The organism is Flavobacterium aquariorum (assembly GCF_003254745.1).
Lineage (GTDB): Bacteria > Bacteroidota > Bacteroidia > Flavobacteriales > Flavobacteriaceae > Flavobacterium > Flavobacterium aquariorum.
Genome location: NZ_QKXH01000015.1, coordinates 1 through 57,671 on the forward strand (window position 1 = coordinate 1; position 57,671 = coordinate 57,671).

Consider the following 57,671-nt stretch of genomic DNA (forward strand, 5'->3'; position numbering starts at 1 on the left):
AACAGCCACTACAACGGATTTGGGCATTGGGTTTAATGGAAAGATGGTTTTGTATTTGTGATGATTTGGCAAATCCGAAAATAGGGCTTAATTTAACCCCAAACCCGCTGTAGTGCCAGAACGTTAGTGGTTATGCTAGAAAATGAAGGGAACTTTATGAAAATACCGAATAAAACAAAACTTATCTTCTTTTTAGTTTTTTGTTCTTTAAAAATTATTGGACAGAATAAAATTGCGGTAACTAAAATCGATATAAACAAAATTCCAAAAGAAATTAAATATAACGGTAAAGTTAAAAGCGCAATAACTTGGAATGACAAATTAGGCGAAAACTTTGTATTGACTTGTGAAACAGGAGAATTTAAAACTAAAAACTCTGAAAATGATGGTCGTGATTCTGAAATTTACGCATATCATTACATTCGTTCTAAAAGCGTTATTAAACAGAATTGGAAAATATACGATTTCGTAAAAGATTGTCCCGTCGATATTGAAGCTAGTTTCTTAAAAAACACATTGAATATTACAGACTTAAACAATGACGGAATTGGAGAAATTTGGATAATGTACAAAACCGCTTGCCACGGCGATGTAAGTCCTTGCGAAATGAAAATCATAATGTACCAACAAAACCTAAAATTAGCAATGCGAGGTCAAAATCGTGTAAAAGTTTCAGATAAAGAATATTATGGTGGAAATTACACTTTTGACAAAGCTTTTAATGAAGCACCAAATTATTACAAAGACTACGCAAAAAAATTGTGGAATAAAAATATAAATCAGAAATGGCAATAAGCACAACCACTAACAGCCACTACAACGGATTTGGGCAATAGGCTTAATGGAAAAATGGTTTTGTATTTGGGATGATTTGGCAAATCCGAAGAATGGGCTTAATTTAGTCCCAAACCCGCTGTAGTGCCAGAACGTTAGCGGTCAGCATACAAAACTACAGATACATTAAGAAAAATATAATAAAAATGAACAAAGTTGAAATCCAATTGAGCAAGACAAAACTATTACTCGGAATCGGTGGTTCAATTTTATTTGTAGTTTTAGGAATATGGTTATTCACTCACTCATATGATTTTCAGAATACAACATCTCGACTACCACAAAACCCAACATTTATCAAGACAATTGGAATTTTGGGTGTTTTGTTTTTTGGTGGCACTGGCACTTTTGGAATTAGAAAAATGTTTGACGATAAAGCTGGACTGATAATTGACGACACTGGAATTACTAACAATACAAATGCATCAAGTATTGGACTCATCAAGTGGTCTGACATTACCAAAATTAGAACGGGACAAGTTGGTTCGACAAAATTTTTATTGATTTATACAAAAAAGCCAAACTACTACCTTAATAAAGTTAAAGGCTTTAGAAGAAAGCTAATGGAAGGGAATAATAGAATGTATGGAACACCATTATCAATAACTTCAAATACTCTAAAATGTAAATTTAGTGACTTGGAAAAGCTTTTAAATGAAAAACTAATTGAACAACGTGAAAAAATGCCGAACCGCTAACAGCTACTACAACGGATTTGGGCAATAGGCTTAATGGAAAGATGGTTTTGTATTTGGGGTGATTTGGCAAATCCGAAGAATGGGCTTAATTTAGTCCCAAACCCGCTGTAGTACCAGAACGTTAGCGGATATTCTAAAAAAAAAACGCAATGAACTAACATTGCGTTTGATGAAGTTCCTAGCTCTACCGATGAGACTTATTTCCCCAATAAATTATTTTTTTGTGGAGAAAGATGGATTCGAACCATCTACCAGGATTTAATTATAAAAAAAAATGTAATTTGCTCTTCCAAAAGTAAGTATTTATGAATAAATTTCAAAGTGAAGCTTATCAAAATTTCATTCACTCTCATGTTAGGTTAAATAATTATGTTAAAATTTCTACTGGTGCTGTACTCAATTTACACAATGAATACAAAGACCCAATTGAACTTTCTGAAAAATTAAACTCAATAATTTTTAATGCAGGTGAGAGATGGACACCTACAATCCTAAAAGATGCTCATAACGAATTACTGTCAGTAACAAACGATTTAGCAAAAACTGGTATCATTTGGGCTTATTCTGCTTTTGACGTATACTTTAAGAAAGTTGAAGGCTATTTGTCGGGTCATTTTGTGAATGAAAAGTTGAGTACGGAAGAAGATGAGGATGATAAATCCCACAAAATTTTAGAATTGTATGAAAAACTTAATTGGGATCAAACTAAAATTATTGATCTACTACCTATTTTAAAATTTTATGAAGCTTTAAGACATTCTGTTGCTCATAATATGGGTCACCCAAGTGGAAAACTGTTGAGAATTTATGAAAGTGAAGAATTTATAAAGGCAAATGGTCAATGGCAAACTAAATTTCCTAATAGACAAATCTCACCACCTCCGGTTGTAACCGACAACATTATAGATTTGAAGCCACACCATGCAATAATGTATTCAGAAACCTGTCTTCGAATTGCATCAGACATAAACCTCCAATTAATAGTTTTGCTTGGTCGTAAACATTTTATACAGCGCACAATAAAAAAACATCTTTTAGATGCTCCAATTCTAAGTATTCCGCCTTGTCAAAATTTGTCAAGATACATAGCTTTTCATTTAAATAGTGACTATAAAATTAAATTGGAAAAATATGATGATTTTTATGAAGTATTAGATGGCATTGAAAAAGATATAAAAGATCAAACTATAAAAGAATACAAAAGACGATATAATCACCTAAAGAACATCCGCTAACAGCCACTACAACGGATTTGGGCAATAGGCTTAATGGAATGATGGTTTTGTATTTGAATGATTTGGCAAATCCGAGAATAAGGCTTAATTTAACCCCAAACCCGCTGTAGTACCAGAACGTTAGCGGTGATTTTAAAAGAACTAAACTAAATGACAAGAGCAGTAAAACTTACTTGGCTGATTATTACATTAAATATTTTAATCGCAACCATCATGATATTAGTAATGTTTGGCGTAAGTGGTTTTATGGAGACAATAATTCTTTGGCCAACAATATTATTACTCGGTATTCTTGGCCTATATATTTCTGGCTTTTATGTAGCACAAAAAATGGACAAAGAGATAAATATAAAGCATCAAAAAACTTATTTAATTGGAATTCCTGGTTTATTAACTATTTTAATTATCGGAACCTTCATTGGATCAACAATGGGTTTTATACAATTTGGAATTTCAGAAATTGGAAAAAATCATTTAAGTGAAGTAATCTTTGACTATTATATTAAACTATATTTTTGGGTGTTTTTCTTTGGAATAATTCCAACTCTTATAACAGGCTTTATTCTAGGAAAACTAATAAAAAACCACATTTAGGAATCATCAGAAATGAAAAAGACAATTAAAATATTAGCTTCACTTCTATTTGTTCTTATGGTTTTCACCTATTTGAACTTTTTCTCAAACATCATTTTTCCGTGGCAAAAAACAGAAGCGATTAAAACGACATTAAATTGGGGCGGATTAGCAAAACTGCCAAAAGAAGCAGAAAATCTAAGCGTTGAAAAATCAGGAAGTATGTTTACCCGAACTTTTACTATTGAATTTAACGCTGACCAAAAGGAAATTGAAAATTGGATTCTGAATAGTAAAAGACTTAAAGACAATAAGCCAAAAGTAAAAGGAGTAAACGAAACATACGAAATTTACCCAGGTGAAAATGAATCACTTGGCGGAAAAGTAAGCATCGAAAAAGGTAAGGTTACAATCCATATGAGTTGGAGTTAAAAAAACCACCGCTAACAGGTACTACAACGGATTTGGGCAATAGGCTTAATGGAAGTTGGTTTTGTATTTGGGAGATTTGGCAAATCCGAAGAATGGGCTTAATTTAGTCCCAAACCCGCTGTAGTACCAGAACGTTGTGTGAAATTTAAAAAAATAGAGGATGATAGATAAAGAGTTCATAGAAGAATATTCATTATTCAGAAAATACAAATCAGAAGGTATTTCTAAAAATTTACAAGATTGGAAAAAAACTCCAATAAACATGACTTGTAATGTTTGTAAATCTTTGCAAACGTTCAATTTATCTAATGATTTTTATTACGAAGGTTCATCGCAAAAAATTTTTGCGAATAATCGAGTTTTAAATTTGAAATACATTTGCCAATCTTGTAAAAATTTCAATAGACATTTCTATGTATATGTTAATGAAAATGTCAATGAATTCTATAAAGTTGGACAATTTCCAGAATGGGAAATTAAAATGGATAAAAATTTAGAAAAAACTCTTAACAAACATTCTCCCACTTTCAGAAAAGGTCTAGTTTGTGAATCACAAGGCTATGGAATTGGTGCGTTCGCATATTATAGAAGAATTACAGAAGAAATAATTGACGAACTTCTTGACTCAATTTCAGAATTAATTGAAGAAGAGCATAAATCGGAATATTTAATAGCATTAGAAAAAGCAAAAAAGACTAGAGTTACGCAAGAAAAAATTGACATTGTTAAAGATTTACTACCGACAATTTTAAAACCAAATGGTATGAATCCATTAGGTGTTTTACATAGTGAATTAAGCGAAGGTCTCCATGCATCAACAGATGAAGCTTGTTTAGAAAATGCAAATCATATAAAAAGTATATTAACATTCTTGATAAATCAAATTATACAAAGCAAAGAATCAGCAAAAAGTTTTACTTCTAGCATGAAATCTTTATTAGAAAAGAAATCTGCAAAATAAACTTCACACAACAGCCACTACAACGGATTTGGGCATTTAGCTTAATGGAAAGTTGGTTTTGTATTTGGATGATTTGGCAAATCCGAAAATAGGGCTTAATTTAGTCCCAAAACCCGATAGCGCGGATTTGCAATCCGTGCACACAAAGTACATCGACAAAGTGAGAGCAGCGACAAAAAAGAATTGCAAAACAAGTTAAACTTAATAATTGGGTGGTGCACGGATTGCAAATCCGCCATCGAATTCTCCTTATGCGTTACGCAAAATGTCTCTGCCTTTTGCGTTTTTTAAGATAGTACCTCTTTCCGTGAATGTCTTTAGAATTGTATGCGTTTTAATAGTTATAAAAAAACAGCTTTGGCAAATCGGCACTATCGGAAATGGATAAAAATTTCAATACAGTACTGATTATTCATTTTTTTTAAATAACTTAACTCCCTAATCCTTAATTAAATAATTTCATTATGAACATTTCAAAAGTATTATTCGCTATTTGTTTGTCTTTTATGTTTTTTGGGTATGGTCAAAATAAACTAACCGGGAAGGTTGTCGATTTTAACAATAAACCTGTAGCAAAAGCTAAAATATACTTTGATTCCATCTACTCCAAAGTTCAAACAAATAAGAATGGAGAATTTGAAGTTTTAGTTCCTGCAAAGGCGAGTACAATAAATGTTTACTCTCATGATTACGGATTATTATCCTCTAAATACAATAATGAAACCAAGATGAGTTTTGTGTTTTTAGAAGCTGATCAATCAAAAAAAATAAAACAAGGGACTGATGTTTCAATTGCATATTCAAAATCAGAGGACAAATATGTTGCCAAATCTCAAAGTAAAAGCACCCAAAGTGACAAGAGTAATTACAACACCATCTATGACATGATAAGAGGCAGAGTAGCGGGAGTGACCGTCTCAAGAGATCACAAAATAACCATTCAAGGAGTTAGCTCAATAAACTATGCTTCAGAGCCATTATTTGTTGTTGACGGGATGATAGTATCAAATATTGATTATCTTATTCCTAATAATGTAAAATCAATAAGGGTTTTGAAAGGTGCTGAAGCTTCTTATTACGGATCTCAAGGGTCTAGCGGCGTTATAGTAATAACAACTATAAAATAATTTTTCATTAAATTTAAATTAAAAAGAATAAGCTACCTCTTTCGGCAAAAAACTGAAAGGGGTTTTTCATTTATTAGAATTCTGAAGAAAAATTAGGAGCAGAAGTTTACCATTATTCATCAGCATAACTCCTGCTGTCCGCTATATCCATCTCGTTGAAAAAACAAGATGGGATGCCGCTCCCATCAGGGCTACATCACCTATTTTATTTTCATAAAATATTCTCCAAAAAATTCCTCGCTACTTTAAACAAAATCAGCATTTAATAGCTAAACTTTTTTATTTAAAATAAAATGATATTTATCCTTGCAAAAGAGAGAATTAACTTTTTAACAAAAAAAACCCACTTTGTTATTTATAACAATTCCAAGAATAAAATGCATCGTTTAATAATTTTCAATAAAATATATTCAATAATTTTGCTATATATTTAATATTCTGTAATTATATGCATGCATAGTAAATAATTTGCCCTTTATACATTTATTATAATTAATTTAGCCAAAATTATTCTGGAAACTATCACAATGAAAATAAAAATAACTGGTATAGGAAGCTATATTCCTGAGAAAAAGATTAGCAACACTGACTTTAGCGAACATGTTTTTTTAAATGAAGATGGCTCCCCTTTTGCTTATGCAAACGAAGTCGTAATCAACAAATTCAAAGGCATTACTGGTATTGAAAAAAGAAGATATGCCGAGGATCACTACACCGCCTCAGACCTTGCGTTTTTTGCATCCCAAAAAGCGATAGAAAATGCAGGAATAGATCCGGAAACTTTAGACTACATCATTTTTGCCCACAATTTTGGTGATGTGAAATTTGGAACCTCCCAATCGGATATCATTCCAAGTTTGGCCACTAGAGTAAAACACCAATTACAGATAAAAAACCCAAAATGTGTCGCTTATGACATTCTTTTTGGTTGTCCAGGCTGGATTGAAGGTGTATTGCAAGCCAATGCATTCATAAAATCCGGAATGGCCAAGAAATGTCTTGTCATAGGTGCAGAAACATTGTCCCGTGTGGTAGATGCCCACGATAGGGATTCCATGATTTACTCTGATGGCGCAGGAGCATCAGTTATTGAAGCCTCAGATGATGAAACTGGAATGTTATCTTATGAAAGCGCAACTTATGCCGCCGAAGAAGCTAATTTTCTTTACTTCGGAAAATCATACAACCCCGATTTGGATCCCGATACGAAATACATCAAAATGTATGGTCGCAAAATTTATGAATTTGCTTTAAGCCAAGTTCCTGCAGCTATGAAAAGCTGTTTGGATCAAAGTGGTCTGGGGATTAATGATGTTAAAAAAATCCTTATTCACCAAGCCAACGAAAAAATGGACGAAGCTATCATTCACCGTTTTTACAAATTATACGGGCAAACTCCTCCAAAAGACATTATGCCCATGAGCATACATGAATTGGGAAACAGCAGTGTTGCAACAGTTCCCACATTATTTGACCTATTAATTCAAGGAAAAATAGAAAATCAAGAAATTAAAAAAGGAGATGTATTGCTTTTTGCTTCTGTAGGGGCCGGAATGAATATCAACGCCTTTGTCTATAGATATTAAACTAGCTGTACGCTTATTTACTCGAAGCCCACTTCACTCTTCTGTGCAGTGGGCTTTTTTTTGGAAACAAAACCAAATTTAAAGCTCAATACCACTAGATATTATTGGACAAATTTGAAATTACAAACCGTATAAGAAACAGAATCTTTATATTTGCAAACTCTAAAGCAAAAGCGGTAGTTAAAAATTAAAAAAATGTACGAAAAAACGTTTCCCAATAAAAGATTCAAACATACTTTAGAATTTTTAAAAAAACACATCAACACCTCACAAACCATACTAGATTTGGGTGTTGACAATCCTTTTTCTAAAATAATGAAAGAAGAAGGCTTCACCGTAAAAAACACTACTGGCGAAGATTTGGACGTGAATCAAAGTGTTTTTTCAGAAGGAAAGCAAGATGTGGTAACTGCTTTTGAAATTTTCGAACATTTATTGAATCCGTACACCATTTTAAGTGAAATAAAATCGGATAAATTGTTGATATCAATTCCTTTGCGTTTATGGTTTTCATCGGCTTATCGCAGTAAAACAGATATGTGGGACAGACATTACCACGAATTTGAAGACTGGCAATTGGACTGGTTACTGGAAAAAACAGGCTGGAAAATCATAGACAGAGAAAAATTCACTCATCCTGTTAAGAAAATTGGATTTCGCCCATTATTGCGATTTTTTACTCCGAGATATTATATCGTTTACGCGGAAAAAGCAAAATAAACAACTTTGTCAAAGTTTAAAACTTTGACAAAGCTTTGAACAAAACAAATGAAATATTACATCGTAATTCCGACCTACAACGAAGAAGCCCTTATTGCTTTGACTTTGCAATCCTTAGTATCGCAAACGGTTTTGCCAAAAAAAATAGTGGTTGTCAATGATAATTCTACCGATAAAACGGCCGAAATTGTTTTGGCTTTCGCCAAAGACAATCCGTTTATAACTTTGGTAAATAAAACTTCCAGTGCGGTTCATTTACCGGGAAGCAAGGTGATACAAGCTTTTCAGAAAGGACTGGAAACTTTGGACGAAGATTACGACTTGATGGTGAAAATTGATGCTGATTTAATTTTTCCTTCCAATTATTTTGAAACCATAATAAAGCATTTTCAATCCGATTCAGCAATTGGAATGGCAGGCGGATTTTGTTACATCGAAAAAAATGGAAATTGGGTATTAGAAAACCTAACTGACAAAGACCATATAAGAGGCGCATTAAAAGCGTATCGAAAAGAAACTTTCCAACAAATTGGAGGCTTAAAACCGGCTATGGGTTGGGATACAGTTGACGAATTACTTTGTAAATTCTACAATTGGAAAGTAGTCACCGATTCCAGTTTACACGTAAAACACCTCAAACCAACTGGAGCTAATTACAGTAAAACGGCACGCTACAAACAAGGAGAAGCTTTTTACACACTTGGATATGGTTTCTGGATTACAGCAATTGCATCAGTGAAATTAGCAATGATGAAGAAAAAACCATTGCTATTTCTCGATTATATCAAAGGTTTTTGGAAAGCAAAAAATGCAAAAACACCTTTATTGGTAACCCAAGAACAAGCCCGTTTCATAAGAAACTATCGTTTACAAAAAATGAAGCAAAAGCTTTTCTAATGAAAAACTCATAACCCATAACTTATAACTCATAACAAGTTTGTAATTTAGCCCATATTCTATACCATTATGATGCTCATTCGCTATACCTCCCAAATCGGGAAATATTTTTTAATGCTGAAGGAAATCTTTAACAAACCAACGAAATGGTCGGTTATGAAAGGTTTAATTTATAAGGAAGTTGATGATTTAATCATTGATTCATTAGGAATTGTTGCCTTCATTTCTTTCTTCGTTGGAGGAGTTGTTTCAATGCAAACAGCCTTGAACTTAACGAATTCTTTTATTCCAAAGTACCTTATCGGGTATGCTACACGTCAATCAGTAATTTTAGAATTTGCCCCAACCTTTATGTCTATCATTATGGCTGGAAAAATGGGGTCATTTATAACATCCAGTATTGGTTCTATGCGTGTTACGGAACAAATCGATGCTCTTGAAGTTATGGGGGTCAACTCCCTTAATTATTTGGTTTTTCCTAAAATAATAGCCTTGCTTTTATATCCTTTCCTCGTAGGTATAGGAATGTTTCTTGGTATTACAGGTGGTTATATAGCAACCGTTTATGGTGGATTTGGAAACAGTATTGATTTTATTGATGGGCTCCAACGCGATTTCATTCCTTTCCATGTTGTATATGCCTTCACCAAAACTTTTATTTTCGGTATGTTATTGGCCACTATTCCGTCTTTTCATGGTTTTTACATGAAAGGTGGCGCACTGGAAGTTGGTAAAGCCAGTACCGTTTCTTTCGTATGGACTTCGGTTACCATCATCTTGCTCAATTATATTATCACCCAATTACTCTTAACAAAATGATAGAAATAAAAAACATAGAAAAATCATTTGGCGGTGTCAAAATTCTTAAAGGAGTTTCTTGTGTTTTTGAGGCAGGAAAAACCAATTTGATTATTGGTCAAAGTGGATCCGGAAAAACCGTTTTATTAAAATCATTATTGGGAATTCATACTCCAGAAATGGGAACCATTTCTTTTGATGGACGTATTTATTCTGATTTGAGTGCAGATGAAAAAAGAGAAATACGTACCGAAATTGGCATGCTTTTTCAAGGAAGTGCCCTTTTTGATAGTATGACAGTTTCTGAAAACGTGGGTTTTCCTCTAAGAATGTTTACCAACGATAGTAGTGCCAAAATTCAAAAAAGAGTTGATTTTGTTTTAGAGAGAGTAAACCTAGTAGGCGCTCACAAGAAACTACCTTCTGAAATTTCAGGAGGAATGCAAAAAAGGGTTGCCATTGCCCGTGCCATTGTAAACAATCCTAAGTACTTATTTTGCGATGAGCCGAATTCTGGATTAGATCCTAATACTGCTATATTAATTGACAATCTTATCCGGGAGATCACCGAAGAGTACAACATTACGACCGTTGTAAACACTCATGACATGAATTCTGTTATGGAAATTGGAGATCATATTTTGTTTCTAAAAAATGGTCTAAAAGCTTGGGAAGGAACCAAAGAAGAAATTTTTCTTACCGAAAATGAAGCTATCGTCGAATTTGTTTATTCATCAGAATTATTCAAAAAAGTAAGAGAAGCCTATTTAAAAGGGTAAATTAGGTTTTATTTCTTTTAAATAAAGTCTTTCGATATCCAGCCCAGTTGATTAAAACCACACCAATTAGAATCACAATTAAGGCAAGTATTTGTTTTGCACTTATGGTTTCTTTGGCAAACAACCAACCTAAAAAAACAGCTATAACTGGGTTTACATATACATAGGTTCCAACTTGTATCAATGAACGCTTCGTTATTAGCCATAAATAAGCAACAAAAGCGAGTATCCCAAAAACAATAAGATATCCCAAACTCAACCAAGAGGTTAACGATACATTACTAAAAACAAATCCTTGGGTCTCTCTCGTAAAATAGGACAACATCAAACAAAACAATCCTGCGCTTATCATTTGCAAAGCCACATTCATCAATGTGGGCAAATCAGTTGGATAATATCTAGAGAACAAAGAACCTAGTGCCCAAGAAATTCCTCCGGCAATAATTACTATTACACCTAAAACAAAATGATCTGAAAAAACAGATTCATTGACATCAAAAAGAATTATAACCCCAGCAAAACCAATAATCAATCCTAAAAGTGAACTAATGTTTGAAAAATTTTCTTTCCACTTTGGGTAATCTAAAATCAAGAACCAAAAAGGCAAACTACATACTACTATTGAAGCAATCCCTGAAGGAACAAACTGTTCGGCCCACATCACAGATCCTGTTCCGCCAACAAGCAAAAGAGTTCCGTAAATTGAATTTTTGAGCATGGCTTCCTTACTTGGTTTCTTTAAATTTCCTTGTGCTTTTATCAAAATCAATAAAAGGAAACCCGCAATTACAAATCGCATTCCCATCAACATAAATGGCGGAATCGTTTCAAGACCCAAAAAGATAAAGAAATAGGTGCTTCCCCAAATGATAAAGATAGCCGCAAAAGCGAGATAGATAAGAAATTGGTTTTCGTTTTTAGACATATGATTTGGTGGATTTTATAAAATAAAAAAAATGATTCCTTTCTGAAAATTGAGTTGCCTCAAAATTCTCAAGAATTCACTTTTTTATTTAATGGAATAAAAAAACTATTTATTAGGATTTCAATTGAGATACAATTGCTTTTATTTCTTGTTCCTTACTTTTAGGATAAATCAACAAGACAGAATCTTTGTCTACAATAATATAATCATCCAAACCATCTACAATTACTTGTTTCCCTATAGCGGTTCTAATAATATTATTCGATGCGTTTTGCAATAAAACGATTGCATTTACCACCGCATTATTATTATCGTCTTTTGGCAGTTTTTCATGCAATGAGCCCCAAGTTCCGAGATCATTCCAATCAAAAGTAGCTGGAAGAACGTAAACATTTTTGGCGTTTTCCATGATGGCATAATCAATGGAAATATTCTCAGCGTTCGGATAATGGGACTGAATAAAAGCATTTTCACTCTCAGTGTTGTATACATCATAACCCTCCATAAAAAGAGCAAACATCTCAGGCTGAAATTCTTCAAAAGCTTTTAAAATAGATCGTACGCTCCAGATAAAAATACCAGCATTCCACAAATAATTCCTGCTTTGGATAAATCGTCTAGCTGTTTTGGAATCTGGTTTTTCTCTAAACTGAACTACTTTTTTTATGGAACGGCTATCCAGTTTATCAAATTCAATATAACCATAACCAGTATTGGGAGCTGTTGGTAAAATCCCAAGCGTCATCAACGATTCTTCTCTTTCACATAAATCAAAAGAACGTTGCAAATTGGCCACAAACTGCATTTCATCTTCAATCCAGTGATCGCTTGGTGCGACAACCATTACTGCATTTGGATTTATTTTTTTTATTTTCAAAGAAGCATACAAAATACAAGGAGCCGTATTTCTCATAGCTGGTTCCAAAACAATTTGCTCTTGTGTTACCATTGGCAATTGTTCCAAAATCAAGTCATTGTAACTTTCGTGTGTTAGGATCAAAATATTCTCTTTCGGAATGATTTGTGATAATCGACTGAATGTTTTCTGAATTAAAGTCTCTCCGGAACCCAACATATCATGAAATTGCTTCGGGAATTCTCTCGTACTTACTGGCCAAAATCGAGAACCGATTCCACCTGCCATCAATATTGCGTAATAATTTTTGTTCATTTTATTTTTTTGTCTTCGCTACTTTATAGCTAATCATTTTTTAACCTGGCAACAACTCTACCTCGGCATTTGGATTAAATAAATACAATCGTCCGGAACTTATTTCCAAACATTCGTATCGTTTGGTTCGTATTGCTATTTTCTTGAAGATCTTTCCATTTGAAATTCTAAAAACGCTACCGTAAGGAATATCAAAGATATAATTTTTATCATTTGGTTTATCATACTGCTTTAGAGCCAATGCCAATGTAGTATCGGTATCACTACTTGCGGTCGGATTTCTAAAATGCCTTGCTAACAAGGGCAGCAAATGATTCGGAAAAATCTCTGGTCGAATAAAGGGCACCATAATCCTTTGAAAAGAATATTTCCATTCATTTCCGTGGGGCTTAATATGCCTTCCAAATTTTTCAAAGGCCACCAGATGCGAAATTTCATGAATCAAGGTAATTAAAAACCTGTATTTATTAAGACTGGAATTAACAGTGATTTCATGTTTCCCATTCATCCCTTTTCGGTAATCTCCATGACGCGTTTGCCTCTCATTGACAATTTTAAGATGCACCTGATGCGTAACAATCAGCTCAAAAACTGGTTTTACGGCATGTTCCGGCAAATATTTTAAAAGTGTTTCGGACAAAATTAGTTATGGGTTGGTGGAAGAAACAGGTAATACTTTACCGTTAAAATATTTATTTCCTGTAAGAGTGAAATCATAAATGTAGTTGGCCATTTCACTAGCCGAAAGTGGTGCCTGATAGCCTGGAAATGCTTCTTGTAACATTTCGGTTTGAACAGATCCCAAAGCCAAAACATTAAAAGAAATCCCTTGTTCTTTATACTCTTCAGCCAATAATTCAGACAAAGTAATTACAGCCCCTTTACTGGAACTGTAAGCTGCTAATCCAGCAAATTTAAGACTTCCTTGCACGCCTCCCATAGAACTTATGGTTACCACGTGGCTCCCTTTTTGCAAATAGGGCAAACAAATACGCGTCAGATTTGCTACTCCAAAAACATTAACTTTATATATATTTTCAAAATCATGTTGTGTGGTTTCCGAAAAAGGTCTTAATAATAAGCTTCCTGCATTGTGAACAATAGCATCAATATTCTTCCAAGTAGTAGAGAGAAAATCGCTTACTTGTTGCAACTCTTCTTCGTTAGACAAATCAACTGAAAGACAGCTTATATTTTTATGTAAAAGCAACTGTTGGTTTATTTTTCTTGATACAGCAAGCACTTGATGTCCTGCATCGGCAAACTGCAAAGCCAACTCGAAACCAATTCCTCTGCTTGTCCCTGTAATAATAATATTTTTCATAGGGCAAAAATAATCAAAACAGTTAAAAAACTGTAACTTTAAATTTTAAAAAATATATTTTTATCCTTTAATAAATAAACAGAAAATCTAACTTTTATTTTTGTACATCACAATCTTTGATTCAATTGTCTTAACCGCTATGCTTACATTTAACAAAAATTATTTTGGATTTGCAATTCTGATTTTTTTAATTGAAATTTTGATTGCGCTTTATATGAATGATCCTTTTGTCAGACCTTATCTTGGCGATGTTTTAGTTGTTATCTTAATGTATTGCTTTTTAAAATCTTTTCTCAAAATACCTGTTTTGACTGTCGCGATAGTTGTATTGTTTTTTTCTTTTACGGTCGAATTTTTACAATTTTTGAATATAGTCGAAAAATTAGGTTTAGGAAAATCAAAAATTGCCAGAACTGTTATTGGAACTTCATTTTCTTGGATTGATTTACTTACTTATCTTTTTGGAATTTCCATCGTAATTGTAACTGAAAAATTTTGGATGAAAACTCAAAATAAAGTGATGATTTTCAACCATTTTAAAAATCTAAAATAGAACGGCACTTTTACTTATTTTTGCAAAAATAAATCCAACTAGATTCCATAATGATGATTGAAAATATCCAATTTGAAGTAGCAAAAAACACAGATATAGAAGGTGTATTGGCATTACAGAATCTTTATTTGGTATCCAATATGACTGAAGAGGAAAAAGCTTCAGGATTTGTAACGACTCCTTTTTCTGTTGAACAATTACAGGAGGTGATTCGTCAAGAAGGCTTGTTTATTGCCAAAGACGATAACAAAATTATCGCATACATTTTTGCGGCGAGCTGGCAATATTTTAGTCAATGGGCTATTTTTAATCACATGACTCCCATGCTTCACGGACTTTCATTCAAAGATTTTAAGATGACTGACACCAATACTTTTCAATACGGACCTATTTGCATTGACAAAAAATACCGCGAAAAAGGCTTGATTAATCCTTTCTTTGATTTTATGAGAACACACCTTGTGAAACGTTTTCCAGTAAGTATAACTTTCATCAATAAAACCAATTTGCCTTCGCAAAAAGCGCATATCGAAAAACTGAAATGGTCGCTTATTGGAGATTTCCAATTCAACAACAATAATTATTTCATTTTGGCTTATGATATGAGTCAACCCTCTATCTGATTTTTTTCTTCAAATACTTTTTATAGACTTTATGCGCTTGAAAAAAGGCCAAAACCATAAAAAACAATGGAATTACAATTGGCAAAATAATTTTTGAATAATCCAATATTTTTTGGGAAAGTGAATCCAATAAAACGATTACTGCTAACATTCCAAAAAAAGTTCCTACCAATGTTCCAAAAATATAATGAAATCTAAGTTTCTTTGATAAAGTTATGTATTTGGCATTCATCAAATACAAATTCCAAGCCATCCAAAATGGTATTTGAAGAAAGTTCAATCCACACAATACCATTCCGATTAAAAAAGGAGAATAGCGAACATAACTTTCCAAATAATTATGCTCTTCGACTGTTTGATTCGAATGGGCATAAAATAAATAGGCCAACAGTAAAAGAAAAAACACAGCAAAAAAATCAATCCCTTTCATTAATTTCTTATTATTCGCCAATTGGTTCGCAAAAATCACTGTACAATAAATGACGATAGCTTCAACGACGATTACACCTAATAAATAAGAAACCAACGGATTTAATCCAAATTTGGAAAAAACCTCAACCCCAATAATATTCAAATAACCCAAAGGCAGCGAACCCACAAAGCTCACGATAAATCCAACGGTTATATTTTTTAAGGCTTTCATTTACTGAAAATTGATAATTTTCTGATTCTGTTTTTGGTGCAGACGGTATTCTTTCATTCCTGCTTTGTGTTCCAAATAAGGAAATCCGTTTTGATAATTAGCTACACTAATCTCAAACATATAAGTAATGTGTCGAGCGAGCTCTTTCCATGCAAATAACAGGTTGTGTTTGGGGTCATAAATATGAGTTGGTTCACTTGCAGCTCCATTTAGTTCGACAACAGAGAAGTTTTTCCCTTGTTCCAAATCTTCAAACGAACCATACATAATATCCAATCTTCCAAAATGGAAACCGGGAATTTGCACACACATTTCGTTGAAAGTATCGGTAAGTTTTGGAGTTACCCAATGACTTACATCAATAAATTTGGCACCACGCGCATGATTTCCGTAAGGCACAAGATTTATTTTATCGCCCTCAGGCAAAACTTCTCGCAACTTACTTCCATACTCCTGTTTCAAAACTTTTAATTGCAGTTCATATCGGGGATTTTCTTTTATCAATTCTTCAATAGTGGCAACTCCATTTCCGGTAATGATTAAAAATTCCTTGGCAACTATTCCTGTAATCCTACCAATTTTTTCATGTGGATAGCGCACATAAAAAACACCAATTTCATTTTCATACGGAATCAAATCCTGCACAATAAAATCGAAACCAGCTCTTTCTGTATATTGTTTCAAATCGTCTCGATTTTCTATTTTTTTTACCGCAGAACCTCGCAAACCGATATCGGGTTTGGCAATAAAAGGATATTTAATTTTAGAATTTTCCAATACTTTCTCTATTTCTGCAATAGAAGTCCCAGCTTTCAACAATTCCGTTTTGGGATAATATTTTTTTGGAATTAGATTGTAAATCTGCTTTTTACTTTCCATCATAAAACCGCCATTTTTGATGGTCGGATTGGACGCATTAAAGAAAAAAATGGATTTTGCTTTAATTGAATAATATGCCCATAAAAAATATATCGGTATATAAACCATTTGAAAGGGCCAGTATTCCCAATGGGTCAATTTATGGATGAATAATTTCAATTTTGTATTTGTTTTATGGGTTTTGTGAAAGTTTTAAACTTTGACAAAGCTATTAAATGGAAATAAATGTTTTTGAATACTCTTTATCGGCAATCAAGTCCAAATGACGAATCATTACTTTGTTTTTCTCAATAACGGATTGGGTGATACTTAAGGTTTTCAACTCATCGTTTCTGTTAATCACTAAACCGTGGTTGTTATTATCAACCTCTGTATAACGATGAAAATAGAGCATTTTTTCTTCAGTAATTTCAGGATTGGCATCTAAAAAAGTGTAAAACCAATTAGCTCTCCGTTCCCGAATCACTTTGGAATATAGGGTTGAAGAAGACCAAACATAATTTTTATCCGTCTCTAAAGCGATGGTTGATTTTTCGACTCCATTCCAACGCAATTGAAAAAGCTGCTTATCCTGAAACAAAACTAAGGTAAAAGGCTCGATGTTTTCTAAATCAATTTCACTCCAAAAATCCTTTGGCGAAGCGCTACTTATCATTTCGAGAACAATTTGACCTCGGCTTTTTCGATAAGACAATTGCACTTGGTGTTTTTCGTCGGCTCCGTTTAACAAAACCAAAACCGTTCCGTTTTCATCCACCACAAACCAAGTTCCACCAGCTTTGGAGTCTTTTGGAAAAATAATATTTTTTCCGTTCAACGTGTAATTCTTTGGTGGAATAGCACTTGGCCGAATTATTTTTTCATCTCGATTGGAGGTAATGATAATTGTATCATTGGTATGAACAAAACTTACTGTGCACATTGTTTTCTATATTCAATTGTAGAACGAGCCACTCCAAAATTATCATCAACGGCTATGTTTTCACATTTCAAAATTGCCACTTTAATTAAAGCTTGGTGATGAATGCAATGTTCCAGATTATATAACAATTCTCGGTAATAATTGCTTTGAATATGGACAACATTACCATCAATTATTTGTTGCAATTCGATATTTTTATTATCCTTTGAAATGCCGTTTTTAACATCCAAAATCATTTGAATTGCAAAATCTGTATTGGTTTCAATCAAAACATTTCGCTCTCTTTTATCATAATTAACAATTCCTGAATCATAATTTCGATTCAAACATTGAAACATTTCAACGATATGTCGCGTATGTTCCCCAATACTAGAGCCACTCAATTCAAAACAAGGTTCTGAATATTCCTCTTCTGACAATTGACTAAGCAATCCAATCAATTCGTCTAGACTATTATTTATGGACGGAATTAGCATATTATAGTTTCAATTTTAAAAGGTTGATTATTTTACTTTTGTTCCAATAAATCAAAGCAATGCAACAAAGAAAGGTAATTATTGCTAAAATAAACAACTCGCCTCCATCATTTTTCACCTTGATTCCCAATACAAAAAGATGTGAAAAGATAGCGCCAAGCATTACTCCTGCTCCCATTAATGCACCTAACCAAGTTGTTCTCGGAATCAGAATCAAAACGGCTGCGATTAACTCGACTATTCCCGACCCAATTCTTCCATAGGGTTCCATTCCTAAGGTCGAGAAAATATAAACACTTTCTTCGGCAGCAGTGAATTTAAAATACAACGTTTGCAATAAAATGATTGCAGCAGTTAGCCGAAATAACCATTGTACAACTGATGTTTTCATAATTTCTTATTTTATAAATTTCTTCCAATTAGTATCAGCTTTTACCTTCAAACTGGCTTCGTCTTTATTCCAACTTTTTAAGGTATTGTTGAAATAGGCATTATAAAACAGATACAATTTGCCTTCAATGATTTTGAATGTTTCTGGATTAATTTCAACTTTTTCTCCAGAACTACCCATAGCATAGGCACACCAACCACCGTATTGCGGTTCGAAGGAAACTGGACTTTTGGAGAAAATTTCTTTATTTGCGGTTGAAGAAAATTGATAAATTACTCCATCGAATGAATACAAAATTTCCTTTTTTCCTTTTACAGCTTTATTTTGTTTAAAATAAGAAACAGGATCGTAACCTTGAATGGCAACTCTTTTTTCCAAATTATATTCGGATAGTTTTTTGCTCGCATTTTGTGCAAATGATTCCGAAGTTGCAACGAAAATCAACAGCAGTACTATTACTCTTTTCATAATAACCATTTTTTTGTTTATCGATTTTGATATTACAAATGTAAAGCACTAAAAAAAGGTAAAATGTCAGGTATCTTACATTGGAGGCAAAATTTCTCTAAATCAACTTACTGCCTTGGCAAAACCAACGGTATCACGATACATCTGAGGAGAAACTTCGGCATTGATTTTAAAGAAACGACTAAAATAATGCTCGTCGTCATACCCCAGTTCATGCGCAATTTCTTTTACCGGTTTATTTGTTAAATACAATTCCCTTTTGGCTTCGATGATAATGCGTTCTGCAATTAAATTGGTCAACGTTTTATTGAAGTGATTTTTGGTGATTTTGGCTAAAGCTTTTGGAGAAATATTAAGCAAGTCAGCATAATCACTGGGAGAATGTTTGGTTTTGAAATTTTGCTCAATGAAATTTTTTAAGTTTTGAAGAATAAATGGTGCCGTATTTTCTTCTATTGGAACAAATTCTTTTGGTTGCTGTTCTTTTTTTAATCGAGAGGCGGTAATCAGAAAGATTTTCAAATAGGATATTAATAATTCATATTGTGCCAATGCTGGATTCTGCATTTCAATCTTCATTTGTTCCAAAACCATATTGAATGTAGCTTTAGCCGCTCCATCAATCAACACGTACGGTGGTTCATAAATATTATTGAACAAGACCCCATTACAAGCTACTTCATCATGGTGTTTCATTATACAGAAAAAATCGGGATGAAAATGAATGACTTTCCCTTCTATAGCAACATCAGAGGATAACATAAAAGGCTGATAGGGCGCAAAAGCCAATAATTGATTTTCTAAAAAATCATATTCAGAAAAATCTACTTTTACTTTGCCTTTTCCTCTTTGAATCCAAATTAATGAATAATAATTCAACCGCTGAATATGATCAAAACAAGAAATGCTTTCAAAAGAAAAAAGTTTGAAAGCCAAATTACCATTTTGTGGATTGACTAAAGTAAACGTGGATTGATCTATCATACTATTTATTTTATAAACAAATTTAATTCAAACGGGAATCTTTTAATTGGTTTTTCAGATTTTCTACTTCTTTTTCTAATTTTGAGATGTATTGAAGCTGCGGTTCAAAAGCTATTTGTATTTCTTCCACAGTAAAACGTTGTGTGATGTGCTGGGGACAATTCCAGTCAAAAGCTTCAATATGAAAAAGCATCATTCGCTCTGGATGAAACTTATAGTCACCTAAATCGAGTTTGGTCAATAACTCCGGATTATCTTTCAGTTCAATAATTTCGGCTTTTGCAAAAATTTTCAGTCTGGCCCTTACAGTATAATCCATCATAATTAATGCCACATTATTGTTGGTCGCAAAATTCCCAACCGACACGTACTGTTTGTTTCCTGAAAAATCGATAAAACCAATTGTGTTTTTATCTAAGATTTTTACAAAACCTTTGGGCCCGCCTCGATGCTGGATGTAAGGAAAGTTTTTTTCTCCAATGGATGCCAAATAGAAACTATCCCGGTTGCTTATAAAACTTATTTCATTTTCGGACAAGCCTTCGACGACATTGAACTTTTCCATTCGTTCATACGCTTTCCTACTACCGTGCACTTCTTGTAGCGCTTTAACAGCATCTGAAAAGGCTATTTCTGCAAAATTTTTAGCCATGACAATTATTTAAATTTTCTGTCTTTTTCTTCTATAGGCATATCATTTATACTGGCGAACCGTTTGCGCATCAAACCATTTTCATCAAACTCCCAGTTTTCATTTCCGTAAGCACGAAACCATTGTCCTGCCTCATTCCGGTATTCATATTCAAAACGAACTGCCATTCGATTTTCGCGAAAACCCCATAACTCTTTTTTGAGTTTATAATCGAGTTCTTTTTCCCATTTGCCCTTTAAGAATTCTTTTACTGCTTCACGACCATTAATAAAGTCTGTTCTATTGCGCCATTCCGTATCAACAGTATAAGCCAAAGCAACGCGTTCTGGATCTTTACTATTCCAGGCATCTTCGGCCAATTGTACTTTTTGTAAAGCAGTTTCCATATTAAATGGAGGAAGTGGATGTCTTTGTTCCATGATAATTAAAATTTTAAATTAAGATAAAGCGCCTATTTGCAATAATGCAGATTGCGCTAAAAGTTCCGAGATTTCAATTTCTAAAGATTTTTGTCTGTCTTTTGCATACCACAAATGAAGCTGATTTGCGTAGGTGTCTGCCGTTGTTGGATCGGACTTTAACACTTTAACTAAATTTTGCGCAAATTCCGGTCTTGGCCCCCAAATACCAGTTACATTATAATTAGAATCCAATTGAATTAATTTTGGAATTGACCGACCGTTATTGGTTAAATACTGATCCATTAATTCCAAATTCTGATCTCTATAAACTAATTTCATTACAATTTTCCCTTCGCTCTCTGCCTCTATTTTATGCAATGCTGGTAATATCTGCGAAGCATCACCACACCAATGTTCAGTTAAAACCAACCAATAGGTTTTGTTTTTTAAAAGTTGTACTTCTTTCATTAATTTATTTGAAACAACATATGTTTTTTCCACACGATGCATACGATGCTGATTCAAGCTAATGTATTCTTTTATTTTGACATCAGAATTAGCAGCCAAATCATCTGCCATGTGTTCCTTGTATTCATAGTAATTTATTCCTTTTTGAAAGTAGGCTTTGTATTCTAAATTTGTAATGGAGCTAAGATTATTTTCCGTTGTCATAGTTGTATTGTTTTAATTCGGTACAAAGTTGCGATATGAAACTCAAAAATAAAATGGATAAAAAACGTAAGATGATGGACAATTTTCCCTGTAAATAGAATTGTCACGATTAGAGGGAACGAATTTCTAATTCAGTAAAATTACCATTTTAATGCTACTATCTCAATTTAATGTCGGTAGAGTTAAATTCTACCAATAATTAAAACACACAAAAGCCCCAAAATTTGTTTTTTTGGGGCTTTTTGATTAATGTTTCTTTATCATCTTAATCTAACCTTTATGAACACGAATTACAATTATAAAGCTGGTGCCAAAGGAAAATCAACTGGCACTTGTGTCAAATTGTGCAAAAAGTTCATCGCAGTTTTGTCGCTTATTAGGAGTATCAAATCAACTAAATTCTCATTATTATAACCTTGGGCAAAAAACGAATCAACTAAATCAGAATTAGCGTTTCCTTTAGTCTGCGCAATTTCGGCAGCAAGCTGAACCAGTGCATTCAATTTGGCATCAGTAGCTTTTCCTCTTCGAATATCTAACAATTGCTCATCAGTAAAACCATTCATTTTCCCAATAACAGTATGGGCACTTTGGCAATACGTACAGTTGTTAACTTGACTTACGATTAAATTTACTGCTTCTTTTTCTTTATTGGATAAAGAAGTTTTGGCATTTTGATAGGCTAAAAATTTTTCCAACCCATTTTTTGAATATGCTATAGTAGCATATAAATTTGGAACAAATCCTAATGCTTTTTGCAAATTATCAAAAATTAGTTGATTGTTTTCTGAAACTTCTGATCTTGTTGGAACTTTAAATGTTGTAGTTGTCATTTTATTTATTTTTTTAAATTGCTTGTCTTTATTGACATTACAAAGATGCGACAGCTTTAAAATTTATAAAATGGACAATAAACGCAAGGTGATGGACAATTTTCCTTCCTCAAAAGAAAAAGTTAGAAAAACTATAATTTAGTAATGTCTACAATAATAATTTCTTTACGATTATAATGCAACAATCCATTAGTTTCCATTTCATTTAGCAATTGAGTGGCTGTTTGTCTGGATGTACAAATAATTTGAGCTATATCATTCTGAGTTAAATAATTTTCAAGAACAACTCTATTTTCGGTGCGTTTACCTTCTCTTTCGGCCCAATCTTTTAGGAATTGATACAACCGAGTTTTGGCATCCTTCGAAATTAAATTAGTATAACTGTTTTTAATTCGTTTCATTTTCAATCCTACAAACTTAGTATAAGACAACGCCAAACTAGGATTTTGAAGCAATAGATTTTCAAAATCGGATAATAAGAAACTGCAGATAATGATTTCATCCGTCAATGCTTTCGCATATTCATTGGAATTCACATCGTTTTCCAAGGTCAATTCACCAAACAAATCTCCTTTTTGAATAATGTCTTTGATAGTTTCATTTCCGTCTTCATCGACAGCAACAATTTTGATACTTCCTTTTTTGAGTAAAAATACTCTAGGTACATCTGAGGAAGAAAAATAGATTATATCTCCTTTTTTGGCTTTTTTAAAACCTGTAATGATACACAATTGCTTGATTTGTGACATACTCAATGTCCAAAACAATTTATGATTCCGAAGATACCAATATTTTAATTCGTCGTACATAACAATTTATAAGTGTGTTGCCAATTCATGTAAAAATAAACAAAGTCTTGTTCAAAAAAATACATCTATTAAATAAAAAATCCAAACTCGAAATTCAAGTTTGGATTTATATATTGAATAAAAAAATATATTATGCGATTAAGGTTCTTGAAATTACAATACGCTGAATTTCTGAAGTACCTTCATAAATTTGGGTGATTTTGGCATCACGCATCATACGCTCTACGTGATACTCGGCAACATAACCGTTTCCGCCGTGAATTTGTACGGCTTCGATAGTAGTGTCCATAGCGGTTTGGGAAGCAAATAATTTGGCCATTGCTCCAGACTGAGAAATATCCATTCCTTGATCTTTTTGATAAGCTGCATTAAAACACAACAATCTCGCTGCCGAAATTTGTGTTGCCATATCAGCCAATTTGAAAGCTATCGCTTGATGTTTGAAAATTTCTTTTCCAAAAGCTTTACGTTCCTGAGAATATTTCAAAGCCAATTCGTAAGCACCTGTTGCAATTCCCAAAGCTTGTGAAGCAATACCGATACGTCCACCGTTTAAAACTGACATGGCAAAATTAAACCCAAAACCATCGGCTCCAATTCTATTTTCCTTTGGTACTTTCACATCATTAAACATTAAGGAATGAGTGTCAGAACCACGAATACCCATTTTCTTTTCTTTTGGACCAATATCAAATCCAGCCCAACCTTTTTCAACAATAAAAGCATTGATTCCTTTGTGTCCTTTTTCAATATCCGTTTGAGCAATCACAATATATGTTGAAGCAGAAGCACCATTTGTAATCCAATTTTTGGTTCCATTCAATAAGTAATGATCTCCTTTGTCAATCGCAGTCGTTTTTTGAGAAGTCGCATCCGAACCTGCTTCTGGCTCAGATAAACAAAATGCACCAATCACCTCTCCTTTGGCAAGTGGAACCAAATATTTCATCTTTTGTTCTTCATTACAGTATTTTTCTAATCCTGCACAAACCAAAGAATTATTCACGGACATAATAACAGCTGCCGAAGCATCAATTTTAGCAATTTCGGTAATAGCCAGAACATAAGAAACGCTATCCAGACCAGAACCACCATATTTGGGATCAACCATCATTCCCAGAAACCCAAGTTCAGCCATTTTTTTGACCTGTTCTGTAGGAAATTTAGAATGCTCGTCTCTTTCTATTACTCCTTCCAACAATTCAGTTTGAGCAAAATCTCGCGCTGCTTGCTGTATCATTAATTGTTCTTCGGTTAGATTAAAATCCATAATAATGTAAAATAAAAATTGGTTTTTGTTTTAAAAATGTGCTCAAAGGTACTTTTTAATTATGAAATTTTCAATTTTGAATCGTAAATTTGGCCTATGAAAAAAGATTACTATAACGTTATCGGAGTGATGTCAGGAACTTCGCTAGATGGAGTCGATTTGGCTCATATTCAATTCCAAATAAAAGACAGCAAATGGACATTCAAAATTCTTGAATGCGAAACTATTTCTTACAATTCAAATTGGATTTCTGTCTTAAAAACAGCTGTTGATTATAGTGAATACCAACTATTGGAATTAAACAAAAACTACACTCAATTGTTGGCATCCATCATTACTAATTTTATAAAAAAACATGCCCTTAAAAATTTAGATGCTGTTTGTTCGCATGGACACACCATCTTACATCAACCTCAAAATGGTTTTACACTACAAATTGGAAATTTACCTGAAATTGCAAAACTGACACAACAAAAAGTAGTTTGCGATTTTAGAGTTCAAGATGTTCAATTGGGAGGCCAAGGAGCTCCGTTGGTACCTATCGGCGATCGAATCCTATTTTCCGAATATGATTATTGCATGAATCTTGGTGGTTTTTCAAATGTATCTTTTGAAGAAAACAACACCCGAATTGCTTTTGACATTTCAGCCGTAAATACAGTTCTTAATTTTTATGCCAATCAATTGGGACTGGACTATGATAACAAAGGGCAAATTTCGAGAACAGGCAATTGCAACGTCAATTTACTCAATGAATTAAATACCTTAGATTTCTATCAAAAAAAACACCCAAAATCATTGGGTTTTGAATTTGTAAAAGAAATTATTTTACCATTAATAGATTGTTATCCAATATCCATTGAAGACAAACTAAACACATATACCGAACATATAGCCATTCAAATAGCATTAGCTTTGCCAAAGAAAAAAGGCAGCATGCTAACTACAGGAGGTGGTGCTTACAATGACTTTCTAATCGAAAGAATTCAATTTCATTTACCGGAAATGAATGTAATTATTCCGTCAAAAAAAATTCTGGAATTCAAAGAAGCTTTAATATTTGCTTTATTAGGTGTTTTAAAAATGCGAGAAGAAGTTAATGCTCTTCAGAGCGTAACTGGCGCAAAATACGACCACAGTTCAGGAATAATTTACAACTACTAAAAAAATGCTTAAGTCTTTTATAAAATATTTTCACCTTTATTGACCCCACCATAAAGTTACAAGTCTTTGCATTTTAAAGAAACTAAAAAAGAGCCCCAATCGAATCAATTTAAGACATTTTTCCATTTTTAATGTAAGTGATTATTTACTAGAACATTGCGTTTTTACAAGAATTAATTAGCTACAACGTAATAATATGTGCATTTAGCAAAATAAAGCCACTTAGACATTAATTTTGTGACAATTTAGCATTATTTTTGCTCGAAATTATAAATTGTATTAATTGTGAAAAAAATATTATTGATAATAACATTAGTTATTTCTGCCTTGTTTTCTGAGGTAAATGCACAAAAACAAATCGTATTTGAAGGGGTAACTATTCCTAGAACAATGGCATTTGAAAACAAAACATTGCAACTGAATGGTGCAGGATCCAGATCAAAAATGTGGGTCGAAGTATATATTCAAGCTTTGTATTTAAGTCAATTATCCCAAAATCCGAAAGAAATCATTAATGATAATTTAGAGATGTCCATTCGTATCGAGATTACTTCTGCGCTGGTTTCATCTGGAAAATTGACTCGAGCAATGAATGCTGGATTCGAAAAGTCAGCTGGCGACAACTTCAATACATTGAAACCTAAAATGGAATTATTAAAAAGTTTTTTATCTGATGAAATCACTAAGGGTGACGTATTTGAACTAACGTATAATCCGGTAGACAAATCTGTTTGGGTGATAAAAAATCGTGAATTTAAAGGAAAAGTTGAAGGTTTTGAATTCAAAAAAGTATTTTTCGGTATTTGGCTAGGTGACAATCCGGTAGATGAAGAATTAAAAAATAGTTTATTAGGAATCTAATAATCCTTAATTTACCGTTTCAAAAAAAATAAATACCACATTTATAAATGAGCATGACTTAATATTGGTTGCCAATACCAATAAAAGCGTGCTCATTCTTCTTAAAAAAATTAAAAAAAAAGTGCTTTTATACCTCTAAAGGATATAAAAGCACTTTTTTTATTGGTAATATTCAAAGGCAAAAAATTTTATACCAAATACATATTTCTCATAAAACCTTTTATATATTTGTCAAAAATAAATATATCACAACAATATGAAAGATTTATTAAAGAAATTCGAAAATAAAGCCCCTGAAATCATTTTCAACTGGAAAGACTCTGAAACAGAAGCTGAAGGCTGGACGGTAATTAATTCTCTTCGCGGTGGTGCTGCAGGTGGTGGAACACGTATGAGAAAAGGACTGGATATGAATGAGGTTTTGTCATTGGCAAAAACCATGGAAGTGAAATTTTCGGTTTCTGGACCAGCGATTGGTGGTGCTAAATCTGGAATCAATTTTGACCCGAACGATCCCCGCAAAAAAGGCGTTTTGCAACGTTGGTACAAAGCGGTTTCCCCATTATTAAAAAGTTATTATGGAACAGGTGGAGATTTAAATGTAGATGAAATTCACGAAGTAATTCCAATGACTGAAGAATGTGGTGTTTGGCATCCACAAGAAGGTGTTTTTAACGGACACTTCAAACCTACGGAAGCTGATAAAATCAATAGAATTGGGCAATTACGTCAAGGGGTGATTAAAGTAATCGAAAACCCAAGATTCTCACCAGACGTAACCCGAAAATATACCATTGCCGATATGATTACCGGTTATGGCGTCGCCGAAGCGGTACGTCATTTCTACGATATTTATGGTGGTTCTGTAAAAGGAAAGAAAGCCATTGTACAAGGTTTTGGAAATGTAGGATCGGCCGCAGCCTTTTATTTAGCCGAAATGGGAGCCAAAATTATTGGTATTATTGACAGAGACGGTGGATTAATCAACGAAGAAGGTTTTACTTTTGAAGAAATAAAATCATTATTTCTTGCCAAAGACGGAAACAAATTGGTAGCCGATAACATGATTCCTTTTGAGGAAATCAATCAAAAAATATGGACAATTGGTGCCGAAATTTTCACTCCTTGTGCCGCCTCAAGATTGGTTACTCAAAGTCAAATTGACAGTTTAATTGCCAATGGACTGGAAGTAATCTCCTGTGGAGCGAATGTACCATTTGCCGATAAGGAAATTTTCTTTGGTTCAATTATGGAAGAAGTGGATCATAAAGTGAGCTTAATTCCTGATTTTATTTCGAATTGCGGAATGGCAAGAGTTTTTGCTTATTTTATGGAGAAAAAAGTACAAATGACTGACGAAGCCATTTTTACAGATACCTCCGAAACAATTAAAAAAGCCATTCAAAAAGCACATGATTTGAACAACTCTAAAACAAACATCAGTGCAACGGCATTTGAGATTGCCTTAAAGCAATTGACATAACAAAATACAATTCATTCAAAATCACCAACACGGATTGAACGGCTTTAAAACTGTTTGATCCGTGTTTTTTTATTGCCTATTCTGGGTTTAACACTCCTGCCGTTTTTTATTCTTGACAATTTTTAGTACTTTTCAACGTTTTTACAAGTACACTTTTTTAATTCAATTTCCACAATGAGTTCTACCCTTTCCAACGATCAAAAGAAATCATTAGTCTTATCTATACTCATTTACGCATCCTTATTGCTACTGTTATTTTTCATCCGTTTTTGGCCACCATATAATCCTGAAAACAATGTAGCACTTGCTCATGGCGGAGGTGGTGGTGGAGGTGGAGGTGTTACCTTAAACTTTGGCGACAGTGATTTGGGATATGGAAAAAATACAAAAAGCGAGGTTTTGAATGTACAAAACCAAGCCAAGCAAACTCCTGCCAAAAGCACTCCCGATGAAGCCATTTTATCTCAAGAAAACACAACCGAAGAAAGTGTGGTTATTCCGCAAAAAGAGAAACCTAAAAAATCGGAAGTGATTGTCAAACCCGAAATCAAGCCCGAAGTTGTTAAACCAAAAGTTTCGAATTCTACCAATGACGCCTTGGCCAGCATTCTAAAAGGCTCCAACAAAGGCGGTGACGGCGATGACAAAACTGCAGGCAACAAAGGAAAATCCAATGGAAGTTTGGCCGCGACCGGCTATTACGGCACAGGCGGTTCTGGTGGTGGTACCGGCGGAGGAAATGGAACTGGAAACGGCATTGGCAATGGCAGCGGTTACGGCCCTGGTAGCGGTGGTGGCTCTGGCGGAGGCACTGGAGGTGGTTCAGGCTATTTGCTTGGGAACAGAAAAGCACTCTCCAAACCCGCTCCCAAATACACTTGCAACGAATCTGGTAAAGTAGTTGTCGAAGTTTCTGTGGATCGAAACGGAAGCACCATCAACGCCGTTGCGGGTATAAAAGGCACGACCAACACCGCAAAATGCTTATTGGATCAAGCCCGAATTGCCGCCATGAACACCAAGTGGGATGCCAGCAGTGACGCTCCCGAAAAACAAGTCGGCAAGATTATTTACAACTTCAATTTGAATTAGGAGCAGGACTTTTTCGTTTTCTCCTCAACAGTTGTCCCGCTGTACGTTATATTCCCGATTAACAAAAACTACGGCAAAAAAGCCTTGTTTTTCTAAATCGGGAGATGCCACTTCCATCGGGGCTGGTTTACTGGTTTAGTTTTTTAGGAGATATTTCCCTTAGTAGCATTCTATAATTAAGTACGCTCGTCATTGCGATACTTTTTTTGCACCCCAATTATTCTCAAACTTGTCATTCCGACGAAGTAGGAATGACAATAGTGTGGTAAAGCTGCATGAAAAAACACCTATTGATAATAGAAAACAAACGAAACTCTACAATCAACATCAAAAAAGTTCAATTAATAATCCGAAATATCTCGTGGTTCGGTAAACTGCGTGAGGGATAGGAATAAGCTACCGAAGTAGCATGGATAGCCCGACCGCAATAAAAAATGGGGCGGCTCTAGATAATCTAAAGTAGCCCCATTTTTTATTGTGGTCACGCCCAACTAACTTCTGAAATTTTATTTCGGACTTGTGGCTATAACAAACTTTAAATTGTTCTTCACTCCTATTTGCAATACATCGACCAAATCCTGCACTTGCAAATTGAACGGAATTCGAACGATAACTGTTTGATCTTTTTGAGTATTTATTTTAGACATCAACGTGGTTTCAAGCTCTTCGAAAGCAACAGGTTGCTTGTCTATATAGAATTTTTTGTCCTCAGTGACGGATAAACTGATGTATTGTTTGTTGGTTTTTTCATTGGTTTTTGACTTTGGCAGTGTCATTTTGATCACATTCGGATTGGCCAAAGTAGAGATTATAAGAAAAAACAGCAACAAAAAAAACATAATATCACTCAAGGACGAAGTGGCGACTTCGGCGTGAAATCTTCTTTTTCTTTTGATAGACATAACTTATGCTTTTTGAATAATATTCACAAATTCCAATATTTGCTTTTGTACTTTCAAAGCATAATTGTCAATCTTTCCATTCAGTAAGTGATAAGCACTGTAGGCAATAATACCGACAATTAATCCAGAACCACTGCTGATCATTTTTTCATATAACCCCCCCGAGATATTCCCTATACTAATATTTTCGGTCACCGAGATGCTATAAAAAATCTTGATTACCCCCGAAATCGTTCCGATAAAACCTAAAGTTGGCGCAATACCAGCTATCAATCCCAATTGACCTAGATGTTGTTCCATTTCGGCAATTTCAATATCGGCGGCACGATCCATGTTTGACTCAATCTCCGCAATGGGACGCCCAATTAATAAAATTCCTTCTTTTATGACATTTCCTGATGCTGTATTTGTTCGCTCGGTGATGGAACGCGCCAGATCAAAATTTCCTGCAGTCAAGTGATCACGCACATCACGCATCAAGAGCGGATCGACTTTGGATACTTTATTGATGTACAAATACCGTTCTATAATTACATAAAAAGTGTAAAATAATAAGATTGCTATAGGGATTAAAAAAAATCCTCCCTTTAGGATAAAACCTAAAACGGAGATTTCGGTATTGGGTGCTATTTTTTCGATAACAACATTAGACGCAGCGTTGGCAAGAGTATCAGCTTGTAATTGTATAAAACTAAACATATATTATTCTGGGTTTATAATCATTAATTCTAAAAAATATTTCAATTTTGCAGTAAGAAACTAAAAAACAATAACTGATCTATTTTCACTGTAATATTAAACTAAAAAAAGCGAAAATTATTTCAATCTTCAACTATTTTATCAAAAATAAATGAACTATCAAGAAACCACAAACTGGATGTTTAATCAGCTTCCAATGTATCAATTGCAAGGGGCTTCGGCTTATAAAAAGGACTTGACCAATGTTAATTTACTTGCGGATCATCTTGATAATCCTCAACAAAAGATAAAATGCATACACGTGGCTGGTACGAATGGCAAAGGATCTACTTCGCATATGCTTGCTTCCATCCTTCAGGAAGCGGGGTACAGAGTGGGTTTGTACACTTCGCCCCACTTAAAAGATTTTCGGGAACGCATCAAGATTAACGGCACTGAAATCTCTGAAGCATTTGTTTGTGAATTCATCGATCAGCATAAATCCTTTTTTGAGGCCAATGATATGAGTTTCTTTGAAATGTCTGTTGGATTAGCCTTTGATTATTTTGCCAAAGAAAAAGTGGACATCGCTATTATCGAAGTGGGATTGGGCGGAAGACTCGATGCCACAAACATTATCACGCCACTTATTTCTGTAATTACCAATATCGGGATTGATCACGTTCAGTTTTTGGGCAACACTTTAGAATCTATTGCAACTGAAAAAGCGGGAATTATTAAACCAGGAATTCCTGTTGTTGTCGGCGAATATACTCCTGAAACCAAGCCTGTATTCTTGGCGAAAGCCGAAGCTACTAAATCTAAAATCTATTTTGCTTCCGATTTAATTTCAGAAACTTATCCTTCTGATTTACTGGGTGATTATCAAACACACAACAAAAAAACGGTTATCCAAACCTTCAAAATTTTAAACGAGCAAGCCACTTTTAGAGTAAGCTCGGAAAATATAAAATCAGGATTGCTTCATGTTGTAAAAAACACAGGATTACTGGGAAGATGGCAACAATTGGGTGAAAATCCGAAAGTAATTTGTGACACGGCACACAACAAAAACGGTCTTGAAATAGTGCTGAATCAAATACAAAAAGAGACTTTTAATCACCTGCATATTGTACTGGGAGTTGTTAACGACAAAGAACTGGATGAAGTATTGCCTCTCTTTCCCAAAGATGCGACCTATTACTTTTGCAAACCAAATATTCCTAGAGGATTAGACGCAAATCAATTACGGGAAAAAGCATTTCAATTTTCGCTTATCGGAAAAACATACAACTCTGTTGCAGATGCTTTCAACGAGGCTCAGAATAATTCTACAAAAGACGATTTTATCTATATTGGCGGAAGTACCTTTGTAGTTGCTGAATTACCGTTAAATAAAGAAGTTTAAACAATTCTTAATTTTTCTCTCAAAAATAAATTAAAATTACATAATCACTTGATTAACAATTAACTAACTTTATATACGTTTTTTGTTAATTAATCATTTAATTTTTAATTTATTATGAGAAAGAGAGTTTTTTTTTCGTTAGCAATGTTAATTTTAACATTCCTCCTAAGCGTGAATATCCATGCTCAAGATCCCCCCAAACCTGTATTTATTACGATGACAACCCTACACAGAAATTTAAATACTGACGGTAAAGACTGGAAGGCAACGGAACAAGAGTACTTTGACAAAGTAACGAGCAAAAATGATTTAATAATTGGTTCTGAAATTCTTACTCATTATTACACTGACAACAGCTCTGACGTTATTTTGGTAAATGTTTTCAAAACCTGGGATGATATTGAAAAAGCTGGTGCCCTCTCCGATGAGCTTGCCAAAAAAGCTTGGCCCGATGAAAAAGCCAGAACCGCTTTTTTCGACAAACAAAATAGCTATTATACTCCGCAACACTCTGACGAAATCTACTCCTCCATTGAAACGATTGGCCAAAAAGAATTCAAACCTTCCACAAAAGAGCCAATGATTGTTTACATCCGAAAATCTCAAATGTCAATGACCGGAAAAGGAAAAGGAATGAAGGAATACAATGAGAAAATTACTTTGAAAGACCCCTACATAAAAGGGTATTATCCTTTCCGCCACGCCTGGGGATCGGACAGCAGGGATTTCATGGAAGCCTACTTTTATGATTCTTTTGGCGATATAGAAAAATCAAACCTAAAGCAAGATGAATTAGCAAAAGCTGCTTGGCCGAAAGAAGCCGACAGCAAAGCTTTTTTTGATCAATTAAAATTAGCTTTCACGGGGATTCACGGGGATTTTATCTACCACAATTTACCAGGAGTTTCTAAATAAAAAAGAACAGTACAAACTGCACTAACAATATCATAAAGTGCAATTTGTACTGTTTTTGTTTTACAAATTAAAATGTCCTTTTATCATTAATAGAGATAGCCTTATTTTTGAGACGCTGCTTTTTTAGCCTCTTTATCTTTATCCTTGAAATAACCCCTTAACAAAAAACTACTTTGGGCTGCCTTTAGATCTTCATCTAATTTTTCGGAGCTGCTTTCCAAATTCTCTATTGTTTTTTTCAAACTGGCCCCTGATTCTTTATCATGCAATAAAACCCCAATAGCCGAGTTGGGATCAACACTGGCTTCTTTGAGATTTTCCATAAACACATTGGCTGTTTCAGTCATTTTTTCCAATTCTGAAACCGATTTTTTAATCGAACTAAAAACAATCGTATCGGTAACCAAATCATTAGCAAGCGATCCTTTTTTGTTCAATTTTGCGCTATATTCATTAAGAGATACAATTAATTTATCTGCTTTTGCAGAAGCGTTATTAAGCGACAAGGCCACTGAATTTATATTGTCATACAAAACATTGTCATTCAGTAATTTTCCAATAGTTCCTTCATTTGTTGTCAACTTATGACTTATTTTTTTAAAATCAGTAGTTATCGCCAGAAGGTTTTCATTATTTTTCTGCAAAGTATTCATCATATTCTCGGTGGAATACGTACTCCCAACCTGCAAAGTATCACCATCATTGACTGATTGAGAATTCTCGGTTCCTCCATAGATTATTACGACTTTGTTTCCTATAAGTCCGTCAGTTCCTATTTTGGTTTTAGCATCTTTTACTATAAACTGTTGTGCTGTGTTTTCGATATCCAAAGTTACCCAAACATTTCTGTCATTACTGATTCTAATACTCCTTACTTTCCCGATTTTTACTCCTGAAAGCCAAACATTGGCTCCTGTCTGCAATCCATTTACTTCATCAAAAACAGAAACCAATTGCATTTTTTTCTTGAAAGTTTCGTGAAGATTTCCAACCATAAGAATACCTCCAAATAAAAATATCATGCCTATAAAAATAAATAGACCTACATACAGGGGACGTTTATTCGATGATTCATTCATGATTTAAAGTGTAAAATTATAGGAGAAAAATTTTTTAATCTGTTCCTCGTCGGTTGCAAAAACCTCATCGAATGTTCCAATTTTCAAAAATGCCCCATCAATTAACATAGCGATGCGTTCACAAGTGTTTTTTGCACAAGTGAGATCATGCGTTATAATAATAGAACTTGTTTTGTATTGCTGCTGAACCTCAACTATAAGTGCATTAATTTCAGCACAAGTTACAGGGTCCAAACCTGCAGTGGGCTCATCATATAGCATTATTTCAGGTTTCATTATTAACGTTCGGGCAATACCCAATCTCTTTCGCTGTCCGCCGGAAAGCTCTTCGGGATCACTTTCAATTTTATCAATAAGCCCTACCGCATCAAGTGCTTCCTCTACAGCATCATTTACTTGTTTTTTACTAAGATGTTTTACATTCATGGTCAAGGGAAACGACAAATTATCATACACACTCATTCCATCATACAAAGCACTGCTTTGAAATGAAAACCCCATACGCAACCGCAATTCATCCAATTGTTTGGGTTTTAATTGATTCAGTTGTTTTCCCAACATAGTCACATTTCCTTTGTCTGGCTTTAATAAACCAGCCAAGATTTTTATTAAAACCGATTTACCGGAACCTGATCTTCCCAATACCGCTAAATTTTCACCTTTTTGAAGCATTAAATCAACTCCTTTCAAAACCTCAAGTTCACCGAAAGATTTATACAATCCCTCAATTTTTATGACCACATCTTCTGTATTGGCAAATTGAATCTTCTCTTTTTCCATAATTAAAAATATCTAATCCAATTAACAATTTGCACTATTATTAACTCTTCAAGAAAGATGAGAAATATGGAAAGTATTACTGCTTGATTGGTTGCCTTTCCAACACCCCGAGTCCCATGTGTTGCAAAAAAACCTTTGTAACTACTTACAATTCCTATCGTAAATCCGTAAACCAAGGCTTTTGTAAACGATGAAAAAATATCCAAAAAAGAAATATTTGAAAAAGCATTATGATAAAACACTTGCAAGCTTGTTGCTTCTTCGCTCGAGACATTATAGTACGACCCTATCAATCCTATAAAACTGCAATAAAATGAAAGTATTGGAATTGAGATAGATGTAGCCACAACCCTGCTTACGACTAGATATTTAAAAGGATTAATAGCGGAGACTTCCATTGCATCAATTTGCTCGGTCACTTTCATGGATCCCAGTTCGGCGCTGATGCTGGAGCCTACTTTCCCGGCACAAATTAGCGAGGTCACCAAAGGTCCCAGAGCCCTAATAATAGCAATCCCCATTAAAGAAGGCAGCCAAGACACCGCCCCAAAACTTTCCAAAGAGGGTCGAGATTGTTTGGTAAAAACGACTCCAATGATAAAGCCTGTCAGGGTTATTAACGAAAGTGATTTTAATCCTATCTCAAAGCACTGATTGATAATTTCCCGAAAATGAAAAGGGGATCTAAAAGCTTCTTTAAAAAAACGAAGAGTAAACTGATAACCATTATAAACACCCTCAAAATATGAATCTATTCCCTTTGAAAACAAATATTTATTAGTGCCTAAATTATTCATTTTTTTATTTTACATTAAATTCCCAGTTTGCTGTTTTCTTTGTTTATCCAATTACCACATTATTTACTGATTCAAACAATAAAGAAACCTTTATAAATTTACAAAAAAAGCCACACAATTCGAATCCTTTCCAAGTAATTTACTTTTAAGAAACAAAAAACGGATATAAAAAGACATGATGAATGTTTTTTTATATCCGTTTTTTAGCTGACAAGCTAATCCCGTCTTACTTTACTCTTCCGTATCTTGGGTTTCCTCTATTTCGTCTCCTTTTCTACCCATTTTTACTTTGGGATTATCCTTTGTTCCTGTAACGGTAAGTGGAATTCCAATAATTCCTAATGGCGGCAATCCCAATCTCATTTTGATATTTAATTTACCGTCCAAACTTGACGTTCCTTCAATTCTTGGTCGGAAACCGGCAAATTTAAATTTGAATCGTTCAATAGTAATAATGTTATTTTTTACTGTGGTTTTGATATCGACTTTGGACAATTCAGGATTTTTAATGGCTTCGTGATCTGTGGTTGCACTCACGGCATTAAACATTTTCATCCCTTTTACTTTTACATCTTTTATGGACAGTACTCCTCCGCCTATTAACGAAGGATAGACAGGCATCATTTGTTGATTCAGTCTTCCTTTTATTTTGTAATCCAAAGAGACAATTCCCTCTGCGTTTTCGGCGGCACTGGCCATTTCTTTGAACATTTTCACCTCTTTGTAGGCCCTTTTTATATCAAAATCGGTGGCTTTTATTTCATATTCAAAGACCGCTTTTTTGGGAGTTATCCCTTGATAAGCTGCATTCATTGTAACATTACAGCCAATTAAATTGAATCCAGTATTCTGCATCAGCATTTTTCCGTTTTTCATTTTCACTGCGCCTTTGCCGTCTTGCAGCATAAGTCCCTGATAATTTATTTTGTGCGCTGTGGCATAAAATTGCAAATCCAAATTTGATGGAATCAAGATTACTCCTGTCTCTTGAGCCGTAGGTTGTGGAATACTATTCGGAGCAGCAGTTGTTGTAGTAACTGGAGCTGTCGATGTACTGGACATAAACTCATCAACATTGATGTATTTAGAATTCAAAGCAAACGACCCTCTTAAAACTCCGTTTTTGGACGAAATGAAATTAAACACATTCTGCAAATAACCGTTCAGTTTAAAATCGGATTGCCCATAGGAAGCCAAAAAGGTATTAAAAGACATTTTATCCTGATTGAATCTGAATATTCCTTCTTTAATCAATAATGATTTGGGCAAATACTCTGTAACGACATTTATGTTTCGAAGCTCAAGAGTTCCCTTGTTATGCAATTTGGCATAGTTCCCTTTTTCGGCATCGCTTTGAGTTCCTTTCAATTCTAAATCAGCTTTTATCGAACCATCAACATCCAATCCTTTTTGAGAAAACACCTTGTAAATTTTACTGATATTCAAAGTTCCTTTTGCCTTAATATCATAGTTCAAATCATCAAAATTTTTCAAATCGGCTTCTACCAAAAAAGGTTCCCCTTCAAAAGTAAAACTAGCAGGTTTCAACTCTACTGATAGACCATCATAAGTCCCCTTTTGATTGTTTATTTTCGAAACAATATTGATATCTTTTATCGGATTTGGATAATATTGAGTTTTAATATATCCGTTTTTTAAATTCAAAGCTCCATTCGCATTTGGAAAAAGTCTCTTTATCTGATCATATTTCCCATTGGCTTTCAGATCTCCAACTAACATTCCTTTTAATTCTAAATCAGGTATTCCAAGAGCTCTATTTAATTTCTCCAAATCGATTTGGGATTTCAAAACTAAATCAATGTCTGGGGTAGACATTCCATTCACTTTCAATTGGCTCTTAAGATAATTTTTTTCAATATTTAAAGATACATTTTTGGCCTCCAGCATTAAAAGTTCAGGATTCAAAGAGGGCACTTTGGTAGCAACATCCATATTGAAATTAGAAACCGGAAAAGCACTCTTCTTATAATTTACAAATCCGTCTTTTAATTTAAAATTCAAACTTAAATCGGGTGCTATATTTTGGGATGCAATATACTTTCCTTTAAGGGTAAGCAATAAATCCACACTTCCTTTTAATTCGGCGTCTTTAAGCCAAGTAATGTATTTTGGTGGGAAAGCGGTAAAAAGTTCATGCAAATTACTTTTGTTGGATTTTATTCTAAAATCCATATTATAGCCATCCTTTAAAAAATCGAATTTTCCAGTAAAATCAACCAATAATTTATTAATCAACAAGTCATTTTGCTCAAAAACAAAAGACAGCGAATTGGTGTTTATTTTGGTAATCAAATCCCCATCCACTTTTTTATTCATTAAGTAGGGTTCATTTTCATAGATGACATTTAGCTTTTCGATTTTAGCTTTCGAATGCAAAGCAAAGATTGCTTGACTCAAATCTCCATTTCCTAGATAATTAACCCCAAAGGCATCAATATGAACATTAGTAGATTGATCGTCATAAATCAATTTACTGTCCGTAATTTCGATCTCTTCTAGTTTAATTCCCGTTTCCGACTCTTCTTTCGGAGCGGTTTCCTTCTCGGCAATGTACACGTTATAATTGGCCTCCCCTTTTTTGTTTACTTTTATATTTATCAATGAATGGGAAAGAAAAATTTGGTCAATTTTTATGGTTTTTCCAAAAACAAGACTGCTCAAATTGATACCAAAAGCGACGTCATCGGCGGTTATCAATTTTTCATTTTGAAAAGGAGCCGAGCCATTCAGCTTAAAATCAGTAAGAGTAAGGGTTAATGAGGGAAAATGTTTAAAAAAAGAAAGCGTGCCCTCAGAATAATTCAAATCTCCATTTAATCTTTCATTGGCCGTTTTTTTGACTTGCTCTTTTATCTTATCTGAAAAAATCAAAGGGGCAATAAACATCAGCCCCAATAAAACCACAAGGGTAATGCCTGTATATTTTAAAATCTTAATAAAGATTGACTTATAATTGATTGCTGCCATATGTGATTGGTAAGAATTAAAAAATAAATTGATTTTTGAGCAAAAATATTTGGCGTTTTTGGAAACATAGTCCCGCACACGAGGCTGAAAGCCGAACTGGCGAAGCAATCCGTTGTAATCTTTCTATTTTTAAAGAAAAATAGAAAGGATTTCCACTTCTACCGGAGCTAAAAGTTAACATTCTTCTTTTGTGCCATCATTCAAAAAAAGAAAAATAACAATAATTGAACACAAGTACAAAATGTATCGTCCAAAGGCTATTTTATCCGTGCACGGTTTCGTTTTTACCGTAATTTACAATAATCGAGGTTTCAAACTCAATCCATTCTTGCCAACGTTTATCAACATCAAAATTGTCCACATATTTTCTGGCAAAACCAAGAAAAGTGGTATAATGTCCCGCTTCCGAAATCATAAGATCCCTATAAAACTTGGCCAATTCTGGATCTTTTATATTCTCAGACAACACTTTGAAACGCTCGCAACTTCTGGCTTCAATCATAGCCGAAAACAACAATCGATCTACCAAAGCATCTTTGCGGCTACCATCTTTTTTCATAAATTTGAAAAGCTCATTCACATAATGATCTTTTCGTTCCCTACCCAATGTCAATCCTCTGCTTTTTATTAAATTATGCACCAATTGTAGGTGATCCAATTCTTCTTTGGCAATAATCAATAATTCCGTTACCAATTCTTCCAATTCTGAATTGTAAGTAATCAAACTAATCGCATTTGAAGCCGCTTTTTGTTCACACCAAGCATGATCGGTCAATATTTCTTCAATATTGGTTTCTACTATATTTACCCAACGTGGGTCGGTAACTAATTTTAAGCCAAGCATAGCAAGTGATTTTTAATCCTACAAAATTAGTCTTTTCCTCTTGATTTCCATTTAAAATAATGCTTTAACCATCTAAATTGTATTATTTTGCACCATTATCTCTAATTATCATGAACCAAATTCAAATGCTTTTAGTCATTGGTTTCGTATGGCCTGAACCCAATTCTTCTGCTGCAGGCGGCCGAATGTTGCAGTTGATTGCTCAATTTCAGCAACAAGGCTATGCTATTACATTTGCCAGTCCGGCTATGGACAGTGATTACATGGTTGATTTGGCTTCATTGAATGTGGACAAAAAATCAATTGCCTTAAATTGTTCTAGCTTTGATACTTTTGTCAAAGAACTAAATCCTACTGCTGTTTTATTTGACCGATTTATGATTGAAGAGCAATTTGGGTGGCGTGTTGCCGAAAACTGCCCTGATGCTTTACGGATATTGGACACCGAAGACTTGCATTGTCTGCGATTGGCTAGACAAAAGGCTTTCAAAACCCACCGCGATTTCATAACTGCCGACACTTTAAAGGAAGAAGTCGCCAAAAGAGAAATCGCCAGTATTTTGAGATGCGACCTGTCCCTAATGATTTCTGAATTTGAAATGGATTTACTGAAAACGACTTTTAAAATAGACGAAAAACTGCTGTATTATTTGCCTTTTTTGTTAGACCCGATTTCAGAAAAAACTTTTGAAAAACTTCCTTCTTTTGAGGAAAGGACTGACTTTATTTTTATAGGCAACTTTCTTCATGAACCCAATTGGAATGCCGTTCAATACCTGAAAGAAACCATTTGGCCTTTGCTAAGAAAGCAGTTGCCAGGTACCAATCTTCATATTTACGGAGCTTATCCTTCCCAAAAAGTGATGCAACTGCATCAGCCAAAAGAAGGTTTCCATATCAAAGGACGTGCGATTGATGCAAACGAAGTAGTGCAAAACGCAAGAATCGTTTTGGCTCCCCTACGTTTTGGCGCGGGCATTAAAGGAAAACTGATTGAAGCCATGCAATGCGGAACCCCAAGCATTACGACCACCATAGGCGCCGAATCCATGCAGGGAAATTTGCTCTGGAACGGATTTGTAACTGATGATGCAAATAAATTTACGGAGAACGCCGTGCAATTATACCAAGACAAAAAACTTTGGACAGCTGCTCAACAAAACGGAATTGCCATTATCAATCAACGCTATTCGAAAGAATTGTTTGAAAATGATTTTGCACTCAAAATCCAATTTTTACGTTCCAACTTATCGCAACACCGTTTGGATAATTTTTTTGGGGCAATGTTGCAGCACCACACTTTAACCAGTACTAAATACATGTCTCGTTGGATTGAAACCAAAAACAGCAAAAAGGATTAGTCCCTGAATAAATGACTCCACAGATTATACTGATTAAATGGATTTTTGGTGATTTCCCCCAACTCAGAATCTTAGCAGCTTAGTATCTTTGCGTCTCGTTTAATCTCCTGAATAGAATTAAACTCATTTTTACTACAAATTTTTAGCTTTTTAAAACACTAAATACCAGCAAACTGAATATTTTTATAAAATAAAAAGTAAAAATTCTTTAGAAATGTTTTGCATAAGCGAAAAACTAGCCTATATTTGCACTCGCAATCACAAAATGATAGCAACCTAATAAAATAGGGCGATTAGCTCAGCTGGTTCAGAGCACCTCGTTTACACCGAGGGGGTCGGGGGTTCGAACCCCTCATCGCCCACCAAGAAACTCCTTAAGAAATTAAGGAGTTTTTTTTGCTCCATACTTTTTTAAATTTATAAGAATACAAAAACTAAAGGAAATAAACATAACAAAAAAATTTAAGATCTGTTCAAATATCTTGTCATTCTCCTTTTTTCTTCAGACAGCGTCCTCTCGGCTCATCACCTTCATGAAGTACAATTTCGGAGTGCAAAAACTGAGCGGCCTCTGCCGAATCTTTCACTTTGATTGCAGATCGTTTTAGCATTTCTGATTCAAAATCAGTCAATACACTTTCCCTCAGTCCGGCTTTCCTCCATTGTGACAAAGGCCTACATCCTCTTGTGATTCCGCGCGCCAGCGTAAGTGCATCCAGTAGCGCTTGATTCGCTCCCTGACCTTTGAACGGACTCATTGGGTGAGCTGCATCGCCAATCAGAGTCACTTGCCCACTTTTCTTCAATAATTCTGAATCGAGTAATTCTCGATCATACACGGGATAGCCAGAAATCTGAGCTTCGAGGGTAGCCGTTAAAATTTGAGGAATGGGATCATGCCATTGTGTTCTGCGACATGCTTCTTCCTTGAGTGCTTGAGATCCTTGAGCACTTAACGCCTTCGCCTCTTCTTCAAGCATTGGAAAACTAAGCTGCCACATCACCGAGTTGAATGTGTAAGGCATTATGTAGATTCGCTCATTTCCATTGGCGGTTTGAAATACAGTAGCCGAATCCAGCAAAGAATTATCAAGATCTTCGAGAGCGCTCAAAGGACAAATTCCTAATATCACAATACAACCCAAGTAACGCAAGGGGGTAATATCCTCACCAATGAGCAGTCTCCGCACCGAACTGCGAATACCATCGGCTCCAACCACAAGATCCGCTGTACATGTCTTCATCTCCCCGTTTACTTGAAAACTTAGATCAACAACTCCGTCTTCACATTCTTTCAAATCTACTAATTGATGGCCCCACTTTACCTCATCATGTCCGCCGAGCTGCTCAAGAAGTGCTAGGCGCAAAGATTGTCTCGCGATATGTACGTTTGTACGTTTCGGAGATGTTTTCACATCGGTCTGCATCCACTTTCTGACTCCCCATTCACCGATCACTTTTCCTTCTGTAGTATGAACCAAATGTCTTGTTGAAACCACCCCTTCTTCTAACGAGAAAATACCCAATCCCTCGATCGCTTTACTGGCTTGTTGCAAAGTGAGTCCGTAACCCTGAGATCGGACATCGAAGTGGGTATCGCGCTCATAAAGTGTAAAAGGGATTCCGCGGTGCAAACAGGCCACAGCCAAAGCCACTCCTCCTATACCGCCACCAATAATAGCAAGGTGCGGGTAGTTTTCTTTATCAACTATAGGATGACTAGCAGAATGAATTAACCCGGATCCGAAACAGTTTAAGCATGAGTTTAGGTGACTTTTAGGACGAACTGGAGCTGTTCCTTCTTTCATTTTTTCAAAATGATCGAGTTCCATCTGGTAGCGGAGTCTCACTTTCTTGCTGAGTCTTTGTTTTTTTTTGCCCTGTCCTTGACATTCCTGGCAAATAGTCCAGCTTACTCCTTCATTTTTCGCTTTGTTCACTTCCTCGTTATTTAACTTGATATAGACTTCTCTCTATAAGACAAAAGATTAGCGGAGCAAAATTACTTGTTTCAAATTGAAATAGAAAGGATTTTTTCTCAGAGCTATTTTATTGATTTTTTTTAATGCTGCAAAAAATGGTTCGAACCATGAGCCTTTTTTTGTTTTGAATCTACATCAATTTTGTCATTTCAGAGCGTTTAAACAATAATCCAGATTATTTCAGGGCAAGATAAATTATTATGATTAATCCAAAGATGTTCTGAAAACGGGATTGCATGAGGGATGGAAATGGCATCTCCCGATTTAGAAAAACAAGGTTTTTTTGCCGTAGTTTTTGTTAATCGGGAATATAATGGACAGCCCGACCTCGTTGCCAAAAATGTTGTTATGAAATCAAAATGCTGTGCAACGAGGTCATGCCCAAATTGAAATAATGGTGTTTTTTACCAGCCTTGCGTTAAGCCATTCTTCAAAACTTCTTCGTATTTATCTTTGTCAAAACTGTAGAGATTTGGGGCTTTGTGAGCTACATTACTTTTCTTTTCGTCCAGTTTGGTGAGTATGCCAATGGAGGTTATTTTTCGAAGAAAATTTCGGCGGTCGAGTGTTCTTCCCAATATGGTTTCGTATAATTTTTGGAGCTCAGGTATGGTGAATTTCTCTGGAAGAAGGTTGTAACCTACGGGCATTAAATTCAGTTCGGTTCTTAAAGTTTCCAGAGCTTTGTCCAAAATTTCCCTATGATCCAAAATCAATTCGGGAACTTCATGATGATCAATCCATTCGACCATTTCGCCAGGATTATCGGCTTGTGGAATTGCTTTTGAAAAATTGACCAATGCATAATAACCTATGGTCACAAACCTACTTTTATACCATTTTTCCTCCTCGAGCGGAATGCCAAAATAGGCTAAAGAATCACTGCTAAAATGGTCTTGATTTCTCTTGACCTTACCAAAAGTCGCAAATTGTCTCAGAAAAATACCTGTAAGACCAGTCCTTGACTGTAAAATACTGACAGCGGCTGTATCGATATCCTCATCAATCGAAACGAATCCACCGGGCAAAGACCAACTGTCATCATAGCCAGTTTTGATCAGCAAAACCTTGAGTTGATTGTCATCAAAACCAAAGATTACACAATCAATAGACAATCCGGGTTGGTACTCTTTACTGTTTTTTAGATGTGTTTTTAACATGACTTTGTGGTATTGTTACTCTTCTAAATTATTGTGCTGCAATTTAGTTCATTTTTGGTCTCGCAAATAAACTAAATAAATCTTTGCCATTGAAACTTATTTTAACAGCAAAAATTATTTTAAAAATTGCTGATAGATTTCAAAAATGGATTCCAAAAAAATACTAGATTATCTGAAAACACTGATAAGTTCGGGTAAATCAATATTCAAATTCATTTTTTTTATCAAAAATGTTTTTTGTATTAAAATTAAATGTACATTGCGTCATATTAACACATAGCATTTTACTAAGAACCAACTACTTATAATTATGAAAAATACATTTTTGGTTATTATGGGAATTTTTATTTCTGTAACAACATTCGCCCAAACCACCGATTATAGAGAAAAAGCCAAGAAATTAGTCTCGCAAATGACACTGGAAGAAAAAGCATCTTTATGTTCTGGAGAAACGGCGTGGTCGACACAAGCAATCCCAAGGTTGGGAATTCCTTCTATATTTATGACAGACGGTCCTCACGGCTTGCGAAAAGCTGTGGGTTTCGATTTTACCAATAGTGTTCCAGCCACTTGTTTTCCTACTGCTTCTGCTTTGGCTTCCTCATGGAATACTGCTTTGGCACAAAAAATGGGAGAAGCTCTGGCCATAGAATCACAAGCGAATGATGTTCAGATATTGTTGGGGCCCGGCGTTAATATGAAAAGGTCTCCATTGGGTGGACGTAATTTTGAATACTTTTCGGAAGATCCGATTTTGGCGGGTAAAATTGCAACTGCATTCATAAACGGTGTGCAAAGCCAAGGTGTAGGAACTTCGATGAAACATTTTGCAGCCAACAATCAAGAGTCTGAAAGAATGTCCAACAGCTCCAATGTTGATGAACGCACCTTAAATGAAATCTACTTTCCAGCTTTTGAAATGGCAGTAAAAGAAGCACAACCTTGGACGGTGATGTGTTCCTATAATAAAGTAAATGGGGTTTATGCTTCGGAAAATAAATATTTATTGAATGATGTTTTAAAAGAAAAATGGGGTTTCAAAGGATTCGTAGTTTCCGATTGGGGAGCTGTGAATGACAGACCATTAGGAGTTAACGCAGGTCTGAATCTTGAAATGCCGGCAAGTGGTGGTTTTACCAACAAAAAAGTTGTCGAAGCAGTAAAAAATGGTACTTTGGCAGAAGCCACACTAGACGAAATTGTAATTGAAACTCTTGCCGTAACGCTTAAAGCAAGAGACAGCCACAAGACCGGAATCGTTGTGGACAAACCAAAACACAATGCACTGGCCAGACAAGTTAGTGGAGAATGTATTGTTTTATTGAAAAATGACAACTCAATTTTACCGCTTTCAACTTCAGTTAAAAAAGTTTCCATTATTGGTGCTTTTGCGAAAAAACCTCGTTACCAAGGTGCAGGAAGTTCTCAAGTAAAACCAACACAAGTAGAAAATGCTTTCGACGAATTGCAAAAATTGGCTAAAGGAACTTCATTAACTTATGCTGCGGGATATACATCTGATGGAGCAACAAATGAAACCTTGATCGCCGAAGCCGTACAAAATGCAAAAGATGCCGAAACCGTTTTGATTTTTGCCGGCTTGCCCGATGTTTATGAATCTGAAGGATATGACAGAACGAATATGGATTTGCCAGCGGGACACAATCAATTGATTGAAGCCGTGGCCAAAGCCAATAAAAATGTAGTGGTTGTTTTAATGAATGGAGCAGCAGTCACAATGCCTTGGAAAAAAGAGGTGCAAGGAATTGTAGAAGCCTATTTGGGTGGACAAGCCGGTGGTGGCGCCATAGCTGATGTGTTGACTGGAAAAGTAAACCCTTCGGGGAAATTATCTGAAACCTTCCCAATGCGTTTGGAAGACACCCCCACTGCCATTGATTTTCCTTCAAAAGATGGTAATGCCAATTATGGAGAAGGAATATACATTGGATATCGTTATTATGACAAAAAGAAAATTGAACCGAATTTCCCTTTCGGATATGGATTAAGCTATACGACTTTTAGTTATTCGGATATTAAAACCAACACTGCTACAGCCAAAGATACAGATGATATTATTATTTCACTGAAGGTTAAAAACACAGGTAAAGTGGCCGGTAAAGAAGTTGTCGAATTATATGTGCACGAACAAGCAACAGAAACTTCGCGACCAGAAAATGAATTGAAACATTTTGAAAAAATAGCACTGAATCCAGGGGAAGAGAAAACAGTTAGCTTTCATTTAACGTCTCGTGATTTTGCTTATTACAGTATAAATACACACGATTGGGCAATAAAATCAGGAAAATTTGATATTCGTGTGGGAGGTTCTTCGAGAGATTTGCCTTTGCAACAAACCATCGATATTCAATCTACCAAAACTGCTAAAATCGTTTTCACCCGTAACTCTTTGTTTAAAGAATTCAAAAATGCTCCTAATAGTGGGGCTATATACGAACAGCTTTCTCAAAGTTTTTCTGGTGGCAAAAAGGCTGTAACAGAAGAAGAGAAAAAAGGAGAAGTCTTTTTACAAGCGATGCTAGCCGATATGCCAATCAGCAAATTTATATCTATGTCTGGCGGGAAATTTACCGAAGAAAATCTGCAAGCTATCCTACAAAGTGCCAATGCGAATTAATAAAAGAACCTGTATTATTTGATTATTTAATAGTTGTTAATGCTTGAGGCTGTCTCTGTCGGACAGCCTCATTTTAAAAAAAAATAATTCTACCATATGGAAAAAACTACTTCCTTAATTTCAAAAAAACATTATCCTATACTTGACGGTTTACGCGGTGTGGCGGCAATCATGGTGGTTGCCTTTCATATTTTTGAGGCTCATGCAACCAGTCATCTGAACCAAATTATAAACCATGGATATCTTGCGGTTGACTTTTTCTTCCTGCTTTCTGGGTTTGTTATTAGCTATGCATATGACGATCGCTGGAGTAAAATGACCGTCACCGATTTTTTTAAAATTCGCCTTATCAGACTGCAACCGATGGTGATTATGGGAATGATTATTGGAGCCGTTTGTTTTTATTTTCAGGATTCAGTGCTGTGGCCAACCATCCATGAAGTTCCTATATGGAAAATGCTTGTCGTAATGATCATAGGCTTTACACTAATTCCTGTTTCCCTGTCAATGGACATAAGAGGCTGGCAAGAAATGCATCCACTGAATGGACCTGGATGGTCTTTGTTTTTTGAATATATAGGCAATATTCTTTACGCATTATTCGTAAGAAAGTTTTCGAATACAGCACTTGCTATATTGGTGTTTCTATCAGGTTGTCTTTTAATCCATCTTGCGGTAACAAGTCCTAACGGCGATGTCATTGGCGGTTGGTCTCTAGAACCTACACAACTTCATATTGGTTTTTCTCGTTTGCTGTTTCCTTTCTTTGGAGGATTATTATTGCATCGAATAGTAAAACTGACAACTATAAATAATGGTTTCTTTTGGGCTAGTTTGTTAACGGTTATTGTTCTTGCAATGCCCAGAATTGGTGGAAGCAAACATTTATGGATGAATGGTTTATATGATTCTTTAAGCATCATTATCATTTTCCCACTAATCGTATTCTTGGGAGCAAGTGGCGAAGTGACGGGCAAGTACTCCACTAAAATCTGTAAATTTTTAGGTGACATATCCTATCCCATTTATATAACTCACTATCCGTTAATCTATATTTATACGGGTTGGGCTGTTGGCAGTAAACCTTCTTTTCAAGAAGCACTTCCCTTTGCTTTATTGACATTAATAGGGGCTATTCTACTTGCCTATACTTGCTTAAAATTATATGACGAACCGGTAAGACTTTGGCTAAAACAGAAAATGCTAACGTATAAACCAGCATTCATTACAGTCAAATAGTTATATACTACCATTGGCAAAAAAGTTCTTTATAAATACCACATTATCTCCCCGATACTACCTTCGAAAGAAGAAAAAAATATCGAACTTTTTATAAACGCCAATGGTAAATTTTACAAAAAAGCGATACAATTCAGAAGAATGATATCGCTTTTTTGATTCATAAAGATTGGTTTGTTTTACTAATTCAAAACTATCTTTCAAACAGATTTAATAGAAGAATCTATTCTTAAACAAATTCTAATGTATTATTGCAAAAGAGAACTAATCATGTCTTTGAAAATCTTTCAATTCAAAGACTCAACTTTGGTCTTTTTCGTATTCTTATTATTCAGAAGGAAAACTGCTTTTGCAAATTCTTTTCCCAAATCAATATACCCGTCGCTTTTATAATGGTATTTGTCTGTATACTTATAAGTGCTTGTGGTTCGTACAATAGCAGTGTTGGGTTCGGTTGCCGCAAATTTTTCTTGTCCATATTGCACCAATTCCCCAAAACCCCAAACTTTCCCATCGACATCATCACCTGAATCGGATATTTTACCAATTACTATAGGCAAATCATTGTTTCTAAAAGCCGCTCGCATGAGTTCCATCAACCTTTTTAAATTTGCATAATATTGAATGGCAATTTGTTCTGTTTTATCCGAATCGCTTTCTCCTTGCATCCAAATAATGCCACTTGGAATCAAAATATCTTCAACCCCATCTCCGTTTATATCTTCTACAGCCATAGCATTATTGATTGTTTTTAGAAAATAATCGTATTGATTCATTCCTTTTCCTTCTCTAAAATCAGGTTCCCAAGCACCAAAATACACAGTTCCGCTACTATCAATCGAAGATCCATTTCTGGCATATTTTATAATGGCCAGTTTTTGATTTGGATATAATTCTTCCAGTTTTTTAGCAAACGAAAGCTCCACACCAAACCGATCCGAAAGTGTATTGCTCTTTCCATCAGATGCAAATCCTGTTCCGTTCCCGGGCTGAAGTACATCCCATTTTCCTAAACCTCCGCTTTTATCATTATCCCCAACAGGATTTCCCTGATAAATAAAAACTTTTTTATTTTTTTTATTCAAAGAATCGGGAAGCTCTTTTACATATCCATACCCTTGCATATTCGATTGACCTCCCAAATAAAACACTCTTATGGTATCTTTTTTGGCTTGCGCCAAAAGCATACAGGGCACGACAAGAAACAGTATAATATATTTTGTATCTATCATTTTACCAATTCAAAACTGTCTCTCAAACGAATATCTGCTGAAGACGAACCAATCATCAGATCGAAATCACCCGGTTCTGAACCAAATTCCAATGCATTGTTATAAAACGATAATTTTTGGTTGTCAATGGTAAACTGAATTGTTTTTGTTTCACCTTTATTTAATGTTATTTTTTGAAAATCTTTCAATTCAATTATTGGGCGAACTACTGAACCCACTTTGTCTCTCAAATACAATTGAACCACTTCTTCGCCTTTTACGCTTCCAGTGTTTTTTATGTTTACCGAAACTGTAATTGACTCATTATTTTTTATCGTTTTTTGAGACAATTTCAAATCCGAATATTCAAAAGTCGTATAACTCAATCCATACCCAAATGGGAATTTTGGAGTAGTTGGTAAATCGATGTAAGCCGATTTGTAAATTTTATCTTCATTGACAGAAGGTCGTCCCGTATTAAAATGATTGTAATAAATTGGAATTTGTCCTTCGATTCTAGGAAATGACATTGGTAATTTTCCAGACGGATTATAATCCCCAAAAAGCACATCGGCGATAGCATTTCCTGCTTCTGAACCCAACCACCAAGTATAAACGATAGTTGGCATATTATCGGCAATCCAATCAATAACAAGTGGTCTTCCCGCATTAATTAAAATTACAATTGGTTTTCCGGTTTTTTGAAGTTCTTTGATTAAATCTTCCTGAACACCCGGTAAGTGAAGGTTGCTTTTACTCTTGGCTTCTCCACTTTTGTTGAAGTTTTCTCCAATACTTAAAATGATCACCTCAGCTTGACTGGCAACATTCAAAGCATCTGCAAAACCTTCCTTGCTATTACTTTCAACACCACATCCTTTGGCATACAAAATTTTGGTTCTTTTGCCTACTTTATTCTCTAAGCCTTCCCATTGGGAAACTATATAAGTCGAATCAATTTCTTTTACATCAACAGCCCAAAATCCGTGATTGTCTCTTTTCGGTTTCACCATCGGCCCGATAAAAGCAATCGTTTTTAAGCCTTTCGAAAGTGGCAAAACGTCTCTTTCATTTTTCAGCAGCACAATACTTTTTGCAGCCATTTCTCTTGCGGCTTTGGTATGTTCTGGATTGTTCATTTCCTTTTGTTCGCGTTCTGTATTGCAAAATTTATAAGGGTCATCAAACAACCCTAATTCAAATTTCTTGCGCAAAATTCTTTTAACCGCATCATCTATTAAGGCAACAGGAACTTTGTTTTCTTTTACCAATTGCTCTAAATTATAACGATAGGCATTACTCTCCATATCCATGTCACTTCCTGCAGTTATTGATGCAAGAGCGGCTTCTTTGTTGTCTTTTACATAACCGTGATTCACCATTTCGCCTATCGAACCCCAGTCGGAAACCACGAAACCTTGAAAATTCCATTTTCCTTTCAGAATATCCCTTAGCAAATAGTTATTCGCACTTGCTGGTATTCCGTTTAGGTCGTTAAATGAATTCATGAAAGTGGCAGCGCCGGCATCCAAAGCAGCTTTGAAAGGAGGTAAATAAGTCTCCCAAAGCATTCTGTTACTCATGTCAACGGAGTTGTAATCGCGTCCGCCAACCGCGGCTCCATAAGCGGCAAAGTGTTTAACACATGCCATAACCGAATTCACATCACCCAAGTTTCCTTGGAATCCTTTGACTCTGGCGTAGGCAATTTTGGAACCCAGATAGGTGTCTTCTCCTGCGCCTTCCATCACTCTTCCCCAACGCGGATCACGAGAAATATCAACCATCGGAGCAAATGTCCAGTGAATTCCGGAAGCAGCTGCTTCGGTCGCTGCAACTCTGGCCGCAAGTTCTATGGTAGTCAAGTCCCAACTTGCAGCTTCGGCCAATGGGATTGGGAAAGTAGTTTTGTACCCATGAATCACATCCAAACCAAACAATAATGGAATTTTCAAACGGGACTGCATGGCTAATTCTTGATACTGTCTGGTACGCTTTGTTCCCATCACGTTCAGCATCGAACCTATCAGTCCTTTTTTAATTTCATTTTGTTTGTTGTTATTAATTGTAATAGGGCCTGTAGCGGCATCATTACTGGTGTATTGATTGAGTTGTCCTATTTTTTCTTCGAGAGTCATTTGCTTTAGCAAAGCTTTCACTTTCTGATCCACGGTTTGTTGCTGTGAAAAGGCAAAAATCGATACGAAAACGAATGCCAGTGTTATTGTTTTTTTCATTTTTAAAATTTTATATTCAAATTTAGTTTCCATAAATTGATTGTATTCCAACAAGCATTTAATTTTAACCATCTAAGAAATTTAAGTGCATATAAGCTGGGAGGCAAAAGCAAAAACTTATATGCACTTATATTTCTTATATGGTAAACTTTCTAAACGGTGCTTTTTTTATTTAGCCGTTTTAAACTCCAAAAAATTAAGGTTGAAATTTCCACCTTCAAATTGAACGCGGATTTTATTGATTCCTTGTTTAAGAGCAATATTTTTTAGCGTAATAGTTTTCCAAATCGTTTCTCCACCGGTAACGGGAAGCTCCATTGTTTCCGAAATTTTCTTTCCATCTTGCTCCAAATATAATTTACCTCCAGCTTTCTCGCTCGAATATCGAACATCAACATTAAAGGTACTTTGTTTTTTTACATCAACCGTAAATTGCAACCATTCGCCCTCTTCAATAAAGGAGACTTGAAAACCGTTGGTTATTTTATCCGTACAGGCTACGATATCAACACCATCGTTTCTCATTTTGCCCCCTTTATTCCATTGGGTGAATTTAGTTCCATCATAATTCGCCACGTCCTTATCGGAGTAAGCAAAACCATTTTGTCCCAAATCAAATTCTGTTGCAAACACTTTTCCTGGAACCACGTGATTTTTATATTTTTTGGTATCGTTTGTTTGCACTTGTCTAAACATCGCGTCAATCACATCGTATCTTATCGTTAGGTTCTGCATTTTATAGTTCTCGGCGATTTGCATCAATACTTTTTTGGCAAAATCAACCTTGGGTTTTTCCCCATCATTTTTCCAATAATCCAATAATTTATCATAGTTCGGTGCTTTTGTAACCGAAGTAACTCCAGCTAAATTTTCAATCTTTTTCATTGGCCAAAAAGCCCAACCAATATTATTGGATTCCATCAACGAGATAGCTTCCTCAAACCAAACGTTAGAGTTTTCCCCACTTTCGCCCAACCAAATTGGCACATTGTATTGGGTTCTGTAATCCACCATTTTTTGTATCGACGCTATATCATTTTGATTCCAGTATTTATGGAAACTCAAAGCCATATTCTCATCCCAAAGTGGGAACATTCCGTTGTAATTATTCCCCCAGCAATTCCCTTCAATGATAATCATGTGATGAGGATCAATTGCTCTTATCGCATTTGTAAGTCGGACCTGCAAGGCTCTTAAAGGAGCATTTGAAGTTTCATCGCAACCATTTTGATTCGTTCCGGTAAAATTCCAATTGGGTTCATTGATAATATCATAGCCCCCAATCCACGGACTGTCTTTATAACGTTGGGCTAATTTTTCCCAAAGTGCAACCATTTTATCCTGATTTGCAGCACTCTCCCAAAGCGATGGTTTTGAATCATCGTAGTCGGATATTGCAGCATCTTTCCCTTGTCCTCCGGGAGTCGCATGCAAGTCAAGAATTAAATAGATTTTATTGGCCGCACACCAGCTTAATAAATCATCGGTCATTTTAAAACCTTCTTCAAGCCAAGTAATTTGCCCGCCCTTTTCGGTTTCAATTGCTGGAGTGTATAAATTGTAATGCATCGGCAATCGGATGGAATTAAATCCCCAAGCCGCCAAAGAGTCAATATCTCTCTTTGTTATTCCGTTTGCTTTATACTCTTTATAGAATTCTTCGGTACCTTTCTCACCTATTAAATCCGTAATTTTTTGTTTGATTTTATATTGAGGACCGGCAAAAGCACCTGTTTGAATCATGTAGCCTTCCTGAACCATCCAGCCTCCCACACCCAAACCACGCAAAACGATATTTTTACCGTTTCCGTCCACAATTTTTTGTCCTTCTCTATGCAAAAACCCTTGACCAAAAGAAGCCACAGCGAAGCACATAAAAGAAAATACAATAATTTTTTTCATTCTATTAATTTTAAAATTTGAATATTAAAAAAAGTCTTTAGGGCGTGCCATCATTAGGGAAAAGGGGGCTAACTCATAGCATCGCTTAGTCGCCCCCTTTCCCTAATGCTGTCGGGCTGTACGCGCTACTTCGGTAGCTAGCTTCCATCCCTCACGCGTGACCTCAACTTTACAGGTTACAAGAAATTTTTACGGGATTAATACACCAAAGTCTGAATAGAATTCGGTAAAATAGTAATTTGGGTAGCTTGAGTTCCCACACACAAATTATAAATTACGGTAGCATCACTTTGATTCATAACAACAGTTATCATTTTTCCATCTTTATTCAAAAATGAAGTGCTCAACAAGCTGCTTCTGCTCACAGCAGTACTTACCCTTTTGGCTTCAAGGTGAATAAATTTTGAAAAATGTCCAATATAATAATACGAAGGAGTATAAATCAACTCTCCCGTTTTACTATCAGCATGAATCGGAGCAAAACAAAAGTTACCCACATGATTGGGCCCACCATTTTCATCCAAAAGAATATTCCAATCTGTCCAACCTACTGTTCCGTTATTGAAATCATGAATCATAGAAGTTCCATAACGTTCTCCATTTGCCCATAATTGATAATTTTTGGAGTCAAATTTTTCTACACAACCCTCTGTAAACATTAAATTTTTATTAGGGTATGCTTCATGAACTCTCGCTACATTCTCAAACATTGGTTCACCACCAGCCCAAGTTTCATACCAATGGAATCCCATTCCCCAAATATATTTCGATGCTTCGGGATCAGAGAAAACAATATTGGCTCTTTGTACCATTAAATCACGGTTGTGATCCCAAGCAATGATTTTTTTATCTCCCAAACCTTCTTTTTTCATAGTTGGCCCAAGGTAATTTTTTACAAAATCTCTTTCTGCTTCAGCTGTATACACACAAGATTCCCATGTTTGTACCGCCATTGGTTCATTCTCTGTACTAATTCCCCAAATTGGAATTCCTTCTTTTTCATAAGCTTTCACGAACTTAGTATAATACGTTGCCCAGGTTTGGAAATATTCTGGCAATAATGTACCGCCTTTCAACATGTCTTTATTGCTTTTCATAAAAGCTGGAGGACTCCAAGGAGTTGCATACACAATCATTTTTCCTCCTGCGGCAGCAATTGCTTTTTTTATCAACGGGATTCTATATTTTCTGTCATGCTCAATAGAAAAAGTTTTCAATGCCGTGTCACCTTCGTCAATATAGGTATAACTAGCTGAACTAAAATCGGAGCTATGAATAGTGGTACGAATCAAATTGTAACCAATTCCTTTTTCTGTGTTATAATAAGCATCCAGTAATTCTTGCTGTTTCTCATTGGACAATTTTGCAAAAACTTCGGCACTTGCATCCGTTATCGCTCCTCCAATTCCCATAAAAGACTGGAATGTTTTATCAGGATTTACAAAAATGCAGATTTGTCTTTCGTTGGGTTGTGCCAGTTCTGAAAATGTAAGATTATCTGTTTTTGACAATCTTAAATTTGTACTTTCGGCTGTAGTGTACACCGCGACTGTTTTTCCTTTTGTTGAAAAAGGATGTGCTTGTGATTTATTTTTTTGTTGTGCAAAAACAAAAAAGGTGGCGAGTAGTAATGCTGTGGTGGTTATTTTTTTCATATGTAGTTAATATATTTTTTTAAGGAATATGTAATTCGCATATTATCTTTCTTAGTTCAGACCAATTTAGTAGTATGCTCATTTCATAATCTATAATGTGGTGGTTTCTTTATTTTTTGGTGGTAACGTTACCAAGTATAGGTTCCTACTGCTCCAGTTTCCAAAGACGTAGTAATCCATTTTCCTTTGTATTTAATATTGAATAATGTTGCAACATCGCTATCATTTACAACTAACAAAACTTTTTTTCCTGCCGGAGTTTTGAAAGCAACATTATGTAAATTTCCGACTATATTGCTTGAAATCCTAACCGAACCTGCAGGAATAAATTTTGAAGCATGCGCCGCTATATAATAACCAACGTTGCGCACTACTGATTCAGTGCCACTTACTGTTACTGCTCCTTTACAAACTGTACATCCACCGTCAGTATGTGGTCCAAAAGAACCATCATTCGCAAGATTCCATTGCAAGGCATTTTTACTCCAATTACGCATTGAACCTATAATCACATTTTTCACTTGCCATCTTAAATCGCCATCAAATGATCCAGTAGATGAAGTGTACTGCTCCGTAAAGTAAACATCTTTATCAGGGTAAGCATTATGCACCGTAGAAAGTGCACTAATATCTCCACCATACAAATGAAAAGCAGAACCAGTTACAAAAGGGTAAGCTGCAGCATCTTTTAGGATCGTAATTGGATATTGGGGATTATCACAATTATGATCGTAAGTGATGATCTTTGTGGCAATATTAGCTGTTTTAAATGCAGGTCCCAAATTATTTTTTATAAAATCAGCTTGTTGCAAGGCTGTCATCACCATACTCGGATTATTACCACCGTGTAAAGGTTCATTTTGAGGAGTAATTGCATCTATCACAATTCCCTCAGCTTTCATTTTTTGAATATATTTTACAAAATATTGTGCGTACGCCTCATAATATTGAGGTTGCAAACTTCCTCCCATAAAACTATTGTTATCTTTCATCCAAACCGGTGCAGACCAAGGCGAACCCATTATTTTAATATTAGGATTAATTGCCAAAATTTCTTTCAATAAAGGGATAACATCACCCATATCAGGAGTCAAGCTGAAGTTGGTTAAATTAACATCTGTCTGTCCAGTAGGCATATCATCATAAGTGAACGGAGTGGCATTCAAATCTGATGCTCCAATACTGATCCTTAGGTAACTCAACCCAACTGAAGTATCTCCAGAACCAAACAATTCCTGCAATAGATCTTTCTTTTTCTGAGTAGCCAATTGATTAATCACTTGTGCACTTCCACCAGTCAATGTAAATCCAAAACCATCAACGGTTTGATAAGTTTGAGCTTCATTAACTTCTATGCTTGGATAAATATTCACTCCATTTCCAAAAGCCAAAATACCAGTTTGTTTTTGCAAAAGCGATGTTTGATTCCCTTTGGTCAACCAAAAATCAACTTCATTTTTTACTACGGGAGTTGGTGTTGGCGTCGGTGTTGGTGTTGGCGTTGGTGAATCCCCGCCTCCTTCATTTGAAGATGAACAACTGATGTGAATGGATGATAAAGCGATTAAGAAAAACAGCTTTGTTAATTGATGTATTTTTTTCATTATTTATTTGTAATTAATTTCGACAAAAACAGGAAAATGATCCGATGGGTATTTTAAATCTTTGGCATCTGATAAAACAGCATATTTATTAACTGTAATGGAGTTGCCTTTTGATAAAAAAATATAATCAATCAAATGTGTTGATGCCTCATTATATTTAAAATTGTTAAAAGTTCCATAGGGACCAAAAGGTTTTTCTTTCGAAATTGTTCTGGCATCATTCATTTTATTTTTTAATGCAATTATCCGGTCGGTTTCAGGTTCTGAATTAAAATCACCCATCAAAACAACGGGATATTTATTGCTGCTCAATTTCTCTATTCTTGAAAGTATCAGTTCTAATCCTTTGGTTCTTGCCTCTTCTCCTATATGATCCAAATGGGTATTAAAAACCCAAATCAACTTATTACTTTGCTTATTCTTCAAAAGTACATACGTACAAACTCTGTTACACGCAGCATCCCATCCTTTTGAAATAGTTTCGGGCGTTGGTGATAACCAAAAGGTATTGGATTCCATTACCTTAAATTTTTCTTTGGCATAGAAAATGTTCGATGACTCTCCTTTTCCCATTCCATCCCTTCCTATTCCTACATAACTATATTGAGGAAGTGCTGTTGCTATATCCAATACTTGATTGGGTTTTGCTTCTTGAACTCCAAAAATATCAGGGGCATAAAATTGAATCTGTGCATTAAAAAAATCTTTTCTGTGCGTCCAGTCGTTTTCCCCATCCGATTCGATATCTAGTCGGATATTGTAAGTCATCACTTTCAAGGTTTGGGCATTGGACAAAATACCCATCAGAGTAAAAATGATCGAAATTGCTATTTTTTTGAAGAGATTCATTTTTTGCTTTTTTGATTGTTTTCTGCTAGTGAGACAATGACAGGTAATTCTTCATCAGAGCTTCTGTTCAACTTGATAAAAACAGAAGCCGCTAATGAAGACCAAACTCAAACTACCTAACTTAAACAAATTTTTTTAATTGTAAACTCTAATATAATCTACTTCCAAAGTAGAGGAAGTAAAATTTGGATCTACAGGGCCTCCCC

Annotated in this window: 56 protein-coding genes and 1 tRNA gene (1 of these 57 running past the window's edge); 24 read left to right on the forward strand and 33 right to left on the reverse strand. The window is 35.0% G+C overall.

The window, feature by feature from the left end:
- The first annotated feature begins 156 nt into the window (after positions 1 to 156).
- The 12 genes from DOS84_RS18210 to DOS84_RS18265 all read left to right on the forward strand — a co-directional run bounded on the left by DOS84_RS18210 (position 157) and on the right by DOS84_RS18265 (position 10,640).
- A complete protein-coding gene (locus DOS84_RS18210; protein WP_165830469.1) occupies positions 157 to 795 on the forward strand; it encodes a M949_RS01915 family surface polysaccharide biosynthesis protein in 639 nt (212 codons plus the stop codon).
- A 185-nt stretch (positions 796 to 980) separates the two neighbouring features.
- Positions 981 to 1,532 (forward strand): STM3941 family protein, encoded by a 552-nt coding sequence (locus DOS84_RS18215; RefSeq protein WP_111411534.1) that lies wholly within the window; start codon positions 981 to 983, stop codon positions 1,530 to 1,532.
- Between the two features lie 305 nt (positions 1,533 to 1,837).
- Entirely contained in the window at positions 1,838 to 2,767 is a 930-nt protein-coding gene (locus DOS84_RS18220) for a hypothetical protein (RefSeq protein WP_111411535.1), read from the forward strand.
- Between the two features lie 150 nt (positions 2,768 to 2,917).
- The gene (locus DOS84_RS18225; RefSeq protein ID WP_111411536.1) at positions 2,918 to 3,361 is read left to right on the forward strand and encodes a hypothetical protein; all 444 of its coding nucleotides are present in this window, start codon (positions 2,918 to 2,920) and stop codon (positions 3,359 to 3,361) included.
- Between the two features lie 12 nt (positions 3,362 to 3,373).
- Positions 3,374 to 3,772, forward strand: a complete 399-nt coding sequence (locus DOS84_RS18230; protein ID WP_124020664.1) for a hypothetical protein — start codon at positions 3,374 to 3,376, stop codon at positions 3,770 to 3,772.
- A 160-nt stretch (positions 3,773 to 3,932) separates the two neighbouring features.
- Complete coding sequence (locus DOS84_RS18235; protein ID WP_111411538.1) at positions 3,933 to 4,733, forward strand: hypothetical protein; 801 nt, start codon at positions 3,933 to 3,935, stop codon at positions 4,731 to 4,733.
- Between the two features lie 464 nt (positions 4,734 to 5,197).
- Complete coding sequence (locus DOS84_RS18240) at positions 5,198 to 5,860, forward strand: TonB-dependent receptor plug domain-containing protein (protein WP_111411539.1); 663 nt, start codon at positions 5,198 to 5,200, stop codon at positions 5,858 to 5,860.
- Between the two features lie 527 nt (positions 5,861 to 6,387).
- Positions 6,388 to 7,446, forward strand: a complete 1,059-nt coding sequence (locus DOS84_RS18245) for a 3-oxoacyl-ACP synthase III family protein (RefSeq protein ID WP_111411540.1) — start codon at positions 6,388 to 6,390, stop codon at positions 7,444 to 7,446.
- A 195-nt stretch (positions 7,447 to 7,641) separates the two neighbouring features.
- Positions 7,642 to 8,166: a methyltransferase domain-containing protein gene (locus tag DOS84_RS18250; protein WP_111411541.1), complete on the forward strand. Its 525-nt coding sequence runs from the start codon at positions 7,642 to 7,644 to the stop codon at positions 8,164 to 8,166.
- A 48-nt stretch (positions 8,167 to 8,214) separates the two neighbouring features.
- Positions 8,215 to 9,063, forward strand: coding sequence for a glycosyltransferase family 2 protein (locus tag DOS84_RS18255; RefSeq protein WP_111411542.1), 849 nt, complete (start codon positions 8,215 to 8,217; stop codon positions 9,061 to 9,063).
- Positions 9,064 to 9,132: 69 nt separating this feature from the next.
- The gene (locus DOS84_RS18260; protein WP_111411543.1) at positions 9,133 to 9,882 is read left to right on the forward strand and encodes an MlaE family ABC transporter permease; all 750 of its coding nucleotides are present in this window, start codon (positions 9,133 to 9,135) and stop codon (positions 9,880 to 9,882) included.
- Positions 9,879 to 10,640: an ABC transporter ATP-binding protein gene (locus tag DOS84_RS18265; protein ID WP_111411544.1), complete on the forward strand. Its 762-nt coding sequence runs from the start codon at positions 9,879 to 9,881 to the stop codon at positions 10,638 to 10,640. The genes DOS84_RS18260 and DOS84_RS18265 overlap by 4 nt, the downstream gene beginning before the upstream one ends.
- 1 nt (position 10,641) lies before the next feature.
- Here the strand turns inward: DOS84_RS18265 and DOS84_RS18270 are convergent, their stop codons facing one another.
- From DOS84_RS18270 to DOS84_RS18285, 4 genes are all read right to left on the reverse strand, one after another.
- On the reverse strand, positions 10,642 to 11,565 hold the full coding sequence (locus tag DOS84_RS18270) for an EamA family transporter (RefSeq protein WP_111411545.1): 924 nt from the start codon (positions 11,563 to 11,565) through the stop codon (positions 10,642 to 10,644).
- A 112-nt stretch (positions 11,566 to 11,677) separates the two neighbouring features.
- A complete protein-coding gene (locus DOS84_RS18275; protein WP_111411546.1) occupies positions 11,678 to 12,736 on the reverse strand; it encodes a mannose-1-phosphate guanylyltransferase in 1,059 nt (352 codons plus the stop codon).
- A gap of 40 nt (positions 12,737 to 12,776) precedes the next feature.
- On the reverse strand, positions 12,777 to 13,376 hold the full coding sequence (locus tag DOS84_RS18280) for a SprT-like domain-containing protein (RefSeq protein WP_111411547.1): 600 nt from the start codon (positions 13,374 to 13,376) through the stop codon (positions 12,777 to 12,779).
- Between the two features lie 6 nt (positions 13,377 to 13,382).
- Complete coding sequence (locus DOS84_RS18285; RefSeq protein WP_111411548.1) at positions 13,383 to 14,060, reverse strand: SDR family NAD(P)-dependent oxidoreductase; 678 nt, start codon at positions 14,058 to 14,060, stop codon at positions 13,383 to 13,385.
- 139 nt (positions 14,061 to 14,199) lie between these two features.
- Between DOS84_RS18285 and DOS84_RS18290 the strand changes: the two genes are divergently transcribed.
- Together DOS84_RS18290 and DOS84_RS18295 are read left to right on the forward strand one after the other, a co-directional pair.
- A complete protein-coding gene (locus tag DOS84_RS18290) occupies positions 14,200 to 14,613 on the forward strand; it encodes a ribosomal maturation YjgA family protein (protein ID WP_111411549.1) in 414 nt (137 codons plus the stop codon).
- A gap of 50 nt (positions 14,614 to 14,663) precedes the next feature.
- Entirely contained in the window at positions 14,664 to 15,236 is a 573-nt protein-coding gene (locus tag DOS84_RS18295) for a GNAT family acetyltransferase (protein ID WP_243636406.1), read from the forward strand.
- Here the strand turns inward: DOS84_RS18295 and DOS84_RS18300 are convergent.
- The 13 genes from DOS84_RS18300 to DOS84_RS18360 all read right to left on the reverse strand — a co-directional run bounded on the left by DOS84_RS18300 (position 15,229) and on the right by DOS84_RS18360 (position 24,636).
- Positions 15,229 to 15,879, reverse strand: coding sequence for a hypothetical protein (locus tag DOS84_RS18300; protein ID WP_111411550.1), 651 nt, complete (start codon positions 15,877 to 15,879; stop codon positions 15,229 to 15,231). The genes DOS84_RS18295 and DOS84_RS18300 overlap by 8 nt on opposite strands.
- The gene (locus tag DOS84_RS18305) at positions 15,880 to 16,761 is read right to left on the reverse strand and encodes an ATP-grasp domain-containing protein (protein WP_341537939.1); all 882 of its coding nucleotides are present in this window, start codon (positions 16,759 to 16,761) and stop codon (positions 15,880 to 15,882) included.
- Positions 16,762 to 16,969: 208 nt separating this feature from the next.
- Entirely contained in the window at positions 16,970 to 17,680 is a 711-nt protein-coding gene (locus tag DOS84_RS18310; RefSeq protein WP_111411552.1) for an NRDE family protein, read from the reverse strand.
- Positions 17,668 to 18,156: a DinB family protein gene (locus DOS84_RS18315; RefSeq protein ID WP_111411553.1), complete on the reverse strand. Its 489-nt coding sequence runs from the start codon at positions 18,154 to 18,156 to the stop codon at positions 17,668 to 17,670. Before DOS84_RS18315 ends, DOS84_RS18310 begins: the two co-directional genes overlap by 13 nt.
- A gap of 1 nt (position 18,157) precedes the next feature.
- Positions 18,158 to 18,547 carry a DoxX family protein gene (locus DOS84_RS18320; protein ID WP_111411554.1) on the reverse strand — a complete coding sequence of 130 codons (390 nt, stop codon included), beginning with the start codon at positions 18,545 to 18,547 and terminating at the stop codon, positions 18,158 to 18,160.
- 6 nt (positions 18,548 to 18,553) lie between these two features.
- Positions 18,554 to 19,015: a YHS domain-containing (seleno)protein gene (locus tag DOS84_RS18325; protein WP_111411597.1), complete on the reverse strand. Its 462-nt coding sequence runs from the start codon at positions 19,013 to 19,015 to the stop codon at positions 18,554 to 18,556.
- A 102-nt stretch (positions 19,016 to 19,117) separates the two neighbouring features.
- Positions 19,118 to 19,999, reverse strand: coding sequence for a helix-turn-helix domain-containing protein (locus tag DOS84_RS18330; protein ID WP_111411555.1), 882 nt, complete (start codon positions 19,997 to 19,999; stop codon positions 19,118 to 19,120).
- A gap of 22 nt (positions 20,000 to 20,021) precedes the next feature.
- Positions 20,022 to 20,651, reverse strand: coding sequence for a pyridoxamine 5'-phosphate oxidase family protein (locus DOS84_RS18335; RefSeq protein ID WP_111411556.1), 630 nt, complete (start codon positions 20,649 to 20,651; stop codon positions 20,022 to 20,024).
- A gap of 5 nt (positions 20,652 to 20,656) precedes the next feature.
- Positions 20,657 to 21,070 (reverse strand): nuclear transport factor 2 family protein, encoded by a 414-nt coding sequence (locus DOS84_RS18340; protein ID WP_207802078.1) that lies wholly within the window; start codon positions 21,068 to 21,070, stop codon positions 20,657 to 20,659.
- 18 nt (positions 21,071 to 21,088) lie between these two features.
- Positions 21,089 to 21,724, reverse strand: coding sequence for a thioredoxin family protein (locus tag DOS84_RS18345; RefSeq protein WP_111411558.1), 636 nt, complete (start codon positions 21,722 to 21,724; stop codon positions 21,089 to 21,091).
- Between the two features lie 296 nt (positions 21,725 to 22,020).
- Positions 22,021 to 22,557, reverse strand: coding sequence for a carboxymuconolactone decarboxylase family protein (locus tag DOS84_RS18350; protein ID WP_111411559.1), 537 nt, complete (start codon positions 22,555 to 22,557; stop codon positions 22,021 to 22,023).
- A 131-nt stretch (positions 22,558 to 22,688) separates the two neighbouring features.
- A complete protein-coding gene (locus DOS84_RS18355) occupies positions 22,689 to 23,366 on the reverse strand; it encodes a Crp/Fnr family transcriptional regulator (RefSeq protein ID WP_111411560.1) in 678 nt (225 codons plus the stop codon).
- A gap of 130 nt (positions 23,367 to 23,496) precedes the next feature.
- Positions 23,497 to 24,636 carry an acyl-CoA dehydrogenase family protein gene (locus DOS84_RS18360; RefSeq protein ID WP_111411561.1) on the reverse strand — a complete coding sequence of 380 codons (1,140 nt, stop codon included), beginning with the start codon at positions 24,634 to 24,636 and terminating at the stop codon, positions 23,497 to 23,499.
- A 96-nt stretch (positions 24,637 to 24,732) separates the two neighbouring features.
- Between DOS84_RS18360 and DOS84_RS18365 the strand changes: the two genes are divergently transcribed.
- From DOS84_RS18365 to DOS84_RS18380, 4 genes are all read left to right on the forward strand, one after another.
- Positions 24,733 to 25,800: an anhydro-N-acetylmuramic acid kinase gene (locus DOS84_RS18365; RefSeq protein ID WP_111411562.1), complete on the forward strand. Its 1,068-nt coding sequence runs from the start codon at positions 24,733 to 24,735 to the stop codon at positions 25,798 to 25,800.
- A 285-nt stretch (positions 25,801 to 26,085) separates the two neighbouring features.
- Positions 26,086 to 26,661 carry a chalcone isomerase family protein gene (locus DOS84_RS18370; protein ID WP_111411563.1) on the forward strand — a complete coding sequence of 192 codons (576 nt, stop codon included), beginning with the start codon at positions 26,086 to 26,088 and terminating at the stop codon, positions 26,659 to 26,661.
- A gap of 256 nt (positions 26,662 to 26,917) precedes the next feature.
- Positions 26,918 to 28,144: a Glu/Leu/Phe/Val dehydrogenase dimerization domain-containing protein gene (locus tag DOS84_RS18375; RefSeq protein WP_111411564.1), complete on the forward strand. Its 1,227-nt coding sequence runs from the start codon at positions 26,918 to 26,920 to the stop codon at positions 28,142 to 28,144.
- Between the two features lie 174 nt (positions 28,145 to 28,318).
- Complete coding sequence (locus tag DOS84_RS18380; protein ID WP_111411565.1) at positions 28,319 to 29,236, forward strand: energy transducer TonB; 918 nt, start codon at positions 28,319 to 28,321, stop codon at positions 29,234 to 29,236.
- Between the two features lie 506 nt (positions 29,237 to 29,742).
- Here the strand turns inward: DOS84_RS18380 and DOS84_RS18385 are convergent.
- Together DOS84_RS18385 and DOS84_RS18390 are read right to left on the reverse strand one after the other, a co-directional pair.
- Positions 29,743 to 30,138: an ExbD/TolR family protein gene (locus tag DOS84_RS18385; RefSeq protein WP_111411566.1), complete on the reverse strand. Its 396-nt coding sequence runs from the start codon at positions 30,136 to 30,138 to the stop codon at positions 29,743 to 29,745.
- 3 nt (positions 30,139 to 30,141) lie between these two features.
- On the reverse strand, positions 30,142 to 30,837 hold the full coding sequence (locus DOS84_RS18390; protein WP_111411567.1) for a MotA/TolQ/ExbB proton channel family protein: 696 nt from the start codon (positions 30,835 to 30,837) through the stop codon (positions 30,142 to 30,144).
- A 151-nt stretch (positions 30,838 to 30,988) separates the two neighbouring features.
- On the opposite strand from DOS84_RS18390, the gene DOS84_RS18395 reads away from it, so the two are divergent.
- Both DOS84_RS18395 and DOS84_RS18400 read left to right on the forward strand, forming a co-directional pair.
- On the forward strand, positions 30,989 to 32,224 hold the full coding sequence (locus tag DOS84_RS18395; RefSeq protein ID WP_111411568.1) for a bifunctional folylpolyglutamate synthase/dihydrofolate synthase: 1,236 nt from the start codon (positions 30,989 to 30,991) through the stop codon (positions 32,222 to 32,224).
- A gap of 114 nt (positions 32,225 to 32,338) precedes the next feature.
- Positions 32,339 to 33,139 (forward strand): hypothetical protein, encoded by an 801-nt coding sequence (locus DOS84_RS18400; protein ID WP_111411569.1) that lies wholly within the window; start codon positions 32,339 to 32,341, stop codon positions 33,137 to 33,139.
- 101 nt (positions 33,140 to 33,240) lie between these two features.
- Here DOS84_RS18400 and DOS84_RS18405 read toward each other — a convergent pair whose 3' ends face one another.
- From DOS84_RS18405 to DOS84_RS18425, 5 genes are all read right to left on the reverse strand, one after another.
- Positions 33,241 to 34,218, reverse strand: a complete 978-nt coding sequence (locus DOS84_RS18405; RefSeq protein ID WP_111411570.1) for an MlaD family protein — start codon at positions 34,216 to 34,218, stop codon at positions 33,241 to 33,243.
- Positions 34,219 to 34,221: 3 nt separating this feature from the next.
- Entirely contained in the window at positions 34,222 to 34,998 is a 777-nt protein-coding gene (locus DOS84_RS18410) for an ABC transporter ATP-binding protein (protein WP_111411571.1), read from the reverse strand.
- Positions 34,999 to 35,000: 2 nt separating this feature from the next.
- Entirely contained in the window at positions 35,001 to 35,795 is a 795-nt protein-coding gene (locus DOS84_RS18415; protein WP_111411572.1) for an MlaE family ABC transporter permease, read from the reverse strand.
- Between the two features lie 231 nt (positions 35,796 to 36,026).
- On the reverse strand, positions 36,027 to 38,783 hold the full coding sequence (locus DOS84_RS18420; RefSeq protein ID WP_111411573.1) for an AsmA family protein: 2,757 nt from the start codon (positions 38,781 to 38,783) through the stop codon (positions 36,027 to 36,029).
- A 262-nt stretch (positions 38,784 to 39,045) separates the two neighbouring features.
- Positions 39,046 to 39,627, reverse strand: coding sequence for a MiaE family protein (locus DOS84_RS18425; protein WP_111411574.1), 582 nt, complete (start codon positions 39,625 to 39,627; stop codon positions 39,046 to 39,048).
- A 110-nt stretch (positions 39,628 to 39,737) separates the two neighbouring features.
- Between DOS84_RS18425 and DOS84_RS18430 the strand changes: the two genes are divergently transcribed.
- Together DOS84_RS18430 and DOS84_RS18435 are read left to right on the forward strand one after the other, a co-directional pair.
- Positions 39,738 to 40,988: a glycosyltransferase gene (locus tag DOS84_RS18430; protein WP_111411575.1), complete on the forward strand. Its 1,251-nt coding sequence runs from the start codon at positions 39,738 to 39,740 to the stop codon at positions 40,986 to 40,988.
- Between the two features lie 287 nt (positions 40,989 to 41,275).
- Positions 41,276 to 41,353: transfer RNA gene (locus DOS84_RS18435), tRNA-Val, on the forward strand.
- A 120-nt stretch (positions 41,354 to 41,473) separates the two neighbouring features.
- On the opposite strand, the gene DOS84_RS18440 is transcribed toward DOS84_RS18435, so the two are convergent.
- A complete protein-coding gene (locus DOS84_RS18440; protein ID WP_111411576.1) occupies positions 41,474 to 42,928 on the reverse strand; it encodes an FAD-dependent oxidoreductase in 1,455 nt (484 codons plus the stop codon).
- Between the two features lie 446 nt (positions 42,929 to 43,374).
- On the reverse strand, positions 43,375 to 44,130 hold the full coding sequence (locus DOS84_RS18445; RefSeq protein WP_111411577.1) for an NUDIX hydrolase: 756 nt from the start codon (positions 44,128 to 44,130) through the stop codon (positions 43,375 to 43,377).
- Between the two features lie 310 nt (positions 44,131 to 44,440).
- Here DOS84_RS18445 and DOS84_RS18450 point away from each other — a divergent pair, with 310 nt between their 5' ends.
- Both DOS84_RS18450 and DOS84_RS18455 read left to right on the forward strand, forming a co-directional pair.
- Positions 44,441 to 46,768, forward strand: a complete 2,328-nt coding sequence (locus tag DOS84_RS18450; protein WP_207802079.1) for a glycoside hydrolase family 3 C-terminal domain-containing protein — start codon at positions 44,441 to 44,443, stop codon at positions 46,766 to 46,768.
- Positions 46,769 to 46,864: 96 nt separating this feature from the next.
- Positions 46,865 to 48,007 (forward strand): acyltransferase family protein, encoded by a 1,143-nt coding sequence (locus DOS84_RS18455; protein WP_111411578.1) that lies wholly within the window; start codon positions 46,865 to 46,867, stop codon positions 48,005 to 48,007.
- 287 nt (positions 48,008 to 48,294) lie between these two features.
- Here DOS84_RS18455 and DOS84_RS18460 read toward each other — a convergent pair whose 3' ends face one another.
- The 7 genes from DOS84_RS18460 to DOS84_RS18490 form a co-directional block, all read right to left on the reverse strand.
- Positions 48,295 to 49,239: a sialate O-acetylesterase gene (locus DOS84_RS18460; RefSeq protein ID WP_111411579.1), complete on the reverse strand. Its 945-nt coding sequence runs from the start codon at positions 49,237 to 49,239 to the stop codon at positions 48,295 to 48,297.
- Positions 49,236 to 51,455, reverse strand: coding sequence for a beta-glucosidase BglX (bglX, locus tag DOS84_RS18465; protein ID WP_111411599.1), 2,220 nt, complete (start codon positions 51,453 to 51,455; stop codon positions 49,236 to 49,238). Before bglX ends, DOS84_RS18460 begins: the two co-directional genes overlap by 4 nt.
- A 168-nt stretch (positions 51,456 to 51,623) precedes the next feature.
- Positions 51,624 to 53,357, reverse strand: a complete 1,734-nt coding sequence (locus tag DOS84_RS18470; protein ID WP_111411580.1) for a cellulase family glycosylhydrolase — start codon at positions 53,355 to 53,357, stop codon at positions 51,624 to 51,626.
- A 197-nt stretch (positions 53,358 to 53,554) separates the two neighbouring features.
- Positions 53,555 to 55,012 carry a glycoside hydrolase family 30 protein gene (locus DOS84_RS18475; RefSeq protein WP_111411581.1) on the reverse strand — a complete coding sequence of 486 codons (1,458 nt, stop codon included), beginning with the start codon at positions 55,010 to 55,012 and terminating at the stop codon, positions 53,555 to 53,557.
- Positions 55,013 to 55,140: 128 nt separating this feature from the next.
- Positions 55,141 to 56,616 (reverse strand): glycoside hydrolase family 30 protein, encoded by a 1,476-nt coding sequence (locus tag DOS84_RS18480; RefSeq protein ID WP_111411582.1) that lies wholly within the window; start codon positions 56,614 to 56,616, stop codon positions 55,141 to 55,143.
- Between the two features lie 3 nt (positions 56,617 to 56,619).
- Positions 56,620 to 57,465 carry an endonuclease/exonuclease/phosphatase family protein gene (locus tag DOS84_RS18485; RefSeq protein WP_111411583.1) on the reverse strand — a complete coding sequence of 282 codons (846 nt, stop codon included), beginning with the start codon at positions 57,463 to 57,465 and terminating at the stop codon, positions 56,620 to 56,622.
- A gap of 135 nt (positions 57,466 to 57,600) precedes the next feature.
- Positions 57,601 to 57,671, reverse strand: partial view of a glycoside hydrolase family 16 protein gene (locus DOS84_RS18490; RefSeq protein WP_111411584.1) — the 3' end only. It continues 1,036 nt past the right edge of the window; only the last 71 of its 1,107 coding nucleotides appear in the window; its start codon lies beyond the right edge, outside the window; it ends in the stop codon at positions 57,601 to 57,603.

What these genes read in the sequence shown, in the direction of transcription:
- DOS84_RS18245 (WP_111411540.1), top strand. Translation starts at nt 6,388, where the DNA reads ATGAAAATAAAAATAACTGGTATAGGAAGCTATATTCCTGAGAAAAAG.
- DOS84_RS18315 (WP_111411553.1), bottom strand. Translation starts at nt 18,156, where the DNA reads ATGCTAATTCCGTCCATAAATAATAGTCTAGACGAATTGATTGGATTG.
- DOS84_RS18425 (WP_111411574.1), bottom strand. Translation starts at nt 39,627, where the DNA reads ATGCTTGGCTTAAAATTAGTTACCGACCCACGTTGGGTAAATATAGTA.
- DOS84_RS18365 (WP_111411562.1), top strand. Translation starts at nt 24,733, where the DNA reads ATGAAAAAAGATTACTATAACGTTATCGGAGTGATGTCAGGAACTTCG.
- DOS84_RS18395 (WP_111411568.1), top strand. Translation starts at nt 30,989, where the DNA reads ATGAACTATCAAGAAACCACAAACTGGATGTTTAATCAGCTTCCAATG.
- DOS84_RS18250 (WP_111411541.1), top strand. Translation starts at nt 7,642, where the DNA reads ATGTACGAAAAAACGTTTCCCAATAAAAGATTCAAACATACTTTAGAA.
- DOS84_RS18300 (WP_111411550.1), bottom strand. Translation starts at nt 15,879, where the DNA reads ATGAAAGCCTTAAAAAATATAACCGTTGGATTTATCGTGAGCTTTGTG.
- DOS84_RS18290 (WP_111411549.1), top strand. Translation starts at nt 14,200, where the DNA reads ATGCTTACATTTAACAAAAATTATTTTGGATTTGCAATTCTGATTTTT.
- DOS84_RS18230 (WP_124020664.1), top strand. Translation starts at nt 3,374, where the DNA reads ATGAAAAAGACAATTAAAATATTAGCTTCACTTCTATTTGTTCTTATG.
- DOS84_RS18285 (WP_111411548.1), bottom strand. Translation starts at nt 14,060, where the DNA reads ATGAAAAATATTATTATTACAGGGACAAGCAGAGGAATTGGTTTCGAG.
- DOS84_RS18225 (WP_111411536.1), top strand. Translation starts at nt 2,918, where the DNA reads ATGACAAGAGCAGTAAAACTTACTTGGCTGATTATTACATTAAATATT.
- DOS84_RS18390 (WP_111411567.1), bottom strand. Translation starts at nt 30,837, where the DNA reads ATGTTTAGTTTTATACAATTACAAGCTGATACTCTTGCCAACGCTGCG.
- DOS84_RS18350 (WP_111411559.1), bottom strand. Translation starts at nt 22,557, where the DNA reads ATGACAACTACAACATTTAAAGTTCCAACAAGATCAGAAGTTTCAGAA.
- DOS84_RS18400 (WP_111411569.1), top strand. Translation starts at nt 32,339, where the DNA reads ATGAGAAAGAGAGTTTTTTTTTCGTTAGCAATGTTAATTTTAACATTC.
- DOS84_RS18265 (WP_111411544.1), top strand. Translation starts at nt 9,879, where the DNA reads ATGATAGAAATAAAAAACATAGAAAAATCATTTGGCGGTGTCAAAATT.
- DOS84_RS18345 (WP_111411558.1), bottom strand. Translation starts at nt 21,724, where the DNA reads ATGACAACGGAAAATAATCTTAGCTCCATTACAAATTTAGAATACAAA.
- DOS84_RS18240 (WP_111411539.1), top strand. Translation starts at nt 5,198, where the DNA reads ATGAACATTTCAAAAGTATTATTCGCTATTTGTTTGTCTTTTATGTTT.
- DOS84_RS18410 (WP_111411571.1), bottom strand. Translation starts at nt 34,998, where the DNA reads ATGGAAAAAGAGAAGATTCAATTTGCCAATACAGAAGATGTGGTCATA.
- DOS84_RS18260 (WP_111411543.1), top strand. Translation starts at nt 9,133, where the DNA reads ATGATGCTCATTCGCTATACCTCCCAAATCGGGAAATATTTTTTAATG.
- DOS84_RS18405 (WP_111411570.1), bottom strand. Translation starts at nt 34,218, where the DNA reads ATGAATGAATCATCGAATAAACGTCCCCTGTATGTAGGTCTATTTATT.
- DOS84_RS18320 (WP_111411554.1), bottom strand. Translation starts at nt 18,547, where the DNA reads ATGAAAACATCAGTTGTACAATGGTTATTTCGGCTAACTGCTGCAATC.
- DOS84_RS18450 (WP_207802079.1), top strand. Translation starts at nt 44,441, where the DNA reads ATGAAAAATACATTTTTGGTTATTATGGGAATTTTTATTTCTGTAACA.
- DOS84_RS18325 (WP_111411597.1), bottom strand. Translation starts at nt 19,015, where the DNA reads ATGAAAAGAGTAATAGTACTGCTGTTGATTTTCGTTGCAACTTCGGAA.
- DOS84_RS18430 (WP_111411575.1), top strand. Translation starts at nt 39,738, where the DNA reads ATGAACCAAATTCAAATGCTTTTAGTCATTGGTTTCGTATGGCCTGAA.
- DOS84_RS18420 (WP_111411573.1), bottom strand. Translation starts at nt 38,783, where the DNA reads ATGGCAGCAATCAATTATAAGTCAATCTTTATTAAGATTTTAAAATAT.
- DOS84_RS18380 (WP_111411565.1), top strand. Translation starts at nt 28,319, where the DNA reads ATGAGTTCTACCCTTTCCAACGATCAAAAGAAATCATTAGTCTTATCT.
- DOS84_RS18445 (WP_111411577.1), bottom strand. Translation starts at nt 44,130, where the DNA reads ATGTTAAAAACACATCTAAAAAACAGTAAAGAGTACCAACCCGGATTG.
- DOS84_RS18360 (WP_111411561.1), bottom strand. Translation starts at nt 24,636, where the DNA reads ATGGATTTTAATCTAACCGAAGAACAATTAATGATACAGCAAGCAGCG.
- DOS84_RS18310 (WP_111411552.1), bottom strand. Translation starts at nt 17,680, where the DNA reads ATGTGCACAGTAAGTTTTGTTCATACCAATGATACAATTATCATTACC.
- DOS84_RS18295 (WP_243636406.1), top strand. Translation starts at nt 14,664, where the DNA reads ATGATGATTGAAAATATCCAATTTGAAGTAGCAAAAAACACAGATATA.
- DOS84_RS18415 (WP_111411572.1), bottom strand. Translation starts at nt 35,795, where the DNA reads ATGAATAATTTAGGCACTAATAAATATTTGTTTTCAAAGGGAATAGAT.
- DOS84_RS18210 (WP_165830469.1), top strand. Translation starts at nt 157, where the DNA reads ATGAAAATACCGAATAAAACAAAACTTATCTTCTTTTTAGTTTTTTGT.
- DOS84_RS18485 (WP_111411583.1), bottom strand. Translation starts at nt 57,465, where the DNA reads ATGAATCTCTTCAAAAAAATAGCAATTTCGATCATTTTTACTCTGATG.
- DOS84_RS18235 (WP_111411538.1), top strand. Translation starts at nt 3,933, where the DNA reads ATGATAGATAAAGAGTTCATAGAAGAATATTCATTATTCAGAAAATAC.
- DOS84_RS18460 (WP_111411579.1), bottom strand. Translation starts at nt 49,239, where the DNA reads ATGATAGATACAAAATATATTATACTGTTTCTTGTCGTGCCCTGTATG.
- DOS84_RS18375 (WP_111411564.1), top strand. Translation starts at nt 26,918, where the DNA reads ATGAAAGATTTATTAAAGAAATTCGAAAATAAAGCCCCTGAAATCATT.
- bglX (WP_111411599.1), bottom strand. Translation starts at nt 51,455, where the DNA reads ATGAAAAAAACAATAACACTGGCATTCGTTTTCGTATCGATTTTTGCC.
- DOS84_RS18335 (WP_111411556.1), bottom strand. Translation starts at nt 20,651, where the DNA reads ATGGCTAAAAATTTTGCAGAAATAGCCTTTTCAGATGCTGTTAAAGCG.
- DOS84_RS18255 (WP_111411542.1), top strand. Translation starts at nt 8,215, where the DNA reads ATGAAATATTACATCGTAATTCCGACCTACAACGAAGAAGCCCTTATT.
- DOS84_RS18340 (WP_207802078.1), bottom strand. Translation starts at nt 21,070, where the DNA reads ATGGAACAAAGACATCCACTTCCTCCATTTAATATGGAAACTGCTTTA.
- DOS84_RS18470 (WP_111411580.1), bottom strand. Translation starts at nt 53,357, where the DNA reads ATGAAAAAAATTATTGTATTTTCTTTTATGTGCTTCGCTGTGGCTTCT.
- DOS84_RS18330 (WP_111411555.1), bottom strand. Translation starts at nt 19,999, where the DNA reads ATGATAGATCAATCCACGTTTACTTTAGTCAATCCACAAAATGGTAAT.
- DOS84_RS18455 (WP_111411578.1), top strand. Translation starts at nt 46,865, where the DNA reads ATGGAAAAAACTACTTCCTTAATTTCAAAAAAACATTATCCTATACTT.
- DOS84_RS18215 (WP_111411534.1), top strand. Translation starts at nt 981, where the DNA reads ATGAACAAAGTTGAAATCCAATTGAGCAAGACAAAACTATTACTCGGA.
- DOS84_RS18220 (WP_111411535.1), top strand. Translation starts at nt 1,838, where the DNA reads ATGAATAAATTTCAAAGTGAAGCTTATCAAAATTTCATTCACTCTCAT.
- DOS84_RS18385 (WP_111411566.1), bottom strand. Translation starts at nt 30,138, where the DNA reads ATGTCTATCAAAAGAAAAAGAAGATTTCACGCCGAAGTCGCCACTTCG.
- DOS84_RS18270 (WP_111411545.1), bottom strand. Translation starts at nt 11,565, where the DNA reads ATGTCTAAAAACGAAAACCAATTTCTTATCTATCTCGCTTTTGCGGCT.
- DOS84_RS18475 (WP_111411581.1), bottom strand. Translation starts at nt 55,012, where the DNA reads ATGAAAAAAATAACCACCACAGCATTACTACTCGCCACCTTTTTTGTT.
- DOS84_RS18355 (WP_111411560.1), bottom strand. Translation starts at nt 23,366, where the DNA reads ATGTACGACGAATTAAAATATTGGTATCTTCGGAATCATAAATTGTTT.
- DOS84_RS18305 (WP_341537939.1), bottom strand. Translation starts at nt 16,761, where the DNA reads ATGATGGAAAGTAAAAAGCAGATTTACAATCTAATTCCAAAAAAATAT.
- DOS84_RS18480 (WP_111411582.1), bottom strand. Translation starts at nt 56,616, where the DNA reads ATGAAAAAAATACATCAATTAACAAAGCTGTTTTTCTTAATCGCTTTA.
- DOS84_RS18275 (WP_111411546.1), bottom strand. Translation starts at nt 12,736, where the DNA reads ATGAACAAAAATTATTACGCAATATTGATGGCAGGTGGAATCGGTTCT.